The organism is Azohydromonas caseinilytica, assembly GCF_012927045.1.
Lineage (GTDB): Bacteria > Pseudomonadota > Gammaproteobacteria > Burkholderiales > Burkholderiaceae_C > Azohydromonas > Azohydromonas caseinilytica.
In genome coordinates this window covers 110,146-167,611 of the sequence record NZ_JABBFW010000004.1, presented here as the reverse complement: position 1 = coordinate 167,611, position 57,466 = coordinate 110,146, and the positions used below count along the sequence as shown (strand labels likewise).

The window sequence follows — 57,466 nt, the reverse complement described above, 5'->3', positions numbered from 1 at the left end:
GCGTCGTCGCCGAAAGCTTGCCGCACCAGTTGCAGGGCCTCGCGCGGACTGCGCGCGGTGAAGCGTTTGACGTTCATGCTGTGCCCCCGATGATCGAGGCGATACGGATGGAATGGGTTTCAGGAATCTCGCTGTGCGCCAGCACCTTCAGGCGCGGCGCGGCGCGGCGCAGCAGCCGCGCCAGGGGGGCGCGCAGCGGGTCGGGCACCAGCAGGCACGCCGGCGCGCCCAGCTCCTCCTGGCGCTGCGCGTTCTCGGCGGCGCCGCGGCTCAACGCCTCGGCCACGCCGGGGTCCAGCGCCGGGCCGTTGGGCGAGTTCAGCGCCTGCGCCACCAGCCGCTCCAGGCCGGGGTCCATGGCGATCACGTCGAGCTCGCGCACGGGGCCGTAGATCTGCTGCACGATGGCCGGGGCCAGGTGCACGCGCACGCGGCGCGCGAGCTCGGCGGGGTCCGTGGCGGCCGTCGTGTTCTCCGCCAGGCACTCCACGATGGAGCGCATGTCGCGGATGTGCACGCCTTCCTCCAGCAGCAGCTGCAGCGTCTTCTGCAGCACCGGGATCGCCACGGTCTTGGGAATCACGTCTTCGATGAGCTTGGGCGCGAGCTTGGTCACGTGGTCGACCAGCTGTTGCGTCTCCACGCGGCCCAGCAGCCTTGCCGCGTGGACCTGCATCAAGTGTGAGAGGTGGGTGGCCACCACGGTCGAGCAATCAACCACGGTAAAGCCGCTCATTTGGGCCAGCTCGCGGTGGCGCTCCTCGATCCAGACCGCGGGCAGCCCGAAGGCCGGGTCGGTGGTCGTGGTGCCGGGCAGCTGCTGCGTGGCGCCGCCGGGGTTGATGGCCATGAGCATCCCGGGGAAGGCCTCGCCCTCGCCCACCACCGCGCCGCGCAGCGTCATGCGGTAGACGCTCGGGCGCAGCTCCAGGTTGTCGCGGATGTGCACCGCCGGGGGCAGGAAGCCCACGTCCTGCGCGAACTTCTTGCGCACGCCCTTGATGCGCGCGAGCAGGTCGCCGCCGCGCGACTTGTCCACCAGCGTGATGAGCCGGTAGCCCACCTCCAGGCCCAGCGTGTCCACGGGCACGAGGTCGTCCCAGGACGCCTCGGCATCGGCCGCGGGCACGGCCTCGGCCGCCGCCTGCGGCTGCAGGGCGCGGCGCAGCGCCTGCTGGTGCTGGCGCCAGGCCGCGAAGCCCAGCGCCGCGGCCAGCAGCCAGAACACCAGGTGCGGCATGCCGGGGATGAGGCCCAGCCCGCCCACGATGCCCGCGGCCATGCCCAGCGCGCGCGGCGAGCCGAAGAGCTGGCCGCCGATCTGGCTGCCCACGTCGGCGTCCTTGCCCACGCGCGACACCACCATCGCCGCGGCCACCGAGATCAGCAGCCCCGGGATCTGCGCCACCAGCGCGTCGCCCACGGCCAGCAGGATGTAGGAGTCGGCCGCCTGCCCCGCGCTCAGGCCGTGCTGCACCATGCCGATGGTGAAGCCGCCGACGATGTTGATGAACAGGATCAGCAGCCCCGCGATCGCGTCGCCGCGCACGAACTTGCTGGCACCGTCCATGGAGCCGAAGAACTCGGCCTCGTCGCCCACCTCGGCGCGGCGGCGCTTGGCCTCCTTCTCGTCGATGAGGCCGGCATTGAGGTCGGCGTCGATGGCCATCTGCTTGCCGGGCATCGCGTCCAGCGTGAAGCGCGCGCCGACCTCGGCGATGCGCTCGGCGCCCTTGGTGACGACGATGAAGTTGATCACCACCAGCACCGCGAACACGATCAGGCCCACGGCGAAGTTGCCGCCGATGAGGAAATGGCCGAAGCTTTCGATGACGCGGCCAGCGGCGCCCGCGCCGGTGTGGCCGTTGAGCAGCACCACGCGCGTGGAGGCCACGTTGAGCGACAGCCGCAGCAGCGTCGTGACCAGCAGCACCGCGGGAAACGACGCGAAGTCCAGTGGCTTGACCATGCTGGAGGCCACCAGCATCACCATCAGCGCCAGCGCGATGTTGAAGGTGAACAGCACGTCCAGCAGGAACGGCGGCAGCGGCAGCACCATCATGGTCAGCACCAGGACCATGAACAGCGGCGCCGCCAGCGTGCGCACGAAGCCCGGCTTCACGCCCAGCATCGCTTGCAGCCGAGCGAGATAAAGGTTCATAGGGCGGGATTGTTCCGGGGCGGCGCCGGAACTTGAGCCGGATTAGCAGGCCGAAAAGGGCGCTGTTCGCGGCGACCGGCGCCGGTCCTGATCCAGCGCAAACGGCGACTCGGCCCGGCCCGCGGCGCTCAGCGCGCGGCCTTGGCCAGCGGGTCCAGCTCCGCGGGCACGGACACCTCGGGCACCGCCGCGGGCATGGCCCCCTGGCCGGCCAGGGCCGCGCGCAGCTGGTACACGTAGGCCAGCACCTGCGCCACCGCGGCGAAGAGCGCGGCGGGGATCTCGCGCTCGAGCTCGGCATGGGCGTGCAGCGCGCGCGCCAGCGGCGGCGCCTCCAGCACCGGCACCTGGTGCTCGCGCGCGATGTCGCGGATGCGCTGCGCCACCAGGTCCGTGCCCTTGGCCACCACGCGCGGCGCGCCCATGCTCGTCTCGTCGTACTTCAGCGCCACGGCATAGTGCGTCGGGTTGGTCACCACCAGGTCGGCCTCGGGCACCGCGGCCATCATGCGCCGGCGCGACATCTCGCGCATGCGCTGGCGGATGCGGCCCTTGATCTCCGGGTTGCCCTCGGCCTGCTTGTGCTCTTCCTTGAACTCCTGGTGGCTCATGCGCAGCCGCTTGAGCAGCATGAAGCGCTGCAGCGGCACGTCCACCAGCGCGAACAGCGCCAGCGCCCCCACCAGCAGCGCCAGCCCGCCATAGAGCTGCGCGCCGGCCTCGGCCAGCGCCGCGGGCAAGGCCAGCGCCAGCAGCGACATGAAGTCCGGCAGGTGCGCGCGCACATAAAAGGCGCCGATCAGGCCCAGCAGCAGCGCCAGCAGGCAGGCCTTGAGCGTCTGGGTCAGCTGCTCCTTGGAGAACAGCCGCCCCACGCCCGTGATCGGGTTGAGCCGCGTGAAGTCGGGCTGCAGCGCCTGCAGGGTGAAGTTCCAGCCTCCGCCGCCCATGGCCGCGGCCACCGCCACCAGCGTGACCAGCAGTCCGAGGCCCAGCAGCAGCACCAGCATCTGCAGCCCCAGGCCGACCAGCCGCTCCAGCATCACGTCCGGGCTGGCCAGCGCCCGCGCATCGAAGCGCAGCGCCTGCGCCAGCAGCCCGCGCAGCCAGCCCGCCAGCGGCTGCGCCAGCGCCACCAGCGCCGCGCCGCCCGCGGCCAGCACCGCGAAGTGGCCCAGGTCGCGCGAGCGCGCCACCTGGCCCTGCTCGCGGGCCTTGCGGATCTTGCGTTCGGAAGCGGGTAACTGGCGGTCCTGGCCGCCCTCGTTGGCCATGGCGGTCGGACCTCGTGGAACAGGCCGTCATGGTGCGCCCGGATGGGCACGCGCGACCTGCGGATAAGCGGGAAAGAGGAAGGCTACTTCGTGCCGCCGGCATCGGCAGGCAGGCACCGGCCCGGGGAAAGCCAAACGCCGTCAGGCCGGCGGCAAGGCACGGCGTGACGGCGTCATGGGCGCGGGGCTGCGCGCAGCCCGCTGCCGAACGGGGCGGGCGTCAGAAGCCCAGGCTGGCCAGCAGGTCGTCCACCTCGCTCTGGTCGCTGACGACGTCGGTGCGCCCATTCGGATCGACCACCGGGCCGTCGAGCTCCTGGGCCACGGCGGCCAGCGTGGACGGCGCGTGCAGCTTCTCGCGCTGCTCCGGCGGGATGACCTGCACCAGCAGCTTGAGCAGCGAGTCCTCGAGCTCGTTGGCCAGGTTCACCACCTTGGCCACCACCTGGCCGGTGAGGTCGTGGAAATCCTGCGCCATCATGATGTCGGTGAGGTGGCCGTCGATGCGCCCGGTGGCCTCCTCCACGTCGTGCATGAAGTTCATCACCGCGCCGGAGGCCACGGCCTTGACGGGGTTGGCCACCATGGCGGCGGCCATCTCGGCGGTGGCCTGGCTGATGCGCTGCTGCTCGGCCTTGGCCTGGTCCACCGAGTTCAGCACCTTGTTGGCGGCCTCGGCGGTCTTGACGGCGATGTACTGCAGCCGGCTGCGCGCGTCGGGCAGGCCGTCGGTGGCGGTCTGCAGCCGCGGCATCACGTCGAGCTGCTGCATGGTGTCGTGCAGCATGCGCGTGATGGCGCCGAGCTGCTGGAACACCTCCGGCGAGACGATCAGCGGGGCGCTGGGCTGGGGCATGTCGGGTAGGGTCATGATGCTTCTCCCTTACTTCAAACCGACGCGGTGTTCAGCTTCTGAAGGATCTTCTGGACTTTTTCTTCGAGCGTGGCCTTGGTGAAGGGCTTCACGATGTAGCCCGCCGCCCCGCTTTGCGCCGCGCGCACGATGTCCTCCTTGCGCGCTTCGGCCGTGACCATGAGCACCGGCAGGTGCTTGAGCGAGGGCTCGGCCTTGATGGCCGCCAGCAGCTCGAAGCCGTTCATGTTGGGCATGTTGATGTCGCTGACCACGAAGTCGAACTTCTGGTTCTTGAGCATGCTCAGCGCGATGGCGCCGTCCTCGGCCTCGTCGGCGTTGTGGCAACCCATTTCCTTGAGCAGCCCCCGCACGATGCGGCGCATGGTGGAGAAGTCGTCGACGATCAGGAACTTCAGATCGGATGGGGTGCTCATGGTGTGGTTGGGGGGCGATTGGAGGGGGCCGCCGGGCTTATCGGCGCAACGCCTGGAGCGCTTGAATCCGCCGCCGCATCCGGGCTTGGCGCCGGATCGGTTGCGCTGCGGAAGAAACGCTCTTCGGCCTCTCGGTTCATGACAATGATGCTGATGCGCCGGTTCTGCGGGTTGAGCGCATCGTTGGGATCGAACAGCATGCTCGAAGCCAGACCCAGCACGCGCACCACGCGGTCCTCGGGCAATCCAGCGGCGACGAGCTCGCGCCGGCTGGCGTTGGCCCGGTCGCTGGAGAGCTCCCAGTTGCTGTAGCCGCGCTCGCCACCGGAGTAGGCGTGCGCGTCGGTGTGCCCCTCCAGGGTGAGCCGGTTGGGCATCTCGGCCAGCGACTGCGCGATCTCGCGCAGCAGCTCGCGCATGTAGGGCTGCACCACCGCGGAACCGCTGGCGAACATGGGGCGGTTGAGTTCGTCAACGATCTGGATGCGCAGCCCGTCCTGCACCATGTCGATGCGCAGCTGAGACGACAGCGACTTCAGCCGCGGATTATCGGCCAGCTTGGCCTGCACCTTCGTCTTGAGATTTTCCAAACGGCGCATTTCCGCACGCGCCTGCTCGTTCTTGAGCAGCTGCATCGGGCGCTGGTCGCGCGAGCCCTGCACGTCGCCGCGCTTGATCTCGCCCACGCTGCGCGTGAGATCCTGCCCGCCGCCCTTGATGATGCTGGAGCTGTCGCCCGCGCTGGCGCCCATGCCCTGCGTGAAGCTCATCTTCATGGGCGAGGAGAAGTAGTCGGCGATGCCCTTGCGCTCGCCCTCGCTGAGCGAGCCCATGAGCCACATCAGCAGGAAGAAGGCCATCATCGCCGTGACGAAGTCGGCGTACGCGATCTTCCAGGTCCCGGCGTTGTGGGCCTGGGCGCCCTTGCGCACGCGCTTGATGATGATGGGCTGCAGCCGCTGCTTGTTGTTGCCTGCCATGGCCTGTGGTTCCGCCGGAGCTCGCGCGCCGCTTACTTCCTGCCCTTGACGTGGTTCTCAAGCTCGGTGAAGGTGGGCCGCTCGGTGGAGTACAGCACCTTGCGGCCGAACTCCACGGCCACCTGCGGCGCATAGCCCTGCATGGAGGCCAGCAGCGTGGTCTTGATGCACTGCAGCTCCTTGGTGCCCTCGTCAACCTTCTGCTCCATCAGCCCGGCCAGCGGCTCGGCGATGGTGTAGGACAGCAGGATGCCCAGGAAGGTGCCCACCAGCGCCGAGCCGATCATGGCGCCCAGGATCGCCGGGGGCTGGCCCACGGCGCTCATGGTGTTGACCACCCCCAGCACGGCCGCGACGATGCCGAAGGCCGGCAGCCCGCCAGCCACGCGCGACATGGCCGCCGCGGGCGCATGGGCCTCGGCATGGTGCGTCTCGATCTCGCTGTCCATGAGGCTCTCGATCTCGTGCGCGTTGAGGTTGCCCGAGACCATCATGCGCAGGTAATCGGTGATGAACTCCACCACCTGCTGGTCGTTGCCCACGGTCGGGTAACGCTGGAAAAGCGCCGATTCCGCGGGCGCTTCCACGTCGTTCTCGATGGCGATGAGGCCTTCCTTGCGCGCCTTCTGCAGGATGTCGTAGAGCAGCGCCATGAGCTCCAGGTAGCGCGTCTTGCTGTACTTGGAGCTCTTGAAGCAACCCGCGATGCTGCGCACCGAGGCCTTGAGGACCTTGGGTTGGTTGTTGGCGATGAACGCGCCCAGCGCCGCGCCGCCGATGGTGGCCATCTCGAACGGTAGCGCATTGAGCACGATGACGATGTTGCCGCCGTGTGCGACGAACACGCCGAAGATACAGCCCAGCGCGATGGTCCAGCCGATGAGGACGAACATGTAGAAGGCTTTGGTTGCAATTCGGCCTAGTATCGGCCCATGGCGGCGCGACTTGAGCGCGCGCGCGCATGAAGCCGGCTCGCTCAGCGCAACAGCGCCAACAACTGCTCAGGATCGGGACGTTCGGGCAGGCGCGCCGCGCTCACCGCGAACATCGGCCGCGTGGTGTCGCGCAGCCATGGTCGGGCCGCCAGCATGCCCTGCGCATCGATGAAGGAAGCCACGCACGGCGCCGGCGCGCGCCTCCTGCACCCAGGCGCCGTCGGCACCGGGCTCGCGCAGCGCCGACTCCAGCGCCACGGCCAGCTCGGCCCACGCCTGGCCGAGGCTCGGGCACTGTGCGCCGCCGGCCGGTGGGGGCTTGGCCTGGCCGGCGTCGGGCTCCAGCCACGCGCCCCAGGCGGCCCACCGCGCGGCCTCCACGAACAGCTCGCGGCGCAACAGGTGCTCGCGCACCGGCCCGTCGATGGACTGCCCCGCGGCCAGCAGCAGCCGGGCGCCGGCATCGAACACGTTGAAAGGCAGTTCGCTATGAATGAGCAGATAGCGCGCCGGCAGGGGAACGAGCTTCACGACATGGCGGTACGGCGGCTGAAGACGAGCACCGCGCGCCGGGCGCACCGGGCCGCGCGGCGTGAAGGACAACGGGGGCGCGCAACGACGCCGCCGCTGCCCCGCTGCCCCGCTGCTCAGTGCATGGAGAGGCTGCCCGCGGCCTTGCCCTTGCCCGCGCGCGCGGGCGGGTTGCACAGGCCGCAGACGTAGTGCTTGGCGATCTCGTGCGGATGCGTCACGAAGTGGCCGCCGCAGCGGCTGCACTTGGTCATGGCCAGCATGCCGTTGTCCACGAACTTCACCAGGCGCCATGCGCGCGTGACCGACAGCAGCGGCTCCAGGCCCTGGGCACTGGTGTGCTCCAGGTACAGCTGGTAGGCCTTGATGATGATGTCGATGTCCTCCAGCGCCGCGCTCTTGTTCAGGTACTCGTGGATGTTGAGGAACAGGCTGGCGTGGATGTTGGGCTGCCAGGTCATGAACCAGTCGGTGGAGAACGGCAGCTGGCCCTTGCTCGGGCTCTTGCCCGACACTTCCTTATATAGGCGCAGCAGCCGCTCGTAGCTCAGGTCGGTCTCGCTCTCCAGCACCTGCAGCCGCGCGCCCAGGTTGATCAGCGTGACGGCACGCTCGATCTGACGCGCTTCGGAAAGGATGCTCTTGTTGCGGGCCATGACGACGGGCTTCCGGGAAGACTGGTTGATGACTTGGTGGATGCGGTCGCAACGCGCTTCAGGCGGCTTCCTGGTGGCGGCCGGCCATCAGGATGGAGGCGTGCAGCCGGTTCACGCCGTCGTTGGCGGCACCGCGGCCGTGGTTGGTGAGCAGGTTCCACACCAGCTCGTCGTCCATGCGGAAGCGGCACAGCAGCGTGTTGCCCGAGGCGATCTTGAGCATCTGCGCCGGCGTGAGCGCGGCGATCATGCCCGCGGTCTCGTCGGAGACGCCCAGCCGGTACAGCGCCTGCTCGCGATCGCTGCGGATCAGGCTCTGCGCCAGCATCAGGTACGACAGGTTGGCTTCCCGGATCTCGGCGAGGATCTGCTCGGTGTTCATGGCGTTCTCGTGTCAGTTGCGCAAGTGCTTCAGCGTGTAGCGAACTGTAGAAGCCGGAACAGCCGGGCAATATCGGTCCATCTCCGTCGCCGGAGTCCCTTTTCTTCCAGGGGGCTTGTAAGGCAATTTCCTACACGCCCGCCGCGGCTGCGGGCGCGGCGACATGGCCCATACCGGGGAAAAGGAGGCGCCCTCAAGTTTGTCTCAACCCCTCCGATAACCCGGCGCAGGCTCGGTTCTCGCCCTGGAAAGGGCGCGAAAAAATTCCGCCAAATTTCTCGTTGACAGGCCCTTAAGTTCCCCGGAGCAGCCGCCGATACAGCAAGCAACGGAGCGCAACAACGCTTCGTGGTCCGACAGTAGCAGCCGGCCGCCGCCTCGGGACAGGCATCACACACGACTCCCGAACGGCAAACGGATGACTACCGCCGGGCGCGGTCGGCGGGCAACCGCCGACGCGGCGCGAAGCGGCCCGCCAGGCCGACCAGCGAATGCCGGCGTCTGCCGGAGTCATCTATACAGACCTGGAGCCCCCATCATGGCCTTGTCGATCAACACCAACGTCTCTTCCCTGAATTCCCAGCGTGCCCTGAGCGCCAGCCAAGGCTCGCTGCAGACCTCGATGGCCCGCCTGTCCAGCGGCCTGCGCGTCAACGGCGCCAAGGACGACGCCGCCGGCCTGGGCATCGCCGACCGCATGAACGCGCAAGCGCGCGGCATGACCGTCGCCATCCGCAACGCCAACGACGCCATCTCGCTGACGCAGACGGCCGACGCCGCGCTGGGCAAGGTCACGGACGGCCTGCAGCGCATGCGCGAGCTGGCGGTGCAGGGCGCCAACGGCACCAACACCACCGCCGACTGGGACAACATCAACGTCGAGTACCAGGCACTTCTCACGGAAGCCAACCGCGCGGTGAACTCCACCCGCTTCAACGGCGAGAAGGTGTTCTCCGGCACCGCCATCAAGTTCCAGGTGGGCGCCGACAACGTCGCCGACGATCAAATCGATGTGACTGTCGCCACGGTGGACCTCAGCGCCGTCACGGGCGCCATCACCAGCCAAGCCGACGCTCAGGCCGCACTGGGCACCATCGACACCGCCCTGAAGGACCTGGCGCTCAACCGCGCCAACCTCGGCGCCCAGCAGAACGTTTTCGACAACGTGATCGCCAGCCTGCAGGCCAACGTGGAGAACACCACTGCCGCCCGCGGCCGCATCATGGACGCCGACTTCGCCACTGAGACGTCGAACCTGTCGCGCGCCCAGGTGCTGCAGCAGGCCGGCACGGCCATGCTGGCGCAGGCCAACCAGTCGGCCCAGAACGTCATGCAGCTGCTGCGCTAAGCACAGCCGGGCGGCCTCGCGGCCGCCCTCACTGCAAAAGGCCCGCATGCCCCGGCACGCGGGCCTTTTTGCTTGGCTGCCGCATTGAGGTTGTGGCCGCAACGCGGCGAACTGGGCTGCATTGGCCCGGCTTGTCCGGGCATCGCTGCCGTGCCGGCCGGCGAACAATTCCTGACCGCGCGCACGGGGCCGCACCGGCGCCGGCTGCCGGCACGGCGCGTGGCCGGCCTCAAGTTCTTCGGGTCCCTGCCGATGTACAGGGACACCCCCAGATGCTCACCCGAGAAGGATTCCCTCCATGGCCATCTCCTCCACCGGCATCGGCAGCGGGCTCGACGTCAGCAGCATCATGTCGCAGCTCGTGACGCTCGAGCGCAAGCCGATCGCAACCCTGCAGACCGCCGCGACCAAGATCCAGACCCAGATCTCGGCCTACGGCAAGGTGCAGAGCCTGGTGTCCACGCTGCGCGACACCGCCGCGGCGCTGGGCAGCTCCAGCCTGTGGAAGCAGACCAGCGCCACCTCCTCCGACACTACCACCGTCAGCGCCGCCACCACCGGCAGCGCCGCCGCGGGCGAGTACACGGTGGCGGTGTCGAGCATCGCGCGCGCGCAGACGCTGTACTCGCGCGCCCTCTCGTCCGCCGTGGGCGCGGGCACGATGACCATCCAGATCGTGCAGGAGTACGGCCCGCCGCCCGTGCTCAAGGACGGCACGAGCGCGCTGGACCTCACTTTCACCGATCCCGGCACCACCGTGGAGCAGGTGCGCGACCGCATCAACGCCGCGGGCATCGGCGTCACGGCCTCGGTGGTGCGCGACGCCACGGGCGCGGCACGCCTGGCGCTGACCTCCCAAAGCACCGGCCTGGGCAGCCGGATCATGGTCACGGGCGACTTCGCCGATTTCAACTACCAGCCCGGCCTGGTCGGGGGCATGACGCAGGCCCAGGCGGCGCAGAACGCGCAGTTCACCATCAACGGCGTGCCGGCGGAGTCCGGCAGCAACCAGGTCAGCAATGCCATGGATGGGCTGTCGCTGATCCTGGTCAAGGAAGGCACCGCGAAGGTCACGCTGAGCAACGACGAGACGGCGCAGAAGAAGGCCATCGACGACTTCGTGGCGGCCTACAACGCGCTCAACAACTATCTGGCCGAGCAGACCAAGTACGACGCGGGCACCAAGAAGGCGGGCAACCTGCAGGGCGACAGCGCCGCCATGCGGCTGCGCTCCGAGCTGCGCAGCCTGGCGCAGAGCAGCAGCGGCCTGTCCACGGCCTTCAAGACCCTCAGCAGCGTGGGCCTGGAGATGCAGAAGGACGGCACGCTCAAGGCCAACAGCACCAGGCTCGCCGAGGCGCTGAAGCAGCCCACGGAGCTGGGCAAGCTCTTCACCAGCTCCGACGCGGTGACGGTCAGCAACAACGGCTTCGGCGTGCGCTTCAGGCAGCTCGGCGACACGGTCACGGGCACCGACGGCTTCCTGACCTCGCGCACCGACAGCCTGCAAGGCAAGCTCAAGCGCAACCAGACCGAGCAGGAGCGGCTGGAGGAGCGCGTGGTGCGCTGGCAGACCCGGCTGGAAAAGCAGTACCAGGCGCTGGACGCCAAGATGGGCTCGATCAATGCGCTGTCGTCCTACGTGTCGCAGCAGGTCGCCCAGTGGAACAAGTCCACCGGCTAAGCATGCCGGCGCCGCGAGGCAAAGCCCGGAGAAGCGCCCGAAAGGGCGCTTTTTCGCGGGCTTGCGCGGCTCAAGCCCAGCGCCCGCCGCGCCGATAAGTCATTGACATCAGCAAGACCTCGGCAAGCACCATGTACACCGGAGCCTCTCCTTTCGCGCCGCGCCGTGCCGCCAGCGCCTACCACCAGGTGGGCGTGCAGACCGGCGTGAGCGCCGCTTCGCCGCACAAGCTGGTGGCGATGCTGTTCGACGGCCTGATCGACGCCGTGGCGCAGGCGCAGGGCGCCCTGGCGCAAGACGACGTGGCGGCCAAGTGCCAGGCGCTCAACCGTGCCGTGCGCATCGTCGAGGAAGGACTGCGCAGCGCGCTGGACCTGCAGCAAGGCGGCGAGCTCGCCGCCAACCTCAACGACCTCTACGGCTACGTCACCATGCGCCTGACGCAGGCTAACCTGCGCAGCGACCCCGCGCCGCTCGACGAATGCAAGCGCCTGATCGAGCCGCTGCGCGAGGCCTGGGCCGCCATCGCCCCGCAAGCCGAAGGCGCGCGCTGAACGCCGCCACCTCACCGTCCGCCCTCCCCCGCATCGCCCCGGGCGCACCGACGACCATGGACACCCCGCTGCTGAGCTACTACGAAGCCATCGAGCAGGCCAGCGCTGACATGCTGGCCGCGGCGCGACGCGGCGACTGGGACCAGGTGGTGCAGCTCGAAGGCGCCTGCGGACGGTTGATCTCGCAGCTCAGGGACGCCGCGCGCGCCCGCCCGCTGCCCCCCGACCAGGCCCGCACCAAGGCCCGCATCCTGCAGCGCATCCTGCTCAACGACGCTCAGATCCGCAGCCTGGCCGAGCCCTGGCGCGAGCGGCTGGACGGCCTGCTGGGCGGCCGCCCACGCACCGTGCATTGAGCGCCACCTCCTTCTCCCCGAACGCCCCCGGTGCCCCGATGGACACCTCCGTCTCCCCCGCCCCGCCACCCGAAGCCGCCGAGGTGCTGCACGTAGACACGGCGCCGGACATCGCCGCGCTGCTGCGCCGCCTCATCGACGAGGCCGTCCCGCTGCACCTGAGCTCGCCCGAGGGCGGCCTGACGACCACGCGGCTGCTGGGTTGCGACGCCGAGCGCCGGCGCATCGGCTTTGCCGCCGATGCCGCCGTGGCGCAGCTGCAGCCCTTGCTGGCCGCGCCGCAGGCGCTGGCCTCGGGCTTCCTGGACGGCATGCAGCTGCAGTTCGGGCTGGACCACCTGCTGCTGGTGCACGGCACCGCGGGCTGCACGCTGCAGGCGGCGCTGCCCACCCAGGTGCTGCGCATCAACCGCCGCCGCAACCGCCGCGTGCGCCCCGCCGGCGCACCCACCGCGTACCTGCCCGATCCCGCCCATCCCGACGCCGCGCGCGTGCTGCAGGTGCTGGACCTGAGCCTGGGCGGCTGCGCGCTGCGGCTGCCCTACGACCAGCCCCCGCTGCACCCGGGCGAGGTGTTTGCCCAGGCGCTGCTGGAGCTCGACTGCCACACCCGGCTGGCGCTCACGCTGGAAGTGCTGCATGTCACCTGCATGAGCGCCGACAGTGCCGGCCTGCGCCTGGGCTGCCGCTTCGTCGATCCGCCCGCGGCGACGGCACAGGCGCTGCAGGCCTACCTGTGGCGCGTACAGGGCCAGCACGCCGGCTGACGGCCGCCAGGGCGCCGGGCCGGCCCTTGCATGCCCGGGGGCTCCACCGACTGCCGACAACCTCCCGGACATGAGCAAGAAGCACAAGCCCGCGCGTGCCACGCCGCACGCGCAACCCGATCTGGCCCTCGTGGTCATCGCACGCGACGAGGCGCGCTGCATCGCGCGCTGCCTGCAGAGTGCCAAGGCCGTCGTGCGCCGCATGCTGGTGCTGGATACCGGCTCCACCGACGACACGGTCGCCATCGCCAGGTCCTGCGGCGCCCAGGTGCACCACGCGCCCTGGAACGACGACTTCGCGGCGGCCCGCAACCTGGCGCTGGAGCTGGCCGATGCCGACTGGAACCTGGTGCTGGACGCCGACGAGTGGCTCGAAGGCGGCGCGCAGTGCCTGCGCGGCCCGGAGCTGCGCACGCTTTTCCTGGGGCAGGCCCTCATCCGCAGCGACCTGGAGATCGCCGGCCGGGACGAGCAGGGACGCGCGTGGATTCCCCGCCTGCTGCCCCGGGGCGTGCGCTACGAGGGACGCATCCACGAGCAGCCCGTTTCCGAGCTGCCCCGCCGGCGCCTGCCGCTGGTCATCGGCCACGACGGCTACCTGCCCGCGCAGCGCACCAGAAAGGCCGGCCGCAACCTGCAGATGCTGCTGCAGGAAACCCAACACCAGCCCGATAACGCCTACCTGGCCTACCAGCTGGGCACGGAGCACGAGCTGGCCAAGGAATTCCTGCAGGCCAGTGACCAGTACGAAAAGGCGCTGCAGCGGGCGCATCCGGACAAGCAGTGGCGCCGTGAAGCCGCGGCCCGTCTGGTGTACTGCCTGGCGCAGTCCGGGGAGTTCGAGCGCGCCATCGTCGTGTCCGGGGAGCTGATGGACGAGTGCCAGGGCTACCCCGACTATTTCTTCGCACTGGGCAATCTGTTCCTGGACGTCGCGGTGGCCAACCCGGAACAGGCGCTGGAGCAATGGCTGCCCATGGCCGAAGCCGCTTGGCTGCGCTGCCTGGAGATCGGCGAGCGCCCTGAGCTCGACGGCGTGCGCGGCAGCGGCAGCTTCTCGGCCGCACACAACCTGGCCGTGCTGTACGAGGGCACCAATGACGCCGCCAAGGCCCGGCGCTATCACGCGCTGGCCCGGCAACTGAGAGCGGCCCCCGGCCCGCGCGGCGCCAGGCCGTGACCGGCCGCCCGGCGGCATGTTGCTGGGGGCGGCCCGGCCGCCGCGCCGCCAGCCCGGCCGTCCACCGAGATAGCCCGACTTCCCCCGCCTGATGCACCGATCGGGCGCGCGGGCCCTTCCCGACAATGGCGCCCGGAGTACCTCGCCGGCCACGCCATGCCTTCCAAGACCACCTCGAAGACGCCCGCCCACCCTGCCAAGGCTGCGCTGAAGGCGTCCGCCGCCGCTTCCAAGATCGCGCTCGACCAGGCCGCCGCCCCGTCCGGCACCTTGCCCGCCGCGTCACCCAACGCGCCAGCCAACGCCGCGCTCGACCAGGCGCTCGCGCATGCCCGCTCGGGCCGCATGGAGTTCATGGAGCTGCTCGACAGCGCCGGGCGGCTGACGCAGCAGGGCCTGTCCGAGGCCTCGGCCCGGCTCTACGAGCAGTGGATCGAGAACACGCCCTCGCCGATGCGCCACGTGGCCTGCTTCAACTGGGGCACGGTGCTGGACGCGCTGGGCCGCGCCAAGGAGGCCGAGCTCGCCTACCGCCGCGCCCTGGAGTTCTCGCCGGGCTTCACGCACGCGCTGCTGAACCTGGGCCACCAGCTCGAACGCCAGGGCCGCCACGAGGAGGCGCTGGCGCAGTGGGCGCTCATCGCCCAGCAGCCCGCGCCCAACGAGACGGCGCTGGAGCTGCGCATCCATGCCGTCAACAACTCCGCGCGGCTGTGCGAGCAGCTGCGCCGCTTCGAGGAAGCCGAGGCCTGGCTCAAGCTGAGCCTGTCGCTCAATCCCGTGCAGTCCGGCCCGATCCAGCATTACGTGCACCTGCGCCAGAAGCAATGCAAGTGGCCGGTGTACGAGCCCGTGGGCGCCGTCACGCACTACCAGCTGCTGGCCGGCACCTCGGCGCTGGCCATGCTCAGCGCCACCGACGATCCGGCGCTGCACATGGTGGCGGCGCAGCGCTTCGCGCTGGAGCGCGTGCCCAAGCCGCCGCTGCTGCCGCTGCACCCGGCCTACGGCCCGCGCAGCGGGCGCATCAAGATCGGCTACCTCTCGGGCGACCTGCACATGCACGCCGTGGGGCTGCTCACCGCCGAGCTCTACGAGCTGCACGACCGCGAGCGCTTCGAGGTGCACGCCTTCTGCTGGAGCCGCGAGGACGGCACGCCGCTGCGCGCGCGGCTGAGGGCCGGCTTCGACAAGGTCTGGTCCATCGGGGGCCTTACCGACGACCTCGCGGCGCAGCTCATCACGTCGCAGGGCATCGACGTGCTGGTGGACCTGCAGGGCCTGACCAACGGCGCGCGCCCGGCCATCCTGGGCAAGCGCCCGGCGCCGGTGCAAGTGAGCTACCTGGGCTTTCCCGGCACCTGCGGCATCCCCGGCGTGGACTGGGTCATCGCCGACCGCTACGTCATGCCCCCGGAGCTGCTGCCCTACAGCAGCGAGCGCCCCATCTACCTGCCCGACTGCTACCAGGTCAGCGACCGCAAGCGCGTGATCGGCCCCACGCCCACGCGCGCGCAGTGCGGGCTGCCCGAGGACGCCTTCGTCTACTGCGCCTTCAACAACAACTTCAAGTTCACCGAGGACGTGTTCCGCAGCTGGATGCGCGTGCTGCACGCGGTGCCGGGCAGCGTGCTGTGGCTGCTGGCCGACAACGAGTGGGCGCAGGAGAACATGTGCCGCGCCGCCGAGGACGCGGGCGTGGCGCGCGAGCGGCTGATCTTCGCGCCGCGCGTGGCGCCGCCGGACTACCTGGCGCGTTTCCAGATGGCCGACCTGTTCCTCGACACCTTCCCCTACAACGGCGGCACCACCGCCAGCGACGTGCTGTGGATGGGGCTGCCGCTGCTGACGCTGTCGGGGCGCACCTACATCTCGCGCATGGCCGGCAGCCTGCTCACGCACGTAGGCCTGCCCGACCTGATCACGACCTCGCTGGCCGAGTACGAGCGCATGGCCATCCACCTGGGCCGCACGCCCGCGCGCGTGGCCTCCTACCGGCGCTACCTGCGCGAGGAAGGCCGCCAGTCGGTGCTGTTCGACACCCCGCGCTTCGTGCGCGGCTACGAGGCCGAGCTGGAGCGCCTGGCGCTGCAGCACCGCCGCGGCTGAGCCGGGGGGCGCTCTCCCGATTCCTTGCCGGCCGATGCCGCGGGCCGTTCGTCCCGAGCCGCCAGGGCCGGGGCGCGCGCCATGCGGCATGGGCCCGGCCGGCCGCAAGCAGTCACAAGAAGGTTCCATGAGCATTCCCGCCCCGCCCCCCGCTGCCGCCGCCGCGGCGCCCGAGCCCGCCACGGCGCCCGACGCGCTGCTGGCCGCGCTGCTGTGGCTCACGCGCCATCACGGCCGCGAGCACAGCGCGGCCTCGCTGCTGGCCGGCCAGGCCGTCGATGCGGGCCTGCTCACGCCGGCGCAGGCGCTGCGCGTGCTGCAGGCCGCGAGCTTCAAGGCCGGCGTCGTCGAGCGGCCGCTGGCGCAGCTCAGCGAGCTGCTGATGCCCGCGGTGCTGCTGCTGCACGAGCGCCAGGCCTGCGTGGTGCTGCGCCGCCTGGAGGGCGCGCGCTACGAGGTGGCGGACCCGCTCAGCGGCGCGGTGTCGGTGCAGGCCGAGGCCGAGCTCGCGCCGCGGCACACCGGCTTCGTGCTGGTGGCCACGCCGCAGGCCACGCCCACCAGCGAGGCCGACCGCGTGGACGCCCCGCACTGGCTGTGGAGCACCCTGCGGCGCTTCGCCCCGCACTACCGCACGGCGATGCTGGCGGCGCTGCTGAGCAACGTGCTGACGCTGGTGATCGGCACCGTCACCTCGGTGACCTACGACAAGGTGATCCCGCACCAGGCCTTCGCCACGCTGTGGGCGCTGGCCGCCGTGGCGCTGGCGGCGCTGCTGTTCGACACGGCCGCGCGCCAGCTGCGCGCCTACCTCATCGACGTCGCGGGCAAGAAGGCCGACCTGCTCATGGGCATGGCGCTGTACCGCCAGACGCTGGAGGTGCGCATGGAGCACCGCCCGGCCTCGGCCGGGGCCTGCGCGCACCAGATGGCGCAGGTCGAGCTGGTGCGCGACTTCACCACCTCCGCGACGCTGTCGGTGCTCACGGACCTGCCCTTCGTGCTGCTGTTCGTGGCGGCGATCTTCGTGGTCGCCGGCCCGCTGGGCTGGGTGATGGTGGCGGCCATCCCGCTGGTGCTGGGCGCCACGCTGCTGATGCAGAACTCGCTGCGCCGCGCCATGCGCGCCAACATGCAGTTCATGGCCGACCAGCAGGCGCTGCTGGTGGAGTCGCTGGAGGGGCTGGAGGACGTCAAGGCCACCGGCGCGGAAGGCCGCTTCGTGGGCCGCTTCGAGGTGGCCACGGCCGCCGCGGCCGAGGCCTCGCTGCGCTCGCGGCGCATGGCCAGCTGGAGCAACAACCTCGCCAGCTCCTCGCAGCAGCTCGTGACGCTGGTGATGCTGGTGTGGGGCGTGTACCTGATCGCCGACAACCAGCTCAGCAGCGGCGGGCTCATCGGCGCGGTGATGTTCGCCAGCCGCGCCATCGCGCCGCTGGCCAGCGTGGTGGGCCTGGCCACGCGCTACCAGGGCGCGCGCGCCGCGCTGCGCGCGCTGGACAACCTCATGGGCCTGCCCACCGAGCGGGTCGCGGGCGCGCCGGCGCTGCCGCCGACGCGGCTCAGCGGCCGCATCGCGCTGCGCGACGTGCAGTTCGCCTACCCGCCCACCAGCGCGGCGCCGCCGCCGGTGGTGCTCAAGGGCGTGAACCTGCGCTTCGAGCCGGGCGAGCGCGTGGCCATCCTGGGGCGCATCGGCAGCGGCAAGTCCACCGTGCTGCGCATCCTGGCCGGGCTGTACGAGCCCACGCAGGGCCGCGTGGAGGTGGACGGCATCGACCTGCGCCAGCTCGACCGCGCCGACTTCCGCACCCAGGTGGGCTTCGTGTCGCAGGAGCCGCGGCTGTTCAAGGGCACGCTGCGCGACAACGTGACCATGGGCCGCCCCGGCATCGACGCCGCGGCGCTGACCGAGGTGGCGCAGCTCACCGGGCTGGACCGCGTGGTGGCCGCGCACCCGCAGGGCTGGGAGCTGGAGGTGGGCGAGCTGGGCGTGCTGCTGTCGGGCGGCCAGCGCCAGCTGGTGGCGCTGGCGCGCTGCCTGGTCACGCGCCCGCGCATCCTGCTCATGGACGAGCCCACCAGCTCCATGGACGCGCAGTCCGAGCAGGTGTTCGTGCGCCAGCTCGCCGCCGCCGCGGGCGATCGCACGCTGGTGATGGTCACGCACCGTCCCGCGGTGCTGGAGCTGGCGCAGCGCGTGGTGGTGGTCGATGCCGGGCAGGTGCTGCTCGACGGCCCCAAGCCGCTGGTGCTGGCGGCGCTGGCGGGGCAGAAGAGCGCGCCGGCCCATCCGGGCGCCGCCGCGGCCACCCCCGCACCGGCCGCCGCGGCGGCCGTGCCCCCTTCAGCCTTACCCGCGGCGGCACTGGCCGCCCGGGCTTGATTCCCCGCCTGCCATGGCTTCACGAGAAACGCTCGGCACCGCCGAGGCGCAATACCTGTCGGAGCTGCGCGCCGCGCAGCACCTGGACGACCTGCCGCGCAGCCGCTGGACGCTGTGGCTGATCACGGCGCTGGTGACCGCGTTCGTGGCCTGGGCCGCGCTGGCCAAGGTGGACCGCAGCTCCCGCGCCGACGCCCGCGTGGTGCCCGACGGCCGCGAGCAGGTCGTGGCCAGCCTGGAGGGCGGGCTGCTGGCGCAGCTGCTGGTGCGCGAGGGCGAGCGCGTGCGCGCCGGCCAGCCGCTGGTGCGCCTGGACCCCACGCGCTTCCAGGCCCAGCAGAACGAGGGCGAGGCCAAGCGCCTGGCGCTGCAGGCCACGCTCGCCCGCGTCGAGGCCGAGGCCTCGGGGCGCAGCCCGCAGTTCCCCCCGGCCGTGGCGCGGGAGCCCGCGCTGGTGCGCCTGGAAACCGAGGCCTTCCAGGTGCGGCGCCGCGCGCTGGACGAGGCGGTGGCCTCGATCCACCGCAGCACCGAGCTGCTGCAGCGCGAGCTGCGCCTGGCGCAGGACATGTCGGCGCAGGGGCTGCTGTCGGAGGTGGAGGTGATGCGGCTGCAGCGCCAGGTCAACGAGCAGCAGATGCAGGCGCAGGAGCGCATCAACCGCTTCCGCCAGGACGCCGCCACCGACCTGCTGCGCCTGCGCTCGGAGCTGGCGCAGCTCACCGAGGCGCAGGAAGGCCGCGCCGACGTGCTGCGCCGCACGGTGCTGAGCTCGCCGGTGGACGGGCTGGTCAAGAACATCCGCACCGTCACGCTGGGCGGCGTGGTCTCGCCGGGCGCGCCGGTGATGGAGATCGTGCCCGCGAGCTCGCGGCTGCTGGTGGAGGCGCGGGTGCGGCCCAGCGACATCGGCTTCCTGACCATGGGCATGCCCGCGGAGCTGCGCGTGTTCGCCTACGACGCGTCGCAGTACGGCACGCTCAAGGGGCGCATCGAGCACATCAGCCCGGACGCGCTGGGCGATCCCGACCGGGCCGGCATGGGCGGCGCCGATCCCACCTACTACCGCGTGCTGGTGCGCACCGACGCCGCCGAGCTGCACGACAAGAAGGGCGAGCCGCTGCCGGTGATCCCGGGCATGACCGGCACGGTGGACTTCCGCATCGGCGAGCGCTCGGTGCTGAGCTTCCTGATGCAGCCGATGCTGCGCGCGCACGACGCCTTCCGGGAGCGCTGAGCGTGAAGTCCCCGAAGTACCGGCGCGCCCCGGGCGCGCTGCGCCACGGCGCCACCCTGCTGCTGGCCGCGCTGCTGGCCTGGCCGGCCGGCGCCGCCACCGGGGCGGCCCAGGCCGCCGCCGACCCCCTCCCGCGCGGTGCCGCCGGCCCCTGCGCCGACGAGGAGCCCGACGCCTTCGCCGCCACGCCCGACCCGCAGGCCAGCGCCGCGGCGCGCCAGGCGCTGCAGGCGCTGCTGCAGCAGGCGCAGGCGCGCAGCCAGAGCGTGGGCGCGGCGCGGCTGCTGGCCGAGGCCGCGCAGAGCGACCTGGAGGAGGCGCGCGCCCAGCCGCTGCCCCAGGTGCGCCTGGGCGGCGGGCTCAACGCCCTCAACCAGCACCAGGGCCTGCTGCGCCAGGACGGCGTGCAGGGCCAGGCCAGCCTGAGCCTGAGCGCGCCGCTGTTCGATGCCGGGCGCAGCGCGGCGCAGGCGGACTGGCGCGAGCGGCTGCTCGAAGCCGCGCGCCAGGGCGAGCTCGACGCGCGCGAGCAGGTGGCGCTGCAGACCGTGTCGCTGGCGCTGGAGCGCCAGCGCTACCGCCGCCAGGTCGAGGTCTACGCCCGCTACGAGGCGCGCATGAGCTGCCTGATGGGCGCGCTCGAGCGCATCGTGGCGGCCGACCGCGGCCGCGCCAGCGAGCTGCTGCAGACCAGCAACACGCTGCGCCAGGTGCAGCTGTCGCTGGCCCAGGCGCAGTCGCAGCAGCGCCAGGTCGAGTCGCGGCTGCGCCGCTTCGTCGGCGAGACGCTGCCGCCGCCGGCGCCGCTGGAGGCGCTGCTGCCCGGGCCGCCCGCGCTGGAGGCCACGCTGGACCAAGCCGCGCACGCCAACGCCATCGCGCAGCTCAGCGCGCAGGCGCAGGCGCAGCAGCACCTGGCCCGCGCCACGGCCGCGCAGAACCGCCCGCAGCTGTCCTGGAGCGTGAGCGGCTCGCGCTCGGCCGGCGTGGGCACCCCCTCCACGGTGTGGAGCGCCGGCGTGAACCTGAGCGTGCCGCTGCTGGACCTCACGGCCGAGCCCGCGCAGCGCGCGGCGCGCCAGCGCGCCGAGGCCACGCTGCTGCAGCGCGACGAGGCGCTGAGCGCGCGGCTGCAGCGCGTGGCCGAGACCCACGAGCAGGCGCGCGCCGCGTTCGAGCGTGCGCAGGCCAGCGTGGAGGTGCTGCGCGGCAGCCAGCGCGTGCGCCAGGCCACGCTGCTGCAGTGGCAGCAGCTGGGGCGGCGCTCGCTGTTCGACGTCATCTCCAGCGAGAGCGAATACCACAACCTGCTGGTGACCCGCGTCAACGCGCTGCTCGACGCGCAGCAGGCCACGGCGCTGCTGTGGTCGCTGGGCGCGGGCGTGGCGGCGGGGCTGCAGCAGTGAGCCGAGCCGGCGCGCGGATGCCGGGCCCTCCGGCAAAGCGGTGGCGCGGGATTTTCCAGGAGAGCTGAACAATGCTCCCAGTGAGTGGGACATTGTTCAGAACTGCTGACCAATCAGCGGGTTCGAAGCGGGCGCGGCAGCCCCGAGCCCTTCCGGCGCCCGCCCGGACTCAGCCCCGGCGCCTGTCGCGCAGCGCCCGGTAGTCCGCCATGAAGCGCGGCGTGGTCTCGGCGATGCGCTTGGTGACGATGTCGGCCAGCAGCCGCTGCTGGAACTCGGCCAGCACCGGTACGCTGGCCTTGTAGCCCTCGTACAGCCGCGCCACGCGCAACAGCGCCGCGGCGGCGTCGTCGGGCGCGAGGTGGCCCTCCACGCATTCCTGCCGGAACACCAGCTCCCACTCGATGCAGCCGTAGACGAAGTTGGGGCTCTGCGCCGACGAGAACTGCCCGCCGTGCTGGCGGAAGCCGCCCAGGAACTCGGGGCTGCCCGCGCACAGCCCGTAGCGCCCGGCCTCCAGGTACACCGCCACGTCCCACAGGAACACCAGGTCGGTGCCGGCATGGCGCGCGAAGTCGAAGTGGCGCACCACCTCGCGGTCGAACATCACGAAGCAGGGTTCGCCGATGAAGTTGAAGTGCTGCGCCAGGTTGCGCAGCAGCATCGGGCGGTCCATCACCGTGGGGCCGCCGCCGTCGGGCAGCGCGCCGTGGCGCCCGCGCACCACGCCGTGCTCGTCGATGATCACGCGCTGGTGCCAGGTGAAGGCGCAGCCCGGCAGCTGCCGCTGCAGCCCCAGCAGCACCTCGGTGGAGCGCGGGAAGATCACGTCGTCGTCATAGACGTAGCGCGCATGGCGGCCGCGGGCGCGCCACCACAGCACCATGTGGTTGATGCGCGGGCTGCCGCCGGTGACGGCGTGCGTGGGCACGTACACCACGCGCGGGTCGGCCACCTCGTCCACGACGGCGCGGATGCTGCCGTCGCCGTTGTTGTCGCCGACCAGGATCTCCAGGTTGGCGTGCGTCTGGTTCACCACCGACAGCAGCGCCTCCTTGAAGTGCTCGGGCTTGTAGGCCGGCATCAGCACCGACACCAGGGAATCGTCGTGGTTCATGGATGGGAGGGAATGAGGTCAGTCGGCGGGATCAATCGGTGGCCTGGGGCAGCAGCCGCATGAGCTCGCCCGGGCGGTAGGGCAAGGCCCCGGGCAGCAGCCGCCCCGTGGCGCCCCAGTGGCGCCACCAGTGTTGGGCGAAGTCGATGAGCCGCTGCGGCCGGCCGCTGGCCACGTGCGTGACGCGGGGCTCGCCGGGCCGCAGGTGCTCGCAGGGCAGCGCGCGCACGAAATGCGCCGCCACGTCCTCCACCGCCACGAAGTCGCGCCACTGCTCGCCCGCGCTCATCGGGAAGTCCTCGCCCGCCAGCGCGGCGCGGCGCAGCGCGGGCCACAGCCGCGTGGCCTGCTCGCCCTCGCCGTAGACCTGGAAGATGCGCGCCAGCTCCAGCCGCACCCCGCTCTGGCGCCCCAGCGCCAGGAAGGCCACCGCCGCGGCGGCCTTGGACACCGGGTAGGACAGCTCGGGCTCCAGCGGCGCGTCGGTGGGGATGGCCTCGTAGCGTGCCGCCGAGCGGCCGTACTCGAAGCAGGAGCCGGCGATGAGGAAGCGGCTCACGCCGGCGGCGCGGGCCTGCTCGGCCAGCCGCACCGAGGCCCAGACGTTCCAGTACAGGCAGCGCTCCAGCGTGTCGTAGGGCGGGTTGGGCGTGTGCGAGGCCAGGTGCACCAGCACCTCGCAGCCCTGCAGCGCCGCGGCGTGGTCGGCGTCGAGCTCGCCCTCGACCCAGTGCGGCTGCCGTGGCAGCTCCAGCCGCGTGCGGCTGCCCGGGCGCCGCAGCGCCACCACCTCGTGGCCCGCGGCCAGCGCCTGGCGCAGGAAATGGCTGCCGACGAAACCGGTGCCGCCGGTGAGGAAGATTTTCATGGGAGGGACAGGCTCCATTCCGCTTCTTCTTTGCCAGTCAAGTGTCCCGTTCGCCCTGAGGTATCGAAGGGTGAACGGCCCCAGCTGCGCGGCAGGCCGCAGCGCCCGCTCGTACTTCGATACCTCAGCACGAACGGGCTTTCAGCGTTCGAAAACCAAGTGGGATGCATATCAGTGCGAACGGGGCATTTCGCCACTGAAGTGAAGCTGGAATCAGAACGGGCTGTCGAACTCCGCGAGCGCCGGGTGGCGGCGGTCACGCTCGGAGGTCAGCGGTGCGGCGCAGTCCCAGTCGAAGCCGAAGCTGTCCCAGCGCACGCCCGCGTCATGCGTGGGCGCGTGCTCGCTGGAGACCTTGTAGACCATGAGCGTGTCGTCCTCCAGCGCCTTGAAGCCGTGCGCCACGCCGCGCGGGATGAACACCAGCGCGGGCTCGCGCGCGTCCAGCAGCACGCCGCGGCTGCGCCCGTAACCTTTGCCGCGGCGCAGGTCCAGCAGCACGTCCAGCGCGCGGCCCTGCGGGCAGTAGACGATCTTGTCGTGGTCGTGCGGCGGCAACTGCAAGTGCATGCCACGGATCACGTCGCGCCGCGACAGCGAGTAGAACTCCTCGCGCAGCTCGAAGTGGAGGCCCAGCCGCGCCAGCGCGCCGACCGCGTGCGTCTTGACGAAGGCGCCGCGCGCGTCGGCCAGCCGCGCCAGCGGCACGTGGAAGGCGCCGGGCAGCAGTTCGGTGGCCTGCAGCATCAGAAGTTCAGGCCGAAGAAGGTTTCCACCGTGCTGACCATGTGCTCCAGCATCGCCTCGGTCAGCCCGGGGTAGACGCCCAGCCACAGCGTGTCGTTCATGACCACGTCGGTGTTGGTGAGCTCGCCGCTGACGCGGTAGTGGCGCCCGATCATGTAGGGCTGGCGCGTGAGGTTGCCGGCGAACAGCAGCCGGGTGCCGATGCGCGCCTGCTCCAGGTACTGCACCAGCTCGTTGCGGCTGGCGTTGGCGCCGGGCCGCAGCGTGATGGGGAAGCCGAACCACGACGGGTCGCTGCCAGGCGTGGCCTGCGGCAGCAGCAGGAACTCCTCGCAGCTGCGCAGCCGCTCCTTGAGCAGCGCGAAGTTGCGCCGGCGCGCCGCCACGAAGCCGTCGAGCCGGTCGAGCTGCGCCAGCGCGCAGGCGGCCTGCATGTCGGTGATCTTGAGGTTGTAGCCCAGGTGCGAGTAGGTGTACTTGTGGTCGTAGCCCTGGGGCAGCGTGCCGAACTGCTGGCAGAAGCGCTTGCCGCAGGTGTTGTCCTTGCCCGGCGGGCAGTAGCAGTCGCGGCCCCAGTCGCGGAAGGACTCGGCGATGAGCTTGAGCTCGGCGTTGTTGGTGAACACCGCCCCGCCCTCGCCCATGGTGATGTGGTGCGCGGGGTAGAAGCTCAGCGTGCCGATGTCGCCGAAGGTGCCCACCAGGCGGCCGTCGTAGGTGGAGCCCAGGGCGTCGCAGCAGTCCTCGATCAGCCACAGGTTGTGCTTGCGGCACAGCGCCGTGATCACTTCGAGGTTGAAGGGGTTGCCCAGCGTGTGCGCCAGCATGATGGCGCGCGTGCGCGGCCCGATGGCGGCCTCGACCTTGGCGGCGTCGATGTTGTAGGTACCCAGCTCCACGTCCACGAACACCGGCACGGCGCCGAACTGCAGGATGGGGTTGACGGTGGTGGGGAAGCCCGCGGCCACGCCGATGACCTCGTCGCCGGGCTTGATGGCGCGCTCGCCCAGGCGCGGCGAGGTCAGCGTGCTGAAGGCCACCAGGTTGGCCGAGGAGCCGGAGTTGACCGTGATGAGGTGCTGCACGCCCAGGTAGCGCGCCAGGCGCTGCTCGAAGGCCTCGTTGAAGCGCCCGGTGGTGAGCCAGCCGTCGAGCGAGGCCTCCACCATCATCTGCAGCTCCGGCGCCCCGATGACCTTGCCCGACACGGGCACGGTGGAGCGCCCCGCCTCGAAGGGCTTGGGCGCGAGCGCCAGCTCGGCGTACTGCTGCACGAGGCGGCCGATCTCGGCGCGCAGGCTCTCGGGGGTGGTGGTCATCGCTGTCCTTGATGCATGTAGTCGTTGATTTCCTGCAGGCAGTGCTCGCGCATGTCGGCGCCGCCCAGCCAGGCGCGGTGCCACGCCACGATGCGGCGCAGCGTCTCGTCCAGGCCCCAGCGCGGCTGCCAGCGCAGGCGCTGGCGCGCCTTGGAGCAGTCGAGCTTGAGCAGCTGCGCCTCGTGCGGCTGCGCCGCCGGGTCCTGGCGCCAGTGCGCGCCCTCGCCCCACAGCGCCGCCAGCCCCTGCACCACCTGGCCCACGGGCCGGGCGTCGTCGTCGGCGGGGCCGAAGTTCCAGCCCTCGGCAAAGGCCTGGCCCTGCTCGTGCAGCCGCTGCGCCAGCGTCAGGTAGCCGCACAGCGGCTCCAGCACATGCTGCCAGGGGCGCACGGCCAGCGGGTTGCGCAGCACCACCGGCTCGCCCTGCGCGAAGGCCTTGAGCACGTCGGGCACCAGGCGCTCGGCGGCCCAGTCGCCGCCGCCGATGACGTTGCCCGCGCGCGCGCTGGCCACGGCCACGCCCTGGTGCAGGAAGGAGCGGCGCCAGGCGGCGGTGACGAGCTCGGCGCAGCCCTTGGAGCTGCTGTACGGGTCATGCCCGCCCATGGCCTCGTCCTCGCGGTAGCCCCACAGCCACTCGCGGTTCTCGTAGCACTTGTCGGTGGTGACGTTGACCACGGCGCGCACGCTGCCGGCGCGGCGCACGGCCTCCAGCAGGTGCACCGTGCCCATGACGTTGGTGGCGTAGGTGCCCACCGGGTCGGTGTAGGAGGCGCGCACCAGCGGCTGCGCCGCCATGTGGATCACCACCTCCGGCGCGAAGTCCACGAGCGCCGCCTGCAGCCGCGCGGGGTCGCGCACGTCGCCCAGGTGGTGCGTGATGCCCTGCCCCGCGCGCGCGATGTCGAACAGCGCGGGCTCGGTGGGCGGCGCCAGGGCGTAGCCCGCGACCTCCGCGCCCAGGGCGCGCAGCCACAGCGTGAGCCAGCTGCCCTTGAAGCCGGTGTGGCCCGTGACGAAGACGCGCCGGTGGCGCCAGAAACCGCTGTCCATGGCCTCAGTCCCAGCGCTTCCAGGGCGCCTTGCCCTCGGCCCACAGCTGCTCCAGGTGCTGCTTGTCGCGCAGCGTGTCCATGGGCTGCCAGAAGCCGTGGTGCTCGTAGGCCATGAGCTGGCCGTCGGCGGCCAGGTTCATCAGCGGCGCCTGCTCCCAGATGCTGGCGTCGCCGTCGATGTAGGACAGCACCTTGGGGCTGAGCACGAAGAAGCCCGCGTTGATGAGGCCGCCGTCGCCGCGGGGCTTCTCCACGAAGCGCCGCACCTGGCTGTCGTGCAGCTCCAGCGCGCCGAAGCGCCCGGGCGGGTGCGTGGCGGTGACGGTGGCGAGCTTGCCGTGGCTGCGGTGGAAGTCGAGCGTGGCGCCGATGTCCACGTCGCTGACGCCGTCGCCGTAGGTGAAGAAGAAGGCCTCCTCGTCGCGCACGTAACGGGCCACGCGGCGCAGCCGCCCGCCGGTCATGGACTCGTCGCCGGTGTCCACCAGCGTCACGCGCCAGGGCTCGCTGCGGCGGTGGTGCACGTCCACCCGGTTCTCGCCGAGGTGGAAGGTCACGTCCGAGGTGTGCAGGCAGTAGTTGGCGAAGAACTCCTTGATGACGTAGCCCTTGTAGCCGCAGCAGATCACGAAGTCGTTGACGCCGTGACTGGCGTACATCTTCATGATGTGCCAGAGGATCGGGTGGCCGCCGATCTCCACCATCGGCTTGGGCCGCACCGAGGTTTCCTCGCTCAGCCGCGTGCCGAGGCCGCCCGCAAGAATCACTGCCTTCACGGAAGGTTCCTTCAAGTCAAAGGGAGCTGCTGACGAAGGCGTCAGCGTGGAAGCGCCCCGGCGCCAGTCCGGCGGCCAGGAGCGTGTCGCGCGCCGCGGCCGTCATGGCCGCCGAGCCGCAGGCATAGACGGCGCTGCGCGCCAGGTCGGGGCCGGCAGCCAGGAACACGTCCTGCACGTGGCCGCGCGCGCCGTCCCAGCGCTCCTGGCGCGAGAGCACGGGCACGAAGCGCACTTCGGGCGCCAGCGCGGCGATGTCCAGGTACAGGTCCTGCGCCAGGCGTCCGCCCCAGTACAGCGCGAGGCTGCGCGGGCGCTGCGCCGCGTCGAGGCGGCGCACGCCGGCGAGCATGGACAGCACCGGCGCGATGCCCGTGCCGGTGGCCAGGAACACCAGGTCCTGCCCGGCGCACTCGCGCACGAAGAAGCTGCCCAGCGGGCCGCGCAGGCGCAGCAGGTCGTTGGGCTTGGCCTCGTGGAACCAGTAGCGGCTCATCGCGCCGCCGGGCACGGCGCGCACGTGCAGCGTGAGCCGGCCGGGCTGGGCGCTGTCGCTGGCGATGGAGTAGCTGCGCCGCAGCCCGCCGGGGCCGCTGACGTCGATGTACTGCCCGGGCAGGAAGCGAAAGGCCGCGTTGGGCGGCAGCCGCAGCTCGATCCGCATCACGTCGGGCGCCAGCGGCTGCAGGGCGTCGATGCGGCAGGGCACGGTCTTGACCTCGATGCCGGCCAGCGCCCCGAGGTCCTCGATGTCCAGCGCCACGTCCGTGACCGCCTCGCGCGCGCAGGTCAGTATCCAGCCCTGCGCGGCCTGTGCCGGCGGCAGCGACACCTCCTCGCGCAGCGCCGCGGTATCGCCCGAGCGCACCTGGGCCTTGCAGCCGCCGCAGCGGCCGGTGCGGCAGCCATGCTCCAGCACGAGGCCCTGCTCCAGGGCGGCATCGAGCAGCGCCTGCCCGCGCCGGGCGGTGAACTGGCGCAGGTTGGCAAGCGTGACGGTGGCAGAGGACATGACAGCGATTCCGTGACTACGGCCGGAAGTACACCGCAGAGCGCCCCGGGGCGATGGCCGGAGTCGCGGGCCATTCCCGCGCCAATTCGCGGCGCTGGAGCGGGGTGCGGCAGGCGAAAGGCCGCTCGCCTCAGCCGCCGGCGAAGCGCTGGCGCACCTCGGCGAAGGCGCTCAGGTACTCCGGAAAGCGCTGCTCGCGCCACGCGAGCTTGAGCGCGTCGCTGATGAAGGCATCGACCGGGTGCTCGCGCATGCGCGTCATCGACCAGCCGAAGCCGAAGGGGTCGTGCGCCACGCTGCGCCAGTGCGGCTGGATGGCCAGCAGCAGCGAGGCCGAGCGCTCCTGGATGAACACCTTGCGGTGCGCCCCGAGGTAGCTCGTGGGCTGGCACAGCGCGCCGCGCAGCGGGCTGTCCGGCCCCTCGCACAGCGCGAACAGCGTCTCGTTGAGCGCCAGCCACTCGCGCCAGAACGCGGGGCGGGCCACGAAGTAGTTGGAGAACACGACCTGGCGCGAGTCCATCACCAGCTGGCGCAGCGGCACCGGGCGGCCGGCGGCTTCGAGCCACTGCGTGCACGCGTCGATGAAGCCGGGGTCGAAGGTCTCGTTCTGCTCGAACACGTTGAGGAAGAACGCGCCCATGTCGGGCTGCGGCGAGAACAGCACCACGTCGGCGCGCGGCGCGGCCTCGGCCACGAAGGCGCGCACCTGCGCCGCGCTCAGGCTGGTCTTGCGGCCGAACTTGGGCGAGAAGAAGCCGTAGAAGGCGCGCTCGTCGAGCGGCTGCTCCAGCAGGAAGCGCCGGATCGGCCAGTACTCGAACCAGTCCGGGCGCGGGTTGGCGAGGTTGTCCAGCACGGCGTAGCCCGGCTCCACGGCGGCGAGCGTGGCCTCGGAGTAGGCGATCTGGAAGAGATGGATGTCGGGCTGGACGGCGTTCATGGGAATGGGTGATGCGGGCCCCGCGCGGCCCGGGCAAAGCGGGATTCGGGGTGTGCCGAGTCTAGGAAGCCGCGACCCGGGCAAAGCGGCGAACAGCCGGGGCGAAACCGGGCTGTTCGGCGCCCAAGAAAAAAGCGGCCCCTTTCGGGGCCGCTTCGTCGGGGCATGCGCCTGGGCGCCGCCCGGGGCCCGGCAGAGCCGGCCCGGGCGGGTGCCGCGTCAGATCAGCGGCAGGTGGCGCTGCTCTTCCGGCAGCACCGGCATCACCGGCATGACCGCCGCGGTGACCGCGGGCAGCACCGCCGCGGCGTGCGGCTCGGTGGCCGGCAGCACGCTGGCCGGGGCCTCGGCCAGCAGCTCCTGGGCGCTCGGCGCGGCGCCGTGGTTCTTGGCGAACCACACGTCGGCCACGGCATGCGCCTGGCCGTCGCTGCCGGTCCAGCTCGACGTCAGGCCCAGCAGGTTGCCGTTGTCGACCTCCGTGCCGGCCTGGGCCTGCAGGTTGATGGACACCACGCCATGCTGCGCCAGCGTCTGCAGCTCGCCGGCGTCGGTCTTGCCGTCGTGGTTGGCATCGACCCACAGGCGCAGGCGGTCCCAGTTCACGTCCAGCGCGCTGAGCACGCCGTCGTGGTTGCTGTCCTCCAGCGCCATGGCGGCGAAGCCGTTGGCGGCGTGCGTGCCGTCGGCGGCGCGGGTGCCCTCGCCGAACAGCTCGCGGCCGTCGTTGATGACGCCGTCGCCGTTGCGGTCCATGGCCAGCAACGCGTCGCCGGCGCCGACCCAGCCGACCTGGGCCGCGTGGCCCGTGCCGGAGAGGTCGAACTGCACGCCCTGGGCTGCGGCGATGGTGCTCACGCCGTTGCCGTCGAGGTCCAGCACCACCGGCGTGGCCGCCAGCACCGCCTGCTGCTCGGGGGTCATGGCCGCCTTCTGGTCAGCCGTGAAGTACGACTGCTGCGTCAGCGACATGGCCTTGAGGTCCACCACCTCCAGCGCCGAGACCTGGTCCGTGGTCAGCGACATGATCTGCGACGCGGTCAGGCCCTTGATGCCGGCCGTGCTCAGCGCCGCCAGGTCAGCCGCTTCCAGCTGCGTGATCTGGTAGACGTTGAGGCCCGCGACCTGGGCCGCGCTGAGCGCGTTGAAGTGCGCGGTGCCCAGGGCGTTGAGGTCCTCGGTGGCCAGGAAGCCCAGCTGCGTGGCGGTGAGCGCCTGCACCTGCGGCACGGTCAGCGCCTCCATCTGCGCGGTGGTGAGCTCCACCAGCTGCGCCGCGGTCAGCGACTTCAGGGCCGTGCCGCCGATCGCGGCCAGGTCCTGCGTCTCGATGCCCGCGATGACCGAGGGCGACAGGCCGCTGAGCTGCGTGCCCGTCAGCGCCGCGATCTGCTCCTCGGAGAGGTTGGCGACCTGGTCGCTGGTGAGGAAGCCCATCTGCGTCTTGGTCAGCCCGCGGATGGCGGCGGTGCTCAGCGCGGCGAGGTCGCCCAGCTCCAGGTTGGACAGCTGCGTGCCGGTCAGGCCCGCCACCTGCGCGGCGGTGAGCGTGCCGAACTGATCCGAGCTCAGCGCGTTCAGGTTGTCCGTGGACAGCGCGGCCAGCTGGGTGCCCGTGAGCGCGGCCAGCTGCTCGGCCGTGAAGAAGCCCATCTCCTCGGTGGTGAGCAGGGCCAGCTGCGCCGCCTTGAGCGAGCGGATGGCCGCGGTGCTCAGCGCGCCGAAGTCCTGCGACTCCAGGCTGGTGAGCTGCAGCTGCGTCAGGCCGGCGACCTGGGTGGCCGTGAACGCGGCGAACTGCTCCGCGCTCAGGGCGTTGAGGTCCTGCGTCTGCAGCGCGCCGACCTGCGCGCTGGTGAGCGCGGCCACCTGCTGCAGCGTCAGCGACGCCACCTGGGTGTCGCTCAGCGCCGCGAGCTGCGCCGCCGTCAGGCTCTTGAGGGCCGCGGTGCCGATGGCCGCCAGGTCCTCGGTCTGCAGGCCGGCCAGCGCCGCCGTGCTGATGCCCGCCAGCTGCGTGCCGGTGAGCGCGGCGAACTGGTCGGTGGTCAGCGCGGCGATCTGCACGTCGGTCAGACGCGAGATCTGCGTGCTGCTGAAGCCGCGCAGGGCCGCGGTGTTGATGGCCGCGAGGTCCTGCAGCTCCAGGTTGGCCAGCTGCACCGTGGACAGGCCGGCGATCTGCGTGCTGGCGAACTGGGCGAACTGATCCGAGCTCAGCGCGTTGAGGTCCGCCGTGTCCAGCGCCGCGACCTGCGAGGCCAGCAGCGCGGTGAGCTGCGCCGAGCTCAGCCCCGCCAGCTGCGTGCCGTCCAGCGCCTTGAGCTGCGTCGCGCTGAGGCCACGGATGGCCGCAGTGCTCAGCGCCTGCAGGTCTTCCAGCTCCAGGTTCTGGATCTGGTTCGTGGTCAGCCCGTACACCTGGGCGGTGCCGAAGGCGGCGAACTGCGTCGTGGTCAGCGCGTTGAGGTCTTCCGTCCTCATCGTGGCGATCTGCGAGATGCCCAGCGCGGCCACCTGGGCGGTCTGCAGGGCCTGCAGCTGCGTGTCAGTCAGGAACTGGAACTGCAGCGAGGTCAGGCCCCGGATCGCGGCCGTGGTCAGCGCGGCCAGGTCCTGGGTTTCCATCCCCGGGATCGAGGCCGAGAGCAGGCCAGCCACCTGCGCGCTGCTCAGCACCGCGGCTTGCGCCGTGGTGATCGCGGCGAGCTCCACGGCGCCGAGCTGGCGCAGCTGCGCCGAGCTCAGGGCCGCGAAGGCCTGCGTGTTCAGCGCCGCGATGTCCTCGCTGTCCATGAGGTAGACCTGCGCCAGCGACAGCGAGCTCACCTGGGCGGACGTGAGCGCGGCGAGCTGCGCCGTGGTCAGCGCCTCCAGGCGCCCGGTGGTCAGGGTGGACAGCTCGATGGAGCTGAGCGCGCGGATCTGGTCCGTGCTCAGCGCGGCCAGCTGTGCGCTGGTCAGCGCGCCGAACTGGTGCGAGTCCAGGCTGCGGATGGCCGAGGTGCTCAGGGCCGCGAGGTCCTCGGTGTCCAGGCTGGCGATCTGGCTGCTCGCCAGGCCGCGCAGCTGGCCGGAGCTCAGCACTGCGAACTGAGCCGTCGTCAGCGCCTTGAGATCAGCCGTCTCCAGGAACGTGAGCTGCCGGCTGGTAAGCGCGGCCACCTGGTCCAGGGTCAGTGCCTGCATCTGCGCCGTGGTCAGCGCCGCAATCTGGGCCGAGCCGGAGAGCCCCCGGATCGCCGCGGTGCCGATCGCGGCCAGGTCAGCGAGCTCCACGTAGGGGATCGCTGCCGCCTGGAGGGCGGACACCTGGGCGCTGGACAGCGCGGCGAACTGCCCCTGGGTCAGGTCGTCGATCTGCGCGCTGGTGATGGCACCGACCTGCGCCGTGCCCAGGGCCGCGAAGGCCTCGGGGGTGATGGCGGCCAGCTTCGCCACCGGCAGGTTGGCGACCTGGTAGCTCGTCAGGCCCTGCACCTGCTCGCTGGTGAACGAGGCGAACTGCGACAGCGTCAGGGCGTTGAGGTCGTCCGTGCTCAGCTGGGCGATCTGGTTGCTGGTGAGCGAGCCCACGCCCACGTTGCCCAGGGCCTGCAGCTGGGCCGAGGTCATCGAGTCCAGCTGGGCCGCGGTCAGGCCGCGCAGCGAGAAGGAGTTGAAGTACTGCAGCTCCTGGGTGGTCAGCGTGGCGATCTGCGCGGTCGTCATGCCCGACACCTGCACGCTGGTGAACTGCATCAGGTGCGCCGAGGTCAGGGCGTTGAAGTCCACCGTCTCCATCGCGGCGATCTGCGCGCTGGTGAAGCCGGCGATCTGGCCCGCCGCCAGGTTCTGCACCTGCGTGCTCGACAGCGCCACGATCTGCGCCGTGGTCAGGCCCTTGATGGCGTCGGAGCTGATCAGCGCCAGGTCGCGGGTTTCCATGTTGCCGATCACCGCCGCGTTGATGGCGCCGAGCTGCGCGCTGGTGAGCTGCGCCATCTGGTTCGTGCCCAGCGCCACGATCTGCGCCGAGCCGAACCCGCTGAAGGCCGCCGCGCTCATGCCGCGGATGGCATCAGGCGCGAGGGTCGCCAGGTCGGCCGTCTCCAGCGCGCCGCCCTGCACGGACGTGAGCGCGCCCAGCTGCGCGCTGGTGAGCACGGCGTACTGCGCCGTGGTCAGCGCGCGCAGGTCGTCCGTTTCCAGCGCGGCGAACTGCACGCTGGTGAAGCCCGGCAGCTGCGCTGAGGTGAGCATCTGCATCTGCCCCGTGGTCAGCGCCTGGAGCTGCGCGGCGCTGAGGCCCTGCAGGGCGGCGCTGGTGAGCACCTTCAGGTCGTCCGTGCCCGTCATGGCGGCGAGCTGCGCCAGCGTCAGCCCGGCCACCTGCGTGCTGGTGAACGCGCTGAACTGCTGCGTGCCCATGGTCTGGATGTCCGCCGTGTCGAACATCGCGATCTGGGCGCTGGTGAGCGCCTGGACCTGCACGGAGGTCAGGCCTTGCAGCTGCGCGTTCGTCAGTGCCTGCATCTGGGCCCAGGTCAGGCCCTTGATGCCCTCGGCGCTGATGGCCTGCAGGTCCGCGACCGGGATGGTCTGCAGCGCCACCGGGTTGATGGCGGCCACCTGCGCGCTGTCGAGCTGCGCCATCTGCGCGGAGGTCAGGGCGAAGATCTGCGCGGTGTTGAGCGAGGCGATCACGTCGGCGCCCAGGCCGCGGATGGCAGCGGTGGTGATGCCGCCGATGTCCTGCGAGTCCAGGCCCGCGGCTTGCGAGCCCTTGAGGCCGGCGAGCTGCGTGCTGGAGAAGAACCCGAGCTGCGTCGAGTTCAGGTTCGACAGGTCGCCCGTCTCCAGCGCGCCCATCTGCGTGCTGCTCAGCGCCTGCAGCTGCGCCGTCAGCATCTGGCCGAAGTGCTGGCTGGCCAGCGCCTGGATCTGCGCCGTGTTCAGCACCCGGATGGCGTCGGTGCCCAGGGCACGCAGGTCATCCGAGGCCATGGTGGCGAGCTGGGCCAGGGTGAAGCCCTGGGCCTGCGCGCTGGTCATCGCGGCGAAGTGCGTCGAAGCCGTCAGCGCCACGAAGTCCTGCGTGGTCAGCGCGGCGATCTGCGCACTGGTCAGCGCCCGGATGTGGGCCGTGGTGAAGCCCGCCATCTGCGCGGAGGTCAGCTGCTGGATCTGGTCCGCGGTCAGGCCACGGATGGCGGCCGTGGTGATCTGCACCATGTCCTGCGTCTGCAGGCCGGTGATCGCGGCGGTGCCGATGGCGCCCACCTGCGCACTGTTGAGCTGCGAGAGCTGGTTCGTGGCCAGGGCCTGGATCTGGGCGCTGTTGAGCCCCGAGATCACGGACGTGCTCAGCCCGCGGATGGCGTCGGTGGTGAAGCCGCCGATGTCCTGCGAGTCCAGGCCCGCGGCCTGCGCGGCCTTCAGGCCGGCGAGCTGCGCGCTGGAGAAGAAGCCGAACTGCGTCGAGTTCAGGTTCGACAGGTCGGCCGTTTCCAGCGCGCCCATCTGCGCGCTGCTCAGCGCCTGCAGCTGCGCCGTCAGCATCTGGCTGAAGTGCTGGCTGCCCAGCGCCTGGATCTGCGCCGTGCTCAGCGCCCGGATGGCCTCGGTGCCCAGGGCACGCAGGTCATCCGAGGCCATGGTGGCGAGCTGGGCCAGGGTGAAGCCCTTCGCCTGCGCGCCGGTCATCGCGGCGAAGTGCGCGGTGGCGTTCAGCGCCACGAAGTCCTGCGTGGTCAGCGCGGCGATCTGCGCGCTGGTCAGCGCCTGGATGTGGGCCGAGTTGAAGCCCGCCATCTGCGCGGAGGTCAGCTGCTGGATCTGCGCCGTGGTCAGGCCGCGGATGGCGGCAGAGGTGAGCTGCTGCATGTCCTGCGTCTGCAGGCCGGTGATCGCGGCGGTGCTGATGGCGGCCACCTGCACGCTGCTGAGCTGCGACATCTGGTTCGTGGCCAGGGCCTGGATCTGGGCGCTGTTGAGCCCGGAGATCACGGCCGTGCTCAGCCCGCGGATGGCATCGGTGGTGAAGCCGCCGATGTCCTGCGAGTCCAGGCCCGCGGCCTGTGCGGCCTTCAGGCCGGCGAGCTGCGTGCTGGAGAAGAAGCCGAACTGCGTCGAGTTCAGGATCGACAGGTCACCCGTCTCCATCGCGCCCATCTGCACGCTGGTCAGCGCCTGCAGCTGTGCCGTCTGGAGCTGGTTGAAGTGCTGGCTGCCCAGCGCCTGGATCTGCGCCGTGCTCAGCGCCCGGATGGCCTCGGTGCCCAGGGCACGCAGGTCATCCGAGGCCATGGTGGCGAGCTGGGCCAGCGTGAAGCCCTTCGCCTGCGCGCCGGTCATCGCGGCGAAGTGCGCGGTGGCGTTCAGCGCCACGAAGTCCTGCGTGGTCAGCGCGGCGATCTGCGCGCTGGTCAGCGCCTGGATGTGGGCCGAGTTGAAGCCCGCCATCTGCGCGGAGGTCAGCTGCTGGATCTGCGCCGTGGTCAGGCCACGGATGGCGGCAGAGGTGATCTGCTGCATGTCCGCCGTCTGCAGGCCGGCGATCGCGGCGGTGCCGATGGCGGCGACCTGCGCGCTGCTGAGCTGCGACATCTGGTTCGTGGCCAGGGCCTGGATCTGGGCGCTGTTGAGCCCGGAGATCACGGACGTGCTCAGCCCGCGGATGGCATCGGTGGTGAAGCCGCCGATGTCAGCCGAGTCCAGGCCCGCGGCCTGCGCGGCCTTCAGGCCGGCGAGCTGCGCGCTGGAGAAGAAGCCGAACTGCGTCGAGTTCAGGATCGACAGGTCGCCCGTTTCCAGCGCGCCCATCTGCACGCTGGTCAGCGCCTGCAGCTGTGCCGTCTGGAGCTGGTTGAAGTGCTGGCTGCCCAGTGCCTGGATCTGCGCCGTGCTCAGCGCCCGGATGGCGTCGGTGCCCAGGGCACGCAGGTCATCCGAGGCCATGGTGGCGAGCTGGGCCAGCGTGAAGCCCTTCACCTGCGCGCTGGTCATCGCGGCGAAGTGCGCGGTGGCGTTCAGCGCCACGAAGTCCTGCGTGGTCAGCGCGGCGATCTGCTTGCTGGTCAGCGCCTGGATCTGCGCCGAGTTGAAGCCCGCCATCTGCGCGGAGGTCAGCACCTGGATCTGCGCCGCGGTCAGGCCGCGGATGGCATCGGTGCTGAGCAGCGTCATGTCCTGCGTCTGCAGGCCGGCGATCGCGGCGGTGCCGATGGCGGCGACCTGCGCGCTGGTGAGCTGCGACATCTGGTTCGTGGCCAGGGCCTGGATCTGCAGGCTGTTGAGCCCGGAGATCACGGCCGTGCTCAGCCCGCGGATGGCATCGGCGGCGAAGCCGCCGATGTCAGCCGAGTCCAGGCCCGCGGCCTGCGTGGCCTTCAGGCCGGCGAGCTGCGCGCTGGAGAGGTAGCCGAACTGCGTCGAGCTCAGCGCCGACAGGTCGGCCGTTTCCAGGGCGCCCATCTGCGCGCTGGTCAGCGCCTGCAGCTGCAGCGACTGGATCTGCTGCATGTGCTGGGTGGTCAGCGCCTGGATCTGCGCCGAATTCAGGCCGCGGAGGGCCTCAGGGCTGAGGTACTTCCAGTCGTCCGTGGCCACCAGGGCGGCGACCTGCGCGGTCGTCAGCCCCGCCACCTGGGTGCTGGTGAGCAGGCCGAACTGGGTCGAGCCCGTCAGGCCGTTGAGGGCCACCGTGCTCAGCGCGCCGATCTGCGCGCTGGTGAGCGCCTGCAGCTGCGCCGGCACCATGTTGACCAGGTGCTGGGATGCCAGCGACGCGATCTGCGCCGTGGTCAGGGCGCGGATGGCGTCGGCGCTGAGCGCCTTCCAGTCGTCGGACATCACCATGCTGGCCAGCTGCGTGGCGGTCAGGCCGACCGCCTGCTGGCTGGTGAGCAGGGCGTACTGCGTGGGCGTCAGGTTCTGGATGGCGGTCGTGGTCAGCCAGCCGATCTGCGCGCTGGTGAGCGCCTGGAACTGCTGCGGCAGCAGGGCCAGCAGCTGTGCCGAGGGCAATGCCGCGATCTGCGCCGAGGTGAAGCCCTGGATGGCCGCAGGCGTGAACTGCTGCATCTCCAGCGTCGAGATGAACGTCGTCGCCAGCGCCGCGGGGTTGATGGCGGCGACCTGCGCGCTGGTGAGCTGTGCCAGCTGCAGCGAGCTCAGGTCAGCCACCCGCGCGGTGGTCATCGCGGCAATGGCCGTCGTGCTCAGGCCGCGGATGGCGTCCGTGCTGAGGTAGAACACCTCCTCGGAGCCCAGGGCGGCGCCTTGCACCGCCGACAGCCCCGCCACCTGCGCGCTGGTGAGCTTGGCGATCTGCGCCGAGGTCAGGGCGTTGAAGTCGATGGTGTCCATCGCGCCCAGCTGGGCGCTGTCGAGGGCGGCGATCTTGTCCGTGCCCAGCAGCTGGACCTGCTGCGTGGTCAGGCCCGTGATCTGCGCCGCGTTCAGGCCCCGGAGCGCCGCGGTCGAGAGGTTCTTCCAGTCGTCGGACTCCAGGTTGGCGAGCTGCACGCTGGTCAGGCCGGCGACCTGCTCGCTGGTGAAGGCGCCGTACTGGGCGCTGGACATCCGGACCAGGTCCAGCGTGTCCAGCGCGGCGATCTGCGCGCTGGTGAGCGCCTGGATCTGCGCCGAGGTCAGGGCCACCGTGTGCTGGCTGGTGAGGGCCTGCATCTGCGCCGCAGTCAGCCCCTTGATGGCGGCCGTGGTGATGGCGGCGAAGTCATCGGTGGCCAGCGACGGCACGACGCCGACGTGGATGCCGGCGATCTGGGCGCTGGACAGCGCGGCGTACTGGGCCGTGGTCAGGTAGGTGATCTGGCCGGCGCTGATGGCGTTGATGGTTTCCGAGGCCAGGCCCTTGATGGCCGCGGGCGTGATGGCCGCCAGCTCGTCGGTGGCCAGGTAGCCGATCTGCGAGGGCCGCAGGCCGGCGACCTGCTCGCTGGTGAACGCGGCGAACTGCGCCGAGGTCATGGCCTGGATGGCCAGCGGGTCCAGCGCCGCGATCTGCTCGCTGGTGAGGGTGACCAGCACCCCGGAGCCCAGCGCGGCGAGCTGCGCGGGCGTCATCGCCGCGATCTGCGCGTCGCTCAGGCTCTCGCGCGCGGCGGAGCTCAGGGCGGCCAGGTCATCGGTGCCCAGCGAGGGGATCTGGCTGGGCTGCAGGCCGGCCACCTGCGCGGTGGTGAAGGCGGCGAACTGCGCCGTGGTCAGCGCCTGGACGTCCTGCGTCTCCAGCGCGGCGATCTGCGCGCTGCCCAGCGAGGAGATCTGCACCGCGGTGAGCTTCTGGACCTGCTCGGTCGTCAGCGCCGCGACCTGCTCCGCGCTCAGGCCCCTGAGGGCCGTGGTGTTCAGGACGACCAGGTCCTGGGTCTCGAGGCTCTGCACCTGCAGCGCCGTCAGCGCGCCCACTTGCGCGCTGCCGAAGGCGGCGAACTGCTTCGTGGTCAGCGCCTGGATGTCCTGGGTTTCCATGGCGGCCAGCTGCGCCGCCTTGAGCGAGACGAGCTGGTACGGGGTCAGGGCCTGCACCTGCGCGGTGCTCAGCGCGGCGATCTGGGCCGTACCCAGCCCGCCCAGCACGGTGCTGGTCAGCGAGACGATGTCCTCGGTGCCCATCGCCTGGATGTGCGCCGTCGTCAGCCCGGCCAGGTGCTGGCTGCCGAACAGCGAGAAGTGCGCCGGGGTCAGCGCCACGATGTCGTCGGTCTGCAGGGCCGAGATCTGTGTGCTACTGAGGTAGTACACCTGGCTCGACATGGCGCCCACCTGGGCGCTGGTCAGCGCCTCGATTTGCGCCGTGGACAGCGCCCTGATGGCGGCGGAGCCCAGGATGCGGATGTCCTGCGTGTCCAGGCCGGAGATGGCCGCCGTGGAGATGGCAGCGATCTGCGCGGGAGACAGCACGGCAACCTGCGCCCCGGTCAGGGCGGCGATGTGCGCGCTGTCGAGCGCGGCAATGTTGGCCGTGCCCAGCACCGCGATGGCGTCGGTGCGCAGGACCTGCAGGTCGGCCAGCTCCAGGTTGGCGACCTGCACCGAGGTCAGCCCGGCCACCTGCTCGGAGCCCAGCTTGGAGAACTGGAAGGTGTTCAGCGCATTGAGGTCTTCCGTCTCCAGCGCGGCCATCTGCTTGGCGGTGAAGCCGTTGAGCTGTGCCGTGCTCAGGCTGTTCACCTGGGCGGAGCTCAGCGCGGCGACCTGCGCCAGGCCCAGGCCCTCGATGGCCGTGGACTTCAGGGCCGCCAGGTCAGCGCTGTCCAGGGCCTGCACCTGCAGCGTGGTCAGGCCCGCGACCTGCACGCTGGAGAAGCTGGCGAACTGGGCCGAGCTCAGCGCATTGACGCCGCCGAGATCGATCGCGCTGATCTGCGTGCTGGTGAGGGCGCCGAGCTGCGCGGGGGTCAGGGCCGCCACCTGGGCGGGGGTGAGGACGGCGATCTCCTCCAGGCCCAGCCCCTTGATGGCGGAGGTGTTCAGGGCCGCCATCTGGGCAGCCGAGAGGTGGGTCACATGGTCGACCGTCAGCCCGGCGACCTGCGCGTTGGAGAGCTGGGAAAGCTGCAGCGTGCTCAGCGCAGCGACATCTTCCGTCCCCAGCGTCGCGAACTGCGTCGAGGTCATCGCCACGCGCTGCGAGGAGGTCATGTTGACCACCTGCTCGGAGGTCAGCGCCGCCACCTGCTCCAGCGAGAGGCTCCTGATGGCGAGGCTGTTGATGGCGGCCAGCTCATCGGTCTGCATGGCCGTCAGCGTTTCCGGCGCCAGGGCGCGCACCTGCGTGCCGTTGAGCGTAGAGACCTGGGCCGCGTTGAGCGCGGTCACCTGGTCGCTCGTGATCGCGGCCAGCTGCGCCGCGGTCAGCACACGGAAGGCTGAGGTGTTGATCGCCCCGAGGTCGGCCGCTTCCAGGCCGGCCACCTGCGTGGCGGTGAGCCCGACCACCTGCCTGGTGGTGAGGATGGAGAACTGGGCCGTACTCAGCGCCACCAGGTCTTCCACGTCCAGCGCGGCGAACTGCGTGTTGGTCAGCCCCACGAGCTGCGAGGCCGTCAGGGCGCTGACCTGGTCGCTGTTGAGCGCGGCGATCGCCGCGGTGCGCACGGCCGACAGGGCCGCGGCGCTGATCTGGGTCAGGTCGGCCACTTCCATGTTGGCCGCCTGCTCGGCCGTCAGGCCGGCCAGCTGCTGGGTGGTGAGCGACACCAGCTGCGCCGGGCCCAGCGCGTTGAGCGAGGCGGTGCCCAGGGCGCCGAACTGCGTGTTGGAGAAGGCGGCGAACTGCACGCCGGTCATGGCGGCCGTCTGCGTGGGCGTCAGCTCCACGATCTGGGCCGTGGTCAGGCCGCGCACGGCCGTCTGCGTCAGCGAGCTGATGCTGCCGGCGCTGATGGCCCCGACGCTGACAGGCTGCATGTAGCGGATGTCTTCGCTGCCCATGACGAGCACGCTCGTCGAGGTCAGGGCAGCGGCCTGCGCGGGGGTGAAGGCCGCCCAGTCCGCCGAGGTCAGCGCCATGACTTCAGTCGGGGTCAGCGCAGCGATCGTTTCTGTGGGGGTCGCAGGAGTGATGGTGGGCATGGCGTTCCTCTAACAAGCACGGCCGCTGGGCTCGGTATTGCAGACGGCAGCGACGGGTTTCCCGAAGGGTGGTGTCGTGGTGGTGATCCGGTGCCCGGCGGCCCTCTTCAAGCCACCGGACGCTGACGCCCTGATGTGTATCGGGGCGTTTCCCTTCGTCATATCGACGGGGCCCTGAAGTTCTTTAGGGACCGGAACAAGAAACAGGCAAAGAGCGGGAATTAAGTCGCCTTACCCAAAGTTACACTTGCATACTCATGATGTCGGTGTAGGCCTGTACCAGCCGGTTGCGCACCGACAGCGTGGCCTGGAAGCCGATCTGCGCCTTCTGCATCGCGACCATGGTCTGCTCGATGCTCGCGCCCGGGCTGTCGAGCTGCACCTCGCGCTGCAGGCGCTGCGCCTCGTTCTGCGAGGCGCTCACGGACTCCAGCGCCCGGGCCATGGCCTGCGCGAAGCCGGCCTGGGGCGCAGCGGCCGTGCGCAGCGGCTGGCCATCGGCCTGCAGCCCGGCACGGGCCAGGGCTTGCGCGAAATCAAAAGGTTTGAGTTTGAGATCCATGGCAGACAGGTTCCCCGGGGGAAAGGTGATGTAACTGGACGTGATAACCCCAGGCTGGCCGGACTCTAGGAGCGTCGCCGCGGGCGCGGTGGAGCGAAGTGGGCCGGCTTTGCCCGTTTCATCAGCCGATGCCCGGGCCGCGCCCGGCTCAAGAATCGCCTTCTCCTGCGCCGGCTGCCCGCGCAGCTTCCGTCGTTCCGTCGCGCCGCCATGGACCAAGCCCTCTCTCCCGTCACTTCCCAGCCGCCGGCCGCCGCCGGCCGCTTCGCGCGCCTGGCGGCCCTGCCGCCTCGCAACAGGCTCATGCTGGGCGCGGGCGCGGCCGGACTGCTCGCGGTGCTGGTCGCCCTGCTGCTGTGGAGCAGCCAGCCCGACTACCGGGTGCTCTACACCAACCTGTCGGACAAGGACGGCGGCGCCGTGCTGGCGCAGCTGGCGCAGATGAACGTGCCCTACCGCCACGGCGAGGGCGGCACGCTGCTGGTGCCCGCGGACAAGGTGCACGACGTGCGGCTCAAGCTGGCCTCGGCCGGGCTGCCCAAGGGCGGCATCGTGGGCTTCGAGCTGATGGACAACGCCCGCTTCGGCCAGACGCAGTTCCAGGAGCGCGTGAGCTTCCAGCGCGGGCTCGAGGGCGAGCTCACGCGCTCGATCATGTCGCTGGGCGCGGTGGAGGCCGCGCGCGTGCACCTGGCGCTGCCGCAGCAGACGGGCTTCTTCCGCGAGAGCCAGAAGCCCAGCGCCTCGGTGCTGCTGACGCTGCGGCCGGGGCAGACGCTGGAGCGCGCGCAGATCGCCGGCATCGTGCACCTGGTGGCCGCGTCGGTGCCGGAGATGAATCCCAAGGCGGTGAGCGTGCTGGACCAGAGCGGCGCGCTGCTGTCGAGCCCCGAGGGCTCGGGGCAGCAGCCCGGGCTGGACGCGCAGCAGCTGGCCTACGTGCAGCAGGTCGAGCGCAGCCTGCAGCAGCGCGTCATCGACATCCTGGAGCCGCTGGTGGGCCGCGAGAACCTGCGCGCCACGGTGACGGCGGAGCTGGACTTCTCGCAGACGGAGTCCACCGCCGAGCTCTACAAGCCCAACCAGGGCGGCGAGCCCGCCGCGGTGCGCAGCATGCACAGCAACGAGGTGGGCGCCGGCGCGGGCGGGACGCCCCCCACGGGCGTGCCCGGGGCCGTGAGCAACCAGCCGCCGCAGGCGCCCAGCGCCCCCGTCAACGGCGCCTCGGCGCCGCTGCAGCCCACGCAGCCCAACTCCGGCACCGCCACCGGCGGGACCGCGGGCAGCGCCCTGGCCAACGGCGCGCGCCGCGAGAGCGTGGTCAATTACGAGCTGGACAAGACCGTGCGCGTGACGCGCAACGCCACCGGCATGGTCAAGCGGCTCAATGCGGCGGTGGTGATCAACCACCGCACCAGCACCGACCCCCGGGGCAAGACCACCACCCTGGCGCCGTCGGTGGAGGAGCTGGAAAAGCTCACCGCGCTGGTGCAGGAGAGCATCGGCTTCAGCAAGGACCGCGGCGACTCGGTGCGGGTGGTCAGCGCGCCGTTCCAGGCGCCCGCCTCCGCGCAGCCCGAGGCGCTGCCGCTGTGGCAGCAGTCCTGGCTGCAGGAGCTGCTGCGCAGCGCGGGCATGCCCGTGGCGCTGACGCTGGTGGCGCTGATGCTGCTGCTGGGCCTGGTGCGCCCGGCGCTGCGCGCGCTGCAGCGCACCCCGGCGCCGGGCACGCGGCTCGACGCCGTGGTCGATGACCCGCAGGCCCTGCCCGAGCCCGTGCCGCCCAAGCCCAGGGTGTCGATGATGCCGCCGCCGGCGCTGGTGGCCGAAACGGCCAATGCCTCGTCGCTGGACCAGATGCGCGCGCTGACCCGGGAGAACCCGGCGGTGGTGGCCAACATCCTGCGCGGCTGGTTCAACAAGGAAAGCTGACCCGCGATGGACGATCAGGGACTGGAAGACGCCGCGATCATGCTCATGACGCTGGGCGAGGAAGAGGCGGCGGCCGTGTTCAAGCACCTCGCCCCTAAAGAGGTGCAGCGCCTGGGCGAGACCATCACGCGCATGAAGCCCGTGTCGCGCGAGAAGCTCGACGGCGTGCTGCACCGCTTCGCCGAGGAAGCCAACAGCCACAGCCTGCTGGTGCCCGACAACGACGAGTACGTCAAGGGCGTGCTGCGCCGCGCGCTGGGCGAGGACAAGGCCAACCTGCTGATCGAACGCATCATGCAGGCCAGCGACATCACCGGCATCGAGAGCCTGAAGTGGATGGACCCGCCCTCGGTGGCGGAGCTCATGCGCAACGAGCACCCGCAGATCGCCGCCGCCATCCTGGTGCACCTGGACTACGAGCAGGCCAGCGGCGTGCTCAAGTGCTTTCCGGACCGCCAGCGCAACGAGGTGCTGGTGCGCATCGCCACGCTCGACGGCATCCAGCCCAGCGCGCTCAAGGACCTCAACGAGGTCATGGGCCGCGTGCTCGCCGGCGGCGATCGCGCCACGCGCAAGTCCAGCCTGGGCGGCGTCAAGACCGCCGCGGAGATCCTCAACATGCTCGGCGGCTCGGTCGAGGCCTCGGTGCTGGACTACGTGCGCGAGACCGACGCGGACCTGGCGCAGAAGATCATGGACAACATGTTCACCTTCGACGATCTGGTGAAGATCGACGACCGGGGCATGCAGGCGCTGCTCAAGGAAGTGCAGTCCAGCGAGCTGGTGGTGGCGCTCAAGGGCGCCTCGCCGGAGCTGCGCGACAAGATCTTCAAGAACATGTCCACCCGCGCCGCCGAGATGCTCAAGGAAGAGCTCGAAGCGCGCGGGCCGGTGCGGCTGTCCGAGGTGGAGGCGCAGCAGAAGGACATGCTCAAGACCGTGCGCCGCCTGGCCGACGAGGGCGTGATCGTGCTGGGCGCGGGTGCCGATGACCAGTACATCTGACCGCCCGCCGCGCCCGGGCAGCCTGTACTCGCGCTTCATCCCGCGCGAGGAGCTGCACAGCTTCAAGACCTGGATGCCGGGCAGCTTCGAGCCCACGGCCAGGCCCCCGGCCGCGCCGCCGCCCGACCTCAAGCATGCCGAGCACGTGTCGCTGCTGGAGGCCGCGCGCGCCGCGGCGCGCGAGGAAGGCCGCGCCGAGGGCCAGCGCCAGGGCTACGAGGACGGTTACCGCGACGGGCTGGCGGCGCTGGAGAGCTTCAAGCAGCACCACAGCGCGCAGATGGCGGCGCAGGTGGGCGCGCTGCTGCAGTCCATCGACCAGCAGTTCCAGGCGATGGAGCAGCCCATGGCGCAGGCCGTGGCCGAGGCGGCCACGCGGCTGGCGCGCGCGGTGCTGCGCACCGAACTCGACACCCGGCCCGAGCTGGTGAGGCACGTGGCGATGGAGGCCGTGGGCGCGATGCTGGCCGGCGCGCGCCAGCTGCGCGTGACGGTGCATCCCGAGGACGAGCCGCTGGTGGCCGCCGGCGCCGGCGCGCTGCTGGAGGCGCGCGGCGCGCGCCTGGTCGCCAGCGCCGGCATGGCGCGCGGCGGCTGCGTGGTGGAGTCGGAGCTGGGCCGCGTCGATGCGCGCATCGAGCAGCGCTGGGCCCAGGCGACGCAGCTGCTGGGCACGCCCGTGCCCTGGGAGCCGCCGCCTCCCGCCCCGGCGGCGACCGCGGCCGCACCCGCCCCGGCCCGGCCGGAGCCCGAGTTCGAGCTGGAGCTGCCCGGCGCGGTCGGCGCCGCGCCCCGGGCCTGAGGCCCGCCCCTTCCGCCAAGCGAGCCATGAGCACCGAATTCATCGAGGCCGCCCAGGCCGCGCGCGCCCAGCGCTGGGACCGCTTCCTGTCGCGGCTGCCGGACTTCGCCGACCAGCCGCAGCCGCTGCCGGCCGAGGGCACGCTGCTGCGCGTCACGGGGCTGGTGCTGGAAGCCGCCGGGCTGCGGCTGCCGCTGGGCGCGGCCTGCGAGGTGCGCATGGACCACGAGGCGCCGGTGCAGGCCGAGGTGGTGGGCTTCAACGGCGACCGCGCATTCCTGATGCCCACCGGCGAGCTGCACGGGCTGGCCAGCGGCGCGCGCGTGCTGCCGCGGCCCGCGCCCATCGCCGTGCCGCAGCTGGGCAAGGACGCGCATCCCTGGCGCCGCAGCGAGGATCGCGGCCTGCTGCTGCCGGTGGGGCCGGGGCTGCTCGGGCGGGTGGTGGACCCGCATGGCCAGCCCATGGACCGCCGCGGGCCGCTGGCGGCCTGCGCCGTGGCGCCGCTGGCGCGCCGACCCATCAACGCCATGGACCGCGCCCCGGTGCGCCAGCCGCTGGACACGGGCGTGCGCGCCATCAACACCATGCTCACCGTCGGGCGCGGCCAGCGCCTGGGCCTGTTCGCCGGCACCGGCGTGGGCAAGTCGGTGCTGCTGGGCATGATGGCGCGCTACACCACGGCCGACGTGATCGTGGTGGGCCTCATCGGCGAGCGCGGCCGCGAGGTCAAGGAGTTCATCGAGGACATCCTGGGCGAGGAAGGCCTGGCGCGCTCGGTGGTGGTGGCCGCGCCCGCGGACTCGCCGGCGCTGGTGCGCATGCAGGGCGCCACCTACGCCACCGCCATCGCCGAGCACTTCCGCGACCAGGGCCGGCATGTGCTGCTGCTGATGGACAGCCTCACCCGCTACGCCATGGCGCAGCGCGAGATCGCGCTGGCCATCGGCGAGCCCCCGGCCACCAAGGGCTACCCGCCCAGCTGCTTCACCAAGCTGCCGCAGCTGGTGGAGCGCAGCGGCAACGGCCTGCACGGCGTGGGCTCGATCACCGCGTTCTACACGGTGCTGTCCGAGGGCGACGACCAGCAGGACCCGATCGCCGACGCGGCGCGCGGCATCCTGGACGGGCACATCGTGCTGTCGCGCGAGCTGGCCGAGGGCGGGCACTACCCGGCCATCGACGTGGAGAAGTCGGTGTCGCGTGTCATGACCAGCGTGGCCGACAAGGCGCACCTCGACGCCGCACGGCGCGCGCGCCAGCTGCTGGCGCGCTACAACCGCGCGCGCGACCTGATCCAGCTCGGGGCCTACACCCCCGGGCACGACGCCGAGCTCGACCTGGCGGTGCGGCTGCACCCGCAGCTCATGGCGCTGCTGCAGCAGGGCATCCAGGAGCACGCGCCGCTGGAGCTGGGCAAGCAGCAGCTCACGGCCCTGGTGGGCGGCTGAGACGGCGCGAATGCACCCCAGTCCCCCGCCTTTTCCGCGCATCACGCCGCCCCCGCGCACCAGACACTCGACCGGATGCCCTCCGACCCTTCCAATGCCGCCGGCCGTGGCCGCGGCGACATGCCCCGATGAGCGAGCTGCGTTCCCTGCACACCCTGCTGGAGCTTGAGGAGCGCCGGCGCGACCAGGCGCTGGCGCATCTGCGCCAGGTGCAGTCGCGGCTGCAGCAGGCCCAGGCCCAGGCCGAGCAGCTGGACCAGTACCGCGGCGACTACCAGCAGCGCTGGTCCGCGCAATTCAGCACCGCGGGCACGGACATGGCGACGCTGCAGTGCTACCAGAGCTTCGGCGACCGGCTGGAGCAGGCGGTGACGCAGCAGGAGCACATCCGCAACCTGGCGCAGACGCAGTTCGACCGCGCGCGCCAGGCGCTGCTGGCGCAGGAGACGCGCGTGGCGGCCGTCAGCAAGTTGATCGCGCGCCGGCAGGCACAGGCACGCCTGGCCGAGGACCGGCGCGAGCAAAAGCGCAACGACGAGGCCGCCGGCCGTACCGCGGGCCTCGGGTCCTGGAACCACCCCAGTGGAGCGCTCGCATGAGCACCTCAGTGAACAAGTTGCCTTCCACGCCCCTCGCGGCAGCCGCCGCGGGCCGCCCCGGCAAGGCCGCCCCTGCGGGCATGCCGCGCGCCGGCCAGGCCGGCGACACGGATTTCAAGCGCGCCCTGCAGGCGGCCGGGCTGCAGCAGGACGCCGTGGCCGGCGACGACACCGATGCGGCGCCCCGGCGCGGCGCGGCGCGGCGCAAGGCGGAGGACATCGCGACGGCGCCCGAACTCGCGGCAGCCGCCGCGGTCCAGGCCACCCCGCCCGCCCTGCCCGCTGCGGACACCGCGACGGCGCCGGGCCTGCCGGCGCTGCTGGCGCAGTTCGGCCGCCCGGCCGAAGCGCCGGTCGGCCCGTCCGCGGCTGCGGACGCGGTGCCGGAAGCCGCCGGCGGCCACAGCGCCATCGGCACCACCAGTACCACCGGCGGCGCCGCCGTCACCGCCACGACGGCCACGGGCAGCACCGCCCCTGTCACGGCAACGGACACCGCCGCCGCCGCGGCCACCCGCAACGCCGCCCCACCTGCCGGCATGGCCCCCGGCCTCGCGGCTCCCGCCATGGGCCGCGGCGCCACGACGGCAGCCGCCCCGGCGTCCGCTGGTGTCCCGGCCACCGGCACCCAGTCCACCCGGCCCGGCAGCGCAGCCGCCACCCCGGCGGGCTCCCGCGGGGCCGCCACCGGCACGGCAGCCGGCGCCACAGGGACCACGGTCGCCGCGCCGGTGCGTTCCGGCACGGCGGCCGGCAGCCGGGCCGCCGCCTCGTCTCCCGCCGCAGCAACCGCCCCGGCGCATTCAGGCAGCGCCGCCACCGGTGCCGCGGCCAACCTGCCCACGCGTGCCGGCAGCGCCGCCATCGGCGACGCCCCCACCCTCACGGGCACCGCGGCGATGGCCCCGGCCCATCCGGCCACGGCCACCATTGGCGCGGCCCATGCCGTCACCGGTGCCGCGGCCGACGTGCCCACGCGCGCCGGCAGCGCCATCTCCGGCGGCGCCCCTGCGCTCGCCGGCACGGCGGCCGTGACTCCCGGCTCCGGGGCGGCCGTCACCGGCGCCCTGCCCGCCGCCGTCGGCGCCACCGGTCCGGGGCTGGCCCAGGCGAGCTTCGGCACCGCCGTCGCGCCGGCCGCCGGCCGCCGGAGCGCGGTCGCGCAGGCGGCCCCGGCCACCCGGCAAGACGCAACGGAAACAGCAGCGGCTCAAGCGCCGCAAGGCACGGTCCGGCCGGCGCGCGCCGTACCGGAAACCGCCCGGCAGCCCACCGAACCCGCCGGCACGGCGGCGGGGCTTGCCACGGCAGCAACGGCCACCGTGACCGCCGCGGCAACGCCAGCCAGGACGACAGCGCCGGCCGCCCAGGCCGCGCCGCGCCCCGAAGCCGCCGCCGAAGCGGTGGTGTCGGCCGCCATCGGCGCCACGGCCATGGCTGCAGCCGCACCGAACCGCAGCGGCCCGCAGGCGCCGCCGGCAGGCGCGCGCGCCAACCCCGGGGCCGAGCGTGGCCTGCGCGCCGTACCGCCCTTCCAGGCCCCGGCCCAGGCGGGCGCCGGTGCACGCGCGGGCGGCGACGCGGGCGGCTCGGTGCCGGCCGCGGTGTCCGTGGCGCCCGGCGCGGGTGCCCCGGCTACTGCGCCCGCGGCAGGCCTGGACCGCACGCCCGCGGCCGAGCAGCCCCCGTTGCAGCCGACCGCGCCGGTGGCGCTGCCGGTGGCCACGGCCGACGCCGCCACGACGGCCGCCGCGCCGGTGCCGCAGGACACGCCCGGCACGCCCTTCTCCGCGTACCTGGCCGCGACGCTGGGCTCGCCGGCCTTCGCGCCGGCGCTGGGCACGCAGCTGCGGATGCTGGTGCGCGAAGGCATCGGCCAGGCGCAGCTGGAGCTCAACCCGGCCGACATGGGCCCGGTGTCGGTGCGCATCGAGCTCGATGGCCAGCAGGCGCATGTGGAGTTCGGCGCCGACCTCGCCGCCACGCGCGCGGCGCTGCAGGACAGCCTGCCGACGCTGGCGGCCGCCTTGCGCGAGGGCGGCTTCACGCTCTCGGGCGGCGGCGTGTCGGAGCGCCAGGCCGGCGGTGGCGGTGGCGGCCAGAACGCGCCGGACGGACGGCCGCGCCCGGACAACACGGGCCTGGCCGCGGCGCGCGGCGCCGGGGCACCGGCCCCCGCGCCGGTGGCCGCACCGCCTGCCGGACGCGGGCGCGGCGGGCTCGACATGTACGCCTGAGCCTCGCCGCCGCCGCGCGGGTACCGCCGGCCCAGCCCGCCGCTGGGCCGTTTAGCTGTCGTTTTCCCTGCTATTTCCGCCTTCGTCCCGGAGCATGGAACCGAATAATCCGGGCCACGCACCGACCGGGCCCCGCCCGGAATCCGCCGTCCACTGGAGCCTGAATGTCCGCTGCCGTCGCCGCCCTGGGAGCCTCGCTGAAGAAGGGCCGCATCAAGATCGTCCTCATCGCGGCAGCGGTGTTGTTGCTGCTGGGCGGCGGTGCGGCCTACCTCATCAACCGCTCGATGTCGGCCGATGACGAGGAGGTCGAGGTCGAGGTCCAGGACGCGCCCGAGGACGCGGACGCCGAGCAGTACGACCCCAGGAGCGCGCCCGTGTTCGTGCAGCTGGAGGTCTTCACCGTCAACCTCGCCGACCGCGACACCGACCGCTTCGCGCAGGTGGGCGTGACGCTGGAGGTGGAGGACCAGAAGGCGGTCGAGCAGATCAAGGCCTTCATGCCCGTGATCCGCAACAACATCCTGCTGGTGCTGTCGAACAAGAGCTCGGCGTCCGTGCGCGACGAGCCGGGCAAGCGCCGCCTGGCCGCCGAGCTGCGCGCGCAGGCGCTGCGCCCGCTGGGCTACGAGGTCAATCCCGACGACCTGGTCGAGGAGCCCGCCCCCGGCGCCAGCGCGCCCGCAGGCAGCCGGCCGCGCAAGCCGCGCCGGCTCATGGCACTGCCGATCAAGGCCGTGCACTTCTCCAACTTCATCGTCCAGTGAGGCAGGGATGAACCAGCAGTTCCTCTCCCAGGACGAAGTCGATGCGCTGCTGCAGGGCATCACCGGCGAGAGCCAGAAGCTGGAGCAGGAGGAGGCGCCCACCGGAGCGGTGCGCACCTACGACATCGCCAGCCAGGAACGCATCGTGCGTGGGCGCATGCCCACGATGGAGATCATCAACGAGCGTTTCGCGCGCAACGTGCGCGTGGGGCTGTTCAACTTCATCCGCAAGAGCCCCGAGGTGGCCATCGGCGGCATCAAGGTGCAGAAGTACAGCGCCTTCCTGCGCGAGATCGTGGTGCCCACCAACATCAACATCGTCTCGGTGCGGCCGCTGCGCGGCTCGGGGCTGATCGTGTGCGAGCCCAACCTGGTGTTCGCCGTGATCGACGCGCTGTTCGGCGGCACGGGGCGCTTCCACACCCGCATCGAGGGCCGCGACTTCAGCCCCACCGAGCACCGCGTCATCACGCGGCTGCTGGAGGTGATCATCACCGAGTACAAGAAGGCGTGGACGGGCATCTACCCGTTGGAGCTGGAGTACCAGCGCTCGGAGATGCAGCCGCAGTTCGCCAACATCGCCACGCCCAGCGAGATCGTGGTGGCCACGAGCTTCACGCTGGAGATCGGCACCACCGCCGGCTCCATCCATTTCTGCATTCCCTACTCCACGCTGGAGCCCATCCGCGACGTGCTGTACTCGTCGGTGCAGGGCGACTCCACCGAGCCCGACCGGCGCTGGGTGAACCTGCTCAAGACGCAGCTGCAGGCCGCGGAGGTGGATCTGGTGGCCGAGCTCGCCCACGCGCCGGCCACGGTCGAGCAGCTGCTGTCGCTCAAGGCGGGCGACTTCATCGAGCTCGACCGCACGCCCCTCATCCAGGCCAAGGTGGACGGCGTGCCGGTGCTCGAGGCCCAGTGCGGCACGCGCAACGGCAAGTACGCCATCAAGGTCGAACGACTCATCTCCAGCTCCACCATCAGCTGGATCGGAGACCAACAACATGGCAGTTGAACAAGCAACCCTGTCCGAGGAGGACCGCATGGCCGCCGAGTGGGAGGCCGCGCTGGCCGAGGCCCGCTCCGACACGGCCGCCGTCACCGCCCAGGAGGAGGTGCCGATGCCCCAGGCCAAGCCCGCCTCCTTCGCCGACTTCGGCGCCGCCGAGATGCAGAGCCCGGCCGGGATCAACGACATCAACATGATCCTGGACATCCCGGTGCAGCTCACCGTGGAGCTGGGCCGCACGCGGATTCCCATCAAGCACATCCTGCAGCTGGCCCAGGGCTCCGTGGTGGAGCTGGAGGCCATGGCCGGCGAGCCCATGGACGTGCTGGTCAACGGCTACCTCATCGCGCAGGGCGAGGTGGTGGTGGTCAACGAGAAGTTCGGCATCCGCCTCACCGACATCGTCACGCCCAGCGAGCGCGTGCGCCGGCTCAGCCGCAGCTGAGGCGAGCCCGCCGATCTTTGGAACTCCGTATTCCGTTCGTCCTGAGGTATCGAAGGATGAACGGCCCCTGCCGTGCGGCAGGTCGCAAGAGCCTTCCGGATTCGCCCTTCGATACCTCAGGGCGAACGTGACCGTGAACCAACAAAGCTGACGGGCTGCATTGCGGCCTGTCGGATTCGTCCTTCGATACCTCAGGACGAACGGGTCAACAGGGTCCGGGAACTCCGCGAGTTCCGCACGAGGCCGCGGCGCCACGCCGCTTCCCGGCCTCTGTACCCGGCTCGTCGTCTGCATGAAAGCAGGTTTTCCATGAACACCGGATGGCTGTCGCTGTTGTGGTTCCTGGCCGTGCTGGCGCTCATTCCCGTGGCGCTGTGGCTGCTCAAGCGCACGCCGCTGGCGCAGGGCGCGGGCACGCCCGGCGTGATGCGCACCGTGGCCGTGCTGCCGCTGTCCCCCGGCCAGCGCCTGGTGACGGTGGAGGTGGGCAGCGGCGAGGAGCGGCGCTGGCTGGTGCTGGGCGTGACGGCGCAGCAGATCAGCACGCTGCACACCATGGCGCCGCAGGCCGACGCCCCCGCCGCCGCGCCGCCCGCGCCCGCCTCCTTCGCGCAGCTGCTGCGCCAGCTGCGCTCCCGCGACTGACCGCCCCACCATGAAAGTCCACCTCTCCCGCCGGTGCCGCCAGGCGCTGGCCGCCACGGCGCTGCTGCTGGCCGGCGCGGCGCTGCCCGCCCTGGCGCAGCAGCAGGGCGCGCCCGGCACGCTGCCGCTGGTCATCGGCCAGGGCGCGGGCGGCACGAGCTACTCGGTGCCGATCCAGACGCTGCTGTTCTTCACCGCGCTGAGCTTCCTGCCCGCGATGCTGCTGCTGATGACGGGCTTCACGCGCATCGTCATCGTGCTGGGGCTGCTGCGCCAGGCGCTGGGCACGCAGGCCACGCCGCCCAACCAGGTCATCATCGGCATGAGCCTGTTCCTGACCTTCTTCGTGATGAGCCCGACGCTGGACCGCATCTACGAGCAGGCCTGGCAGCCCTACAGCGCCGGCGAGATCACGATGGTGCAGGCGATGGAGCGCGGGCAGGAGCCGCTGCGTGCGTTCATGCTCAAGCAGACGCGCCACAGCGACGTGCAGCTGTTCTCGCGCATGGCCAAGCTGCCCGAGGGCACCCCGGCGGCGCAGCTGCCGCTGCGGGTGCTGGTGCCGGCCTTCGTCACCAGCGAGCTCAAGAGCGCCTTCCAGATCGGCTTCCTGATCTTCATCCCCTTCCTGATCATCGACATGGTCGTGGCCAGCGTGCTCATGAGCCTGGGCATGATGATGCTCAGCCCCGTGCTGGTGGCGCTGCCCTTCAAGCTCATGCTGTTCGTGCTGGCCGACGGCTGGAACCTGCTGCTGGGCTCGCTGGCGGCGTCCTTCGCCCAATGACTTCCCGCGCGCGCCGGCTCCGCGACGGGACCGGCGCGCAGGCGGCAACCCCACACTGATTGAAAGCGCAACCATGGATGCAACCCAGGTCTTCACGGTCGGGCAGCAGGCCCTCTTCACGCTGCTGATGGTGTGCGCGCCCATCCTGCTGGTGATCCTGGCGGTGGGCGTGGTGGTGAGCGTGCTGCAGGCGGCCACGCAGATCAACGAGGCCACGCTGTCCTTCGTGCCCAAGATCGTGGCGGCGGTGGCGGTGCTGGCCGTCGCGGGCCCGTGGATGATGACCACGCTGGTGGACTTCCTGCAGCGCACGCTGCAGTCGATTCCGAGCGCGGTGGGCTGATTCAGTCTTTCGTCCCGCTGGCGAGTTGAACCGTTCGCCCTGAGGTATCGAAGGGTGAATCCGCGCGGCTGCCATGGCAACTGCACAGCGAGGGCCGTTCATCCTTCGATACCTCAGAACGAACGGAATACCTCGCGGGCGAGCAGCATAGGAATGAGCCGTTGATCACCTTCACCGAAGCCCAGCTGCTGCAGTGGCTCACGCCGCTGCTGTGGCCGCTGCTGCGCGCGCTGGCGCTGCTGTCGGCCATGCCGGTGCTGGGCACGCGCATGGTGCCCGCGCGGGTGCGCGTGGGGCTGGCGCTGCTGCTGGCGCTGGCGGCGCAGGCCGGCCTGCCGCCGATGGCGCCGGTGCCGCTGGACTCGCCCCTGGCCGTCACGCTGGTGGTGCAGCAGCTGCTGGTGGGCATCACGCTGGGCTTCGCGGTGCGCATCGTGTTCGCCGCGGTGGAGTTCGCCGGCGAGGTGATGGGCCTGCAGATGGGCCTGAACTTCGCGGGCTACTTCGACCCGGTCAGCGCCAGCGCGGGCACGGCCACGGGACGGCTGTTCGGCACGCTGGTGGCGTGGCTGTTCGTGGTGGTCAACGGCCACCTGGTGGTGCTGGCGGCGCTGGTGCGCAGCTTCGAGGCCTTCCCGGTCGGCGACCAGCCCTTCGCCTTCCTGGTGCGGCTGCAACCGCACGCGTGGGGCACGGAGATCTTCACGCTGGGGCTGTGGATCGCGCTGCCGATGATCGCGATGCTGCTGTTCGTCAACCTGGTGCTGGGCGTGATCTCGCGCGTGGCCTCGCAGCTCAACGTGTTCTCAATCGGCTTTCCCATCACGCTGGGCGTGGGGCTGCTGGGCATGCTGGCGACGCTGCCGCTGCTGGAGCAGCCGTTCATGCTGACGCTGGAACGCATGCTCGCGCGCTTCCAGTGAGCCGGCGCGCCTGAGCCGATCCCGCGGCCCCCGAGGCCGCTTTTTTTCGCCCCGCCGTGCCGGGCGCCTCCCCCATTCGGCCGGCCCTCCCCCCCGCGCCTCCCCCGTCCTCCCCCCCGCGCGCGCCCCCATGCCAGCCGCTCCCAGGAGGGACGCGCCGCGAGACGTCAATACCTAATCTTCAGGCCAGTTCGGTACGCATCGCCCCTCGCTGAAGTCACCGGACCGCTTCCACCCCCCTGAGCAACAAAGAGGTCTTCCAAATGAACGCTGCTTCCATCACCGCCGTTGCCGCCGCCAGCCTCGCCGTCTTCGCCGCCCACACGGCGCAGGCCCAGTCCGTTGCCCTGACGCGCGGCGCGCAGGTGCAGGCCGCGGCCGAGTTCAGCGACGCGGAGCTGCTGTCGGCCAAGTCGCCCATGCCCAAGGTCAGGTACCTGCCGGCCTCGGCCTTCGACTACAACGCCGCCGCCGCCGAGGCCCAGAGCCGCGGCGTGGCAGTGGACAAGCCCGGCAAGCGCCCGGTGGCCTCGGCCCAGGGCCTGATGACGCGGCGCCAGATCAGCGCCGCGGCGCTGGCGGCGGCGCAGGTCGATGACGAGGTGCGCCCCGAGGCCGTGGGCACGGGCGGCATCCACTTCACCTCCACGCGCACCTATCCGCGCGCCCAGGACTGGACCTACCCCAGCAGCACCGTGGGCAAGCTGTTCTTCAAGGACGCCGCCGGTTACTCCTACATCTGCTCGGGCGCGATGATCCGCCCCGGCGTCGTGGCCACCGCCGGCCACTGCGTGCACAGCGGCCGGCCCGGCGGCTGGTACAACAGCTTCGTGTTCATCCCCGGCTACAGCCGCGTGGGCACCACCGAGACCCGTCCCTTCGGCACCTGGAGCAACTGGGCCAACGTGCGCACCACCGCGGCCTGGGCCAACGGCGGCGGCACCGTCCCCAATGCCGGCGACTGGGCGCTGATCGTCTTCAACCGCGACGCCAACGGCAAGCGCATCGGCGACTACACCGGCTTCATGGGCTACCAGTACCCGTCGATGATCGGGCGCCACCTCACGGTGCTGGGCTACCCGGCCAACCTCGACGGCGGCACGCAGATGCACCGCGTGGAGAGCATGGCCAACAACGGCGGCACCAACAACGGCATCTGGGGCTCGGACATGACCGGCGGCTCCAGCGGCGGCCCGGTGGTGCTCAACTTCCGCCAGGACTACGTGGGCCTGACCACTTCCACGCAGGACAACGGCGCCGTGCGCCTGGTCAGCAACGTCTCCTGGGGCTACACCTCGCCCACCGTGCAGGTGCAGGGCGGCTCGCAGTTCGACAGCAGCTGGGGCTCCATGCTCAGCGCCACCTGCACCGCCTACAGCTGGGCCTGCTGAAGCCCCGCACCAGCAATACAAGCGGAGGGAGATGGGGCGGCCCCGCCGGGGCCGCCCTTTTTTGCGCGCGCGGCCGCGTCGCCGGGCCGGCGGCCGCTCACTGCCCCACCAGCCCGTTGCGGATGGCGTAGACGGTGAGCTCGGAGTTGTTGGACAGCCCCAGCTTCTCCAGCACCCGGGCGCGGTAGACGCTGACGGTCTTGGGGCTGAGCATGAGCTCCTCGGCGATGTCCGACAGGCGCTTGCCCGAGGCGATCATCACCAGCGTCTGCAGCTCGCGGTCGGAGAGCTTCTCGTGCGCCTGCTCCGCCGCGGGCGTGGTCAGGCTTTCGATGAGCATGTGCGCGATCTCGGGCGTGACGTTCTTGCGGCCCTGGGCCACGGTGCGCACGGCCTGCACGATCTGCTGCGGGTCGCCGCCCTTGTTGACGTAGCCGTAGGCGCCCGCGCGCAGCGCGCGGATGGCGTACTGGTCCTCGGGGTACATGCTCACGATGAGCACGCGCACCGGGCTGCCCTCGTCCTTGAGCGCGTGCAGCACGTCCAGGCCGCTGCGCCCGGGCAGGTTGATGTCGAGCACCAGGACGTCGCAGGTGGTGTGGCGCATGAGCGCGCGCAGCTCGCCGTAGTCGGCCGCCTCGCCCACGACCTCGATGTCGGACGCATCGGAGAGCGTGTCGCGGATGCCGCGCCGGATGAGCGCGTGGTCGTCGCACAGAATCACCTTGATCATGGAACTCCCCAGGGCGCGGCCTCGTCGGCCGCGTCGTCGCCGCTCTGGGCGGCCAATGGAATGGACAGGATGAGCGTGGTGCCGCCGCCGGGACGGGGGCCGAGGTCGATCCAGCCGCCGACGGTGCCCGCGCGCTCGTGCAGGCCGCGGATGCCGAAGCTCTGCGCCTTGGCCAGGTCCTCGCGGCTGAGGCCGCGCCCGTCGTCGCTGATCTCCAGCGACAGCACCCCCGCGCCCAGCGCCAGGTCGATCCAGACATGGCCGGCCCGGGCGTGCTTGTGGATGTTGGTCAGCGCCTCCTGCGCCGTGCGGTAGGCCACCAGCGGCACGCCCGCGGGCAGCTGCAGGCTGTCGTGGCTGGTGCGCAGGCTGCACTCGATGCCGGTGCGCCGCGCGAAGCCCTGCACCATCCACTGCAGCGCCGCCACCAGGCCCTGCTCCAGGATGGCCGGGCGCAGGTTCTGCATGATGCGCTTGCTGGCCTCGATGGCATGGGTGAGGCTCTCGCGCGCGGAGGCCAGGTGCGCCTGCGCCTCGGGGTTGGCGTTGTGCCGCTCCAGCCAGGCCAGCTCGAAGCGCAGCGCGGTGAGCGAGCCCCCCACGTCGTCGTGGATCTCGCGCGCGATGGCCACGCGCTCGGCCTCCACGCTGGTCTGCAGGTGCTGCGCCAGCTCGCGCAGCTGGCGCTGCGAGCGCGCCAGCAGCTCGTCGGCGCGCAGCTTGGCGCGGCGCATCTCGGCGGCCTGGATGGCGTTGTCCACCGCCGGCGCCAGCCGCGCCAGGTTGTGCTTGAGCAGGTAGTCGCTGGCGCCGTTGCGCATGGCCTCCACCGCCACGTCCTCGCCGATGGCGCCCGAGACCAGGATGAAGGGCAGCACCCGGGCGCCGTCCTCCTTGAGGATCTCCAGCGCGCGCAGCCCCGTGAAGCCGCCGGGCAGCATGAAGTCCGACAGCACCACGTCCCAGGGCTGCTGCAGCGCCTGCCGGTAGGCGGGCTCGGTCTCCACGCGCAGCGTCTGCACGGCCAGGCCGCCGTGGCGCAGGTGCGCCAACGCCAGCTCGTGGTCGAGCTCGGCGTCCTCGATGTGCAGCACGCGCAGGCAACGGGATGTCATGCGGCTGGAGTATCGCAAAGGCCGTAACAGCGGAATTGGACCCGGTTGCGCCCCGTCATCCG

The 57,466-nt window shown here is 71.5% G+C and carries 46 protein-coding genes (1 of these 46 cut by a window edge); 24 read left to right on the top strand and 22 right to left on the bottom strand.

Annotation, left to right across the window (positions count from 1 at the left end; translation table 11 throughout):
- From flhF to flhD, 10 genes are all read right to left on the bottom strand, one after another.
- Nucleotides 1-77, bottom strand: partial view of a flagellar biosynthesis GTPase FlhF gene (flhF, locus tag HHL10_RS07895; RefSeq protein WP_169159804.1) — the 5' portion only. It extends 1,483 nt beyond the left edge of the window; only the first 77 of its 1,560 coding nucleotides appear in the window; it begins with the start codon at nt 75-77; the stop codon falls past the left edge of the window.
- Complete coding sequence (gene flhA / locus HHL10_RS07890; protein ID WP_169159803.1) at nt 74-2,161, bottom strand: flagellar biosynthesis protein FlhA; 2,088 nt, start codon at nt 2,159-2,161, stop codon at nt 74-76. The genes flhF and flhA overlap by 4 nt, the downstream gene beginning before the upstream one ends.
- Before the next feature lie 128 nt (nt 2,162-2,289).
- Nucleotides 2,290-3,435 (bottom strand): flagellar biosynthesis protein FlhB, encoded by a 1,146-nt coding sequence (gene flhB, locus HHL10_RS07885; protein ID WP_169159802.1) that lies wholly within the window; start codon nt 3,433-3,435, stop codon nt 2,290-2,292.
- Nucleotides 3,436-3,655: 220 nt separating this feature from the next.
- Complete coding sequence (locus tag HHL10_RS07880; protein WP_235971184.1) at nt 3,656-4,306, bottom strand: protein phosphatase CheZ; 651 nt, start codon at nt 4,304-4,306, stop codon at nt 3,656-3,658.
- Between the two features lie 17 nt (nt 4,307-4,323).
- Nucleotides 4,324-4,725, bottom strand: coding sequence for a response regulator (locus tag HHL10_RS07875; RefSeq protein WP_169159801.1), 402 nt, complete (start codon nt 4,723-4,725; stop codon nt 4,324-4,326).
- On the bottom strand, nt 4,722-5,705 hold the full coding sequence (gene motB / locus HHL10_RS07870) for a flagellar motor protein MotB (RefSeq protein ID WP_169159800.1): 984 nt from the start codon (nt 5,703-5,705) through the stop codon (nt 4,722-4,724). Before motB ends, HHL10_RS07875 begins: the two co-directional genes overlap by 4 nt.
- Before the next feature lie 32 nt (nt 5,706-5,737).
- On the bottom strand, nt 5,738-6,598 hold the full coding sequence (motA, locus tag HHL10_RS07865; protein WP_169159799.1) for a flagellar motor stator protein MotA: 861 nt from the start codon (nt 6,596-6,598) through the stop codon (nt 5,738-5,740).
- Between the two features lie 108 nt (nt 6,599-6,706).
- Nucleotides 6,707-7,171, bottom strand: a complete 465-nt coding sequence (locus tag HHL10_RS07860; RefSeq protein ID WP_169159798.1) for a hypothetical protein — start codon at nt 7,169-7,171, stop codon at nt 6,707-6,709.
- 116 nt (nt 7,172-7,287) lie between these two features.
- Nucleotides 7,288-7,827, bottom strand: coding sequence for a flagellar transcriptional regulator FlhC (flhC, locus tag HHL10_RS07855; protein WP_169159797.1), 540 nt, complete (start codon nt 7,825-7,827; stop codon nt 7,288-7,290).
- 58 nt (nt 7,828-7,885) lie between these two features.
- Nucleotides 7,886-8,209 carry a flagellar transcriptional regulator FlhD gene (gene flhD, locus HHL10_RS07850; protein WP_169159796.1) on the bottom strand — a complete coding sequence of 108 codons (324 nt, stop codon included), beginning with the start codon at nt 8,207-8,209 and terminating at the stop codon, nt 7,886-7,888.
- A gap of 538 nt (nt 8,210-8,747) precedes the next feature.
- Between flhD and HHL10_RS07845 the strand changes: the two genes are divergently transcribed.
- The 10 genes from HHL10_RS07845 to HHL10_RS07800 all read left to right on the top strand — a co-directional run bounded on the left by HHL10_RS07845 (nt 8,748) and on the right by HHL10_RS07800 (nt 21,236).
- Entirely contained in the window at nt 8,748-9,557 is an 810-nt protein-coding gene (locus HHL10_RS07845; RefSeq protein WP_169159795.1) for a flagellin N-terminal helical domain-containing protein, read from the top strand.
- Between the two features lie 298 nt (nt 9,558-9,855).
- Entirely contained in the window at nt 9,856-11,241 is a 1,386-nt protein-coding gene (gene fliD / locus HHL10_RS07840; protein WP_169159794.1) for a flagellar filament capping protein FliD, read from the top strand.
- A 131-nt stretch (nt 11,242-11,372) separates the two neighbouring features.
- Entirely contained in the window at nt 11,373-11,795 is a 423-nt protein-coding gene (gene fliS, locus HHL10_RS07835) for a flagellar export chaperone FliS (protein ID WP_169159793.1), read from the top strand.
- Between the two features lie 56 nt (nt 11,796-11,851).
- Nucleotides 11,852-12,151: a flagellar protein FliT gene (locus HHL10_RS07830; RefSeq protein WP_169159792.1), complete on the top strand. Its 300-nt coding sequence runs from the start codon at nt 11,852-11,854 to the stop codon at nt 12,149-12,151.
- A 38-nt stretch (nt 12,152-12,189) separates the two neighbouring features.
- Complete coding sequence (locus tag HHL10_RS07825) at nt 12,190-12,918, top strand: flagellar brake protein (protein WP_169159791.1); 729 nt, start codon at nt 12,190-12,192, stop codon at nt 12,916-12,918.
- Between the two features lie 70 nt (nt 12,919-12,988).
- Nucleotides 12,989-14,098, top strand: a complete 1,110-nt coding sequence (locus HHL10_RS07820; protein WP_169159790.1) for a tetratricopeptide repeat-containing glycosyltransferase family 2 protein — start codon at nt 12,989-12,991, stop codon at nt 14,096-14,098.
- Nucleotides 14,099-14,254: 156 nt separating this feature from the next.
- Entirely contained in the window at nt 14,255-16,207 is a 1,953-nt protein-coding gene (locus HHL10_RS07815; RefSeq protein WP_235971183.1) for an O-linked N-acetylglucosamine transferase, SPINDLY family protein, read from the top strand.
- 127 nt (nt 16,208-16,334) lie between these two features.
- The gene (locus tag HHL10_RS07810; RefSeq protein WP_169159789.1) at nt 16,335-18,593 is read left to right on the top strand and encodes a type I secretion system permease/ATPase; all 2,259 of its coding nucleotides are present in this window, start codon (nt 16,335-16,337) and stop codon (nt 18,591-18,593) included.
- 13 nt (nt 18,594-18,606) lie between these two features.
- Entirely contained in the window at nt 18,607-19,830 is a 1,224-nt protein-coding gene (locus tag HHL10_RS07805) for a beta-barrel domain-containing protein (protein ID WP_169159788.1), read from the top strand.
- A gap of 2 nt (nt 19,831-19,832) precedes the next feature.
- Nucleotides 19,833-21,236: a TolC family protein gene (locus HHL10_RS07800; protein ID WP_169159787.1), complete on the top strand. Its 1,404-nt coding sequence runs from the start codon at nt 19,833-19,835 to the stop codon at nt 21,234-21,236.
- Nucleotides 21,237-21,405: 169 nt separating this feature from the next.
- Here HHL10_RS07800 and HHL10_RS07795 read toward each other — a convergent pair whose 3' ends face one another.
- The 10 genes from HHL10_RS07795 to fliE all read right to left on the bottom strand — a co-directional run bounded on the left by HHL10_RS07795 (nt 21,406) and on the right by fliE (nt 41,220).
- Nucleotides 21,406-22,353 (bottom strand): glycosyltransferase family 2 protein, encoded by a 948-nt coding sequence (locus HHL10_RS07795; RefSeq protein ID WP_169159786.1) that lies wholly within the window; start codon nt 22,351-22,353, stop codon nt 21,406-21,408.
- A gap of 31 nt (nt 22,354-22,384) precedes the next feature.
- Nucleotides 22,385-23,221: an NAD-dependent epimerase/dehydratase family protein gene (locus tag HHL10_RS07790; RefSeq protein WP_169159785.1), complete on the bottom strand. Its 837-nt coding sequence runs from the start codon at nt 23,219-23,221 to the stop codon at nt 22,385-22,387.
- Nucleotides 23,222-23,434: 213 nt separating this feature from the next.
- Nucleotides 23,435-23,968: a dTDP-4-dehydrorhamnose 3,5-epimerase family protein gene (locus tag HHL10_RS07785; RefSeq protein WP_169159784.1), complete on the bottom strand. Its 534-nt coding sequence runs from the start codon at nt 23,966-23,968 to the stop codon at nt 23,435-23,437.
- On the bottom strand, nt 23,968-25,287 hold the full coding sequence (rfbH, locus tag HHL10_RS07780; protein ID WP_169159783.1) for a lipopolysaccharide biosynthesis protein RfbH: 1,320 nt from the start codon (nt 25,285-25,287) through the stop codon (nt 23,968-23,970). Before rfbH ends, HHL10_RS07785 begins: the two co-directional genes overlap by 1 nt.
- Entirely contained in the window at nt 25,284-26,342 is a 1,059-nt protein-coding gene (rfbG, locus tag HHL10_RS07775; protein ID WP_169159782.1) for a CDP-glucose 4,6-dehydratase, read from the bottom strand. The genes rfbH and rfbG overlap by 4 nt, the downstream gene beginning before the upstream one ends.
- Before the next feature lie 4 nt (nt 26,343-26,346).
- Entirely contained in the window at nt 26,347-27,120 is a 774-nt protein-coding gene (gene rfbF / locus HHL10_RS07770) for a glucose-1-phosphate cytidylyltransferase (RefSeq protein WP_169159781.1), read from the bottom strand.
- Between the two features lie 16 nt (nt 27,121-27,136).
- Nucleotides 27,137-28,132 carry an FAD-binding oxidoreductase gene (locus tag HHL10_RS07765; protein WP_169159780.1) on the bottom strand — a complete coding sequence of 332 codons (996 nt, stop codon included), beginning with the start codon at nt 28,130-28,132 and terminating at the stop codon, nt 27,137-27,139.
- A 130-nt stretch (nt 28,133-28,262) separates the two neighbouring features.
- Nucleotides 28,263-29,075, bottom strand: coding sequence for a hypothetical protein (locus tag HHL10_RS07760; protein WP_169159779.1), 813 nt, complete (start codon nt 29,073-29,075; stop codon nt 28,263-28,265).
- A gap of 219 nt (nt 29,076-29,294) precedes the next feature.
- Nucleotides 29,295-40,595 carry an SPM autocatalytic domain-containing protein gene (locus tag HHL10_RS07755; RefSeq protein WP_169159778.1) on the bottom strand — a complete coding sequence of 3,767 codons (11,301 nt, stop codon included), beginning with the start codon at nt 40,593-40,595 and terminating at the stop codon, nt 29,295-29,297.
- Between the two features lie 304 nt (nt 40,596-40,899).
- Nucleotides 40,900-41,220 carry a flagellar hook-basal body complex protein FliE gene (gene fliE / locus HHL10_RS07750; protein ID WP_169159777.1) on the bottom strand — a complete coding sequence of 107 codons (321 nt, stop codon included), beginning with the start codon at nt 41,218-41,220 and terminating at the stop codon, nt 40,900-40,902.
- A gap of 210 nt (nt 41,221-41,430) precedes the next feature.
- Between fliE and fliF the strand changes: the two genes are divergently transcribed.
- The 14 genes from fliF to HHL10_RS07680 all read left to right on the top strand — a co-directional run bounded on the left by fliF (nt 41,431) and on the right by HHL10_RS07680 (nt 55,556).
- A complete protein-coding gene (gene fliF / locus HHL10_RS07745; RefSeq protein ID WP_169159776.1) occupies nt 41,431-43,152 on the top strand; it encodes a flagellar basal-body MS-ring/collar protein FliF in 1,722 nt (573 codons plus the stop codon).
- A 6-nt stretch (nt 43,153-43,158) separates the two neighbouring features.
- Nucleotides 43,159-44,157, top strand: a complete 999-nt coding sequence (gene fliG / locus HHL10_RS07740) for a flagellar motor switch protein FliG (protein WP_169159775.1) — start codon at nt 43,159-43,161, stop codon at nt 44,155-44,157.
- A complete protein-coding gene (locus HHL10_RS07735) occupies nt 44,141-44,959 on the top strand; it encodes a FliH/SctL family protein (protein ID WP_169159774.1) in 819 nt (272 codons plus the stop codon). Before fliG ends, HHL10_RS07735 begins: the two co-directional genes overlap by 17 nt.
- A gap of 26 nt (nt 44,960-44,985) precedes the next feature.
- Nucleotides 44,986-46,410, top strand: coding sequence for a flagellar protein export ATPase FliI (fliI, locus tag HHL10_RS07730; RefSeq protein ID WP_169159773.1), 1,425 nt, complete (start codon nt 44,986-44,988; stop codon nt 46,408-46,410).
- A 128-nt stretch (nt 46,411-46,538) separates the two neighbouring features.
- Nucleotides 46,539-47,009, top strand: a complete 471-nt coding sequence (gene fliJ, locus HHL10_RS07725) for a flagellar export protein FliJ (protein ID WP_169159772.1) — start codon at nt 46,539-46,541, stop codon at nt 47,007-47,009.
- The gene (locus tag HHL10_RS07720; protein ID WP_169159771.1) at nt 47,006-49,246 is read left to right on the top strand and encodes a flagellar hook-length control protein FliK; all 2,241 of its coding nucleotides are present in this window, start codon (nt 47,006-47,008) and stop codon (nt 49,244-49,246) included. Before fliJ ends, HHL10_RS07720 begins: the two co-directional genes overlap by 4 nt.
- Before the next feature lie 164 nt (nt 49,247-49,410).
- Nucleotides 49,411-50,013 carry a flagellar basal body-associated FliL family protein gene (locus tag HHL10_RS07715; RefSeq protein WP_169159770.1) on the top strand — a complete coding sequence of 201 codons (603 nt, stop codon included), beginning with the start codon at nt 49,411-49,413 and terminating at the stop codon, nt 50,011-50,013.
- Between the two features lie 7 nt (nt 50,014-50,020).
- Nucleotides 50,021-51,028 carry a flagellar motor switch protein FliM gene (gene fliM / locus HHL10_RS07710; protein WP_169159769.1) on the top strand — a complete coding sequence of 336 codons (1,008 nt, stop codon included), beginning with the start codon at nt 50,021-50,023 and terminating at the stop codon, nt 51,026-51,028.
- Complete coding sequence (fliN, locus tag HHL10_RS07705) at nt 51,018-51,467, top strand: flagellar motor switch protein FliN (protein ID WP_169159768.1); 450 nt, start codon at nt 51,018-51,020, stop codon at nt 51,465-51,467. The genes fliM and fliN overlap by 11 nt, the downstream gene beginning before the upstream one ends.
- A gap of 309 nt (nt 51,468-51,776) precedes the next feature.
- A complete protein-coding gene (locus HHL10_RS07700) occupies nt 51,777-52,112 on the top strand; it encodes a FliO/MopB family protein (RefSeq protein WP_169159767.1) in 336 nt (111 codons plus the stop codon).
- A 10-nt stretch (nt 52,113-52,122) separates the two neighbouring features.
- Entirely contained in the window at nt 52,123-52,899 is a 777-nt protein-coding gene (fliP, locus tag HHL10_RS07695; protein WP_169159766.1) for a flagellar type III secretion system pore protein FliP, read from the top strand.
- 73 nt (nt 52,900-52,972) lie between these two features.
- Nucleotides 52,973-53,242, top strand: coding sequence for a flagellar biosynthesis protein FliQ (gene fliQ / locus HHL10_RS07690; protein ID WP_169159765.1), 270 nt, complete (start codon nt 52,973-52,975; stop codon nt 53,240-53,242).
- Nucleotides 53,243-53,403: 161 nt separating this feature from the next.
- Nucleotides 53,404-54,165, top strand: coding sequence for a flagellar biosynthetic protein FliR (gene fliR, locus HHL10_RS07685; RefSeq protein WP_169159764.1), 762 nt, complete (start codon nt 53,404-53,406; stop codon nt 54,163-54,165).
- Between the two features lie 263 nt (nt 54,166-54,428).
- Entirely contained in the window at nt 54,429-55,556 is a 1,128-nt protein-coding gene (locus HHL10_RS07680) for a trypsin-like serine peptidase (RefSeq protein ID WP_169159763.1), read from the top strand.
- A 97-nt stretch (nt 55,557-55,653) separates the two neighbouring features.
- Here the strand turns inward: HHL10_RS07680 and HHL10_RS07675 are convergent, their stop codons facing one another.
- Together HHL10_RS07675 and HHL10_RS07670 are read right to left on the bottom strand one after the other, a co-directional pair.
- Nucleotides 55,654-56,289, bottom strand: coding sequence for a response regulator (locus tag HHL10_RS07675; protein ID WP_169159762.1), 636 nt, complete (start codon nt 56,287-56,289; stop codon nt 55,654-55,656).
- Entirely contained in the window at nt 56,286-57,404 is a 1,119-nt protein-coding gene (locus tag HHL10_RS07670) for a hybrid sensor histidine kinase/response regulator (RefSeq protein WP_169159761.1), read from the bottom strand. Before HHL10_RS07670 ends, HHL10_RS07675 begins: the two co-directional genes overlap by 4 nt.
- Nucleotides 57,405-57,466: the final 62 nt, after the last annotated feature.

Excerpts from the sequence above, each read along its gene's own strand:
- HHL10_RS07820 (WP_169159790.1), top strand. The coding sequence starts at position 12,989 with ATGAGCAAGAAGCACAAGCCCGCGCGTGCCACGCCGCACGCGCAACCC.
- fliQ (WP_169159765.1), top strand. The coding sequence starts at position 52,973 with ATGGATGCAACCCAGGTCTTCACGGTCGGGCAGCAGGCCCTCTTCACG.
- HHL10_RS07670 (WP_169159761.1), bottom strand. The coding sequence starts at position 57,404 with ATGACATCCCGTTGCCTGCGCGTGCTGCACATCGAGGACGCCGAGCTC.
- HHL10_RS07755 (WP_169159778.1), bottom strand. The coding sequence starts at position 40,595 with ATGGCGCTGACCTCGGCGGACTGGGCGGCCTTCACCCCCGCGCAGGCC.
- HHL10_RS07700 (WP_169159767.1), top strand. The coding sequence starts at position 51,777 with ATGAACACCGGATGGCTGTCGCTGTTGTGGTTCCTGGCCGTGCTGGCG.
- HHL10_RS07680 (WP_169159763.1), top strand. The coding sequence starts at position 54,429 with ATGAACGCTGCTTCCATCACCGCCGTTGCCGCCGCCAGCCTCGCCGTC.
- fliS (WP_169159793.1), top strand. The coding sequence starts at position 11,373 with ATGTACACCGGAGCCTCTCCTTTCGCGCCGCGCCGTGCCGCCAGCGCC.
- HHL10_RS07830 (WP_169159792.1), top strand. The coding sequence starts at position 11,852 with ATGGACACCCCGCTGCTGAGCTACTACGAAGCCATCGAGCAGGCCAGC.
- HHL10_RS07805 (WP_169159788.1), top strand. The coding sequence starts at position 18,607 with ATGGCTTCACGAGAAACGCTCGGCACCGCCGAGGCGCAATACCTGTCG.
- HHL10_RS07715 (WP_169159770.1), top strand. The coding sequence starts at position 49,411 with ATGTCCGCTGCCGTCGCCGCCCTGGGAGCCTCGCTGAAGAAGGGCCGC.
- HHL10_RS07815 (WP_235971183.1), top strand. The coding sequence starts at position 14,255 with ATGCCTTCCAAGACCACCTCGAAGACGCCCGCCCACCCTGCCAAGGCT.
- HHL10_RS07880 (WP_235971184.1), bottom strand. The coding sequence starts at position 4,306 with ATGACCCTACCCGACATGCCCCAGCCCAGCGCCCCGCTGATCGTCTCG.
- rfbH (WP_169159783.1), bottom strand. The coding sequence starts at position 25,287 with ATGACCACCACCCCCGAGAGCCTGCGCGCCGAGATCGGCCGCCTCGTG.
- fliP (WP_169159766.1), top strand. The coding sequence starts at position 52,123 with ATGAAAGTCCACCTCTCCCGCCGGTGCCGCCAGGCGCTGGCCGCCACG.
- fliM (WP_169159769.1), top strand. The coding sequence starts at position 50,021 with ATGAACCAGCAGTTCCTCTCCCAGGACGAAGTCGATGCGCTGCTGCAG.
- flhD (WP_169159796.1), bottom strand. The coding sequence starts at position 8,209 with ATGAACACCGAGCAGATCCTCGCCGAGATCCGGGAAGCCAACCTGTCG.
- motA (WP_169159799.1), bottom strand. The coding sequence starts at position 6,598 with ATGTTCGTCCTCATCGGCTGGACCATCGCGCTGGGCTGTATCTTCGGC.
- fliF (WP_169159776.1), top strand. The coding sequence starts at position 41,431 with ATGGACCAAGCCCTCTCTCCCGTCACTTCCCAGCCGCCGGCCGCCGCC.
- fliI (WP_169159773.1), top strand. The coding sequence starts at position 44,986 with ATGAGCACCGAATTCATCGAGGCCGCCCAGGCCGCGCGCGCCCAGCGC.
- fliD (WP_169159794.1), top strand. The coding sequence starts at position 9,856 with ATGGCCATCTCCTCCACCGGCATCGGCAGCGGGCTCGACGTCAGCAGC.
- flhC (WP_169159797.1), bottom strand. The coding sequence starts at position 7,827 with ATGGCCCGCAACAAGAGCATCCTTTCCGAAGCGCGTCAGATCGAGCGT.
- flhA (WP_169159803.1), bottom strand. The coding sequence starts at position 2,161 with ATGAACCTTTATCTCGCTCGGCTGCAAGCGATGCTGGGCGTGAAGCCG.
- HHL10_RS07845 (WP_169159795.1), top strand. The coding sequence starts at position 8,748 with ATGGCCTTGTCGATCAACACCAACGTCTCTTCCCTGAATTCCCAGCGT.
- HHL10_RS07810 (WP_169159789.1), top strand. The coding sequence starts at position 16,335 with ATGAGCATTCCCGCCCCGCCCCCCGCTGCCGCCGCCGCGGCGCCCGAG.
- fliN (WP_169159768.1), top strand. The coding sequence starts at position 51,018 with ATGGCAGTTGAACAAGCAACCCTGTCCGAGGAGGACCGCATGGCCGCC.
- fliJ (WP_169159772.1), top strand. The coding sequence starts at position 46,539 with ATGAGCGAGCTGCGTTCCCTGCACACCCTGCTGGAGCTTGAGGAGCGC.
- HHL10_RS07760 (WP_169159779.1), bottom strand. The coding sequence starts at position 29,075 with ATGAACGCCGTCCAGCCCGACATCCATCTCTTCCAGATCGCCTACTCC.
- rfbG (WP_169159782.1), bottom strand. The coding sequence starts at position 26,342 with ATGGACAGCGGTTTCTGGCGCCACCGGCGCGTCTTCGTCACGGGCCAC.
- HHL10_RS07825 (WP_169159791.1), top strand. The coding sequence starts at position 12,190 with ATGGACACCTCCGTCTCCCCCGCCCCGCCACCCGAAGCCGCCGAGGTG.
- flhB (WP_169159802.1), bottom strand. The coding sequence starts at position 3,435 with ATGGCCAACGAGGGCGGCCAGGACCGCCAGTTACCCGCTTCCGAACGC.
- HHL10_RS07720 (WP_169159771.1), top strand. The coding sequence starts at position 47,006 with ATGAGCACCTCAGTGAACAAGTTGCCTTCCACGCCCCTCGCGGCAGCC.
- HHL10_RS07790 (WP_169159785.1), bottom strand. The coding sequence starts at position 23,221 with ATGAAAATCTTCCTCACCGGCGGCACCGGTTTCGTCGGCAGCCATTTC.
- HHL10_RS07675 (WP_169159762.1), bottom strand. The coding sequence starts at position 56,289 with ATGATCAAGGTGATTCTGTGCGACGACCACGCGCTCATCCGGCGCGGC.
- HHL10_RS07765 (WP_169159780.1), bottom strand. The coding sequence starts at position 28,132 with ATGTCCTCTGCCACCGTCACGCTTGCCAACCTGCGCCAGTTCACCGCC.
- HHL10_RS07735 (WP_169159774.1), top strand. The coding sequence starts at position 44,141 with ATGACCAGTACATCTGACCGCCCGCCGCGCCCGGGCAGCCTGTACTCG.
- HHL10_RS07875 (WP_169159801.1), bottom strand. The coding sequence starts at position 4,725 with ATGAGCACCCCATCCGATCTGAAGTTCCTGATCGTCGACGACTTCTCC.
- HHL10_RS07785 (WP_169159784.1), bottom strand. The coding sequence starts at position 23,968 with ATGCTGCAGGCCACCGAACTGCTGCCCGGCGCCTTCCACGTGCCGCTG.
- fliG (WP_169159775.1), top strand. The coding sequence starts at position 43,159 with ATGGACGATCAGGGACTGGAAGACGCCGCGATCATGCTCATGACGCTG.
- HHL10_RS07795 (WP_169159786.1), bottom strand. The coding sequence starts at position 22,353 with ATGAACCACGACGATTCCCTGGTGTCGGTGCTGATGCCGGCCTACAAG.
- motB (WP_169159800.1), bottom strand. The coding sequence starts at position 5,705 with ATGGCAGGCAACAACAAGCAGCGGCTGCAGCCCATCATCATCAAGCGC.
- fliE (WP_169159777.1), bottom strand. The coding sequence starts at position 41,220 with ATGGATCTCAAACTCAAACCTTTTGATTTCGCGCAAGCCCTGGCCCGT.